Source organism: Ramlibacter sp. AN1133 (assembly GCF_037890035.1).
GTDB lineage: Bacteria > Pseudomonadota > Gammaproteobacteria > Burkholderiales > Burkholderiaceae_C > Ramlibacter.
Genome location: NZ_JBBKTQ010000020.1, coordinates 56,043 through 110,028, shown reverse-complemented (window position 1 = coordinate 110,028; position 53,986 = coordinate 56,043). Strand labels below are relative to the sequence as shown.

The 53,986-nt window shown below is 68.9% G+C and carries 54 protein-coding genes (1 of these 54 running past the window's edge); 34 read left to right on the top strand and 20 right to left on the bottom strand.

The genetic code is table 11. The features are described from left to right. Positions 1-81: 81 nt before the first annotated feature. Together WG923_RS23055 and WG923_RS23050 are read left to right on the top strand one after the other, a co-directional pair. Entirely contained in the window at positions 82-1,434 is a 1,353-nt protein-coding gene (locus WG923_RS23055; protein WP_340353349.1) for a (Fe-S)-binding protein, read from the top strand. Between the two features lie 2 nt (positions 1,435-1,436). Then, the gene (locus WG923_RS23050; RefSeq protein WP_340353348.1) at positions 1,437-2,027 is read left to right on the top strand and encodes a DUF3501 family protein; all 591 of its coding nucleotides are present in this window, start codon (positions 1,437-1,439) and stop codon (positions 2,025-2,027) included. Between the two features lie 233 nt (positions 2,028-2,260). On the opposite strand, the gene ugpQ is transcribed toward WG923_RS23050, so the two are convergent. The 5 genes from ugpQ to ugpB all read right to left on the bottom strand — a co-directional run bounded on the left by ugpQ (position 2,261) and on the right by ugpB (position 7,258). Next, positions 2,261-2,995, bottom strand: a complete 735-nt coding sequence (ugpQ, locus tag WG923_RS23045) for a glycerophosphodiester phosphodiesterase (protein ID WP_340353347.1) — start codon at positions 2,993-2,995, stop codon at positions 2,261-2,263. Next, positions 2,992-4,002, bottom strand: coding sequence for a sn-glycerol-3-phosphate ABC transporter ATP-binding protein UgpC (gene ugpC, locus WG923_RS23040; RefSeq protein WP_340353346.1), 1,011 nt, complete (start codon positions 4,000-4,002; stop codon positions 2,992-2,994). Before ugpC ends, ugpQ begins: the two co-directional genes overlap by 4 nt. 67 nt (positions 4,003-4,069) lie before the next feature. Further along, entirely contained in the window at positions 4,070-4,921 is an 852-nt protein-coding gene (gene ugpE / locus WG923_RS23035; protein ID WP_340353355.1) for a sn-glycerol-3-phosphate ABC transporter permease UgpE, read from the bottom strand. A gap of 13 nt (positions 4,922-4,934) precedes the next feature. Next, on the bottom strand, positions 4,935-5,822 hold the full coding sequence (gene ugpA / locus WG923_RS23030; protein ID WP_340353345.1) for a sn-glycerol-3-phosphate ABC transporter permease UgpA: 888 nt from the start codon (positions 5,820-5,822) through the stop codon (positions 4,935-4,937). Positions 5,823-5,947: 125 nt separating this feature from the next. Next, positions 5,948-7,258 (bottom strand): sn-glycerol-3-phosphate ABC transporter substrate-binding protein UgpB, encoded by a 1,311-nt coding sequence (gene ugpB / locus WG923_RS23025; protein ID WP_340353344.1) that lies wholly within the window; start codon positions 7,256-7,258, stop codon positions 5,948-5,950. Positions 7,259-7,444: 186 nt separating this feature from the next. Between ugpB and WG923_RS23020 the strand changes: the two genes are divergently transcribed. The 24 genes from WG923_RS23020 to WG923_RS22905 all read left to right on the top strand — a co-directional run bounded on the left by WG923_RS23020 (position 7,445) and on the right by WG923_RS22905 (position 33,955). Beyond that, the gene (locus WG923_RS23020; RefSeq protein WP_340353343.1) at positions 7,445-11,341 is read left to right on the top strand and encodes an FAD/FMN-binding oxidoreductase; all 3,897 of its coding nucleotides are present in this window, start codon (positions 7,445-7,447) and stop codon (positions 11,339-11,341) included. A 79-nt stretch (positions 11,342-11,420) separates the two neighbouring features. Next, positions 11,421-11,852, top strand: a complete 432-nt coding sequence (locus tag WG923_RS23015; RefSeq protein ID WP_340353342.1) for an HIT family protein — start codon at positions 11,421-11,423, stop codon at positions 11,850-11,852. A 138-nt stretch (positions 11,853-11,990) separates the two neighbouring features. Continuing rightward, a complete protein-coding gene (locus WG923_RS23010; protein WP_340353341.1) occupies positions 11,991-13,370 on the top strand; it encodes a FecR family protein in 1,380 nt (459 codons plus the stop codon). Between the two features lie 115 nt (positions 13,371-13,485). Next, entirely contained in the window at positions 13,486-15,120 is a 1,635-nt protein-coding gene (locus WG923_RS23005) for a ShlB/FhaC/HecB family hemolysin secretion/activation protein (protein WP_340353340.1), read from the top strand. 37 nt (positions 15,121-15,157) lie between these two features. Then, positions 15,158-15,568: a DUF971 domain-containing protein gene (locus WG923_RS23000; RefSeq protein ID WP_340353339.1), complete on the top strand. Its 411-nt coding sequence runs from the start codon at positions 15,158-15,160 to the stop codon at positions 15,566-15,568. A 13-nt stretch (positions 15,569-15,581) separates the two neighbouring features. Beyond that, positions 15,582-16,313 (top strand): bifunctional demethylmenaquinone methyltransferase/2-methoxy-6-polyprenyl-1,4-benzoquinol methylase UbiE, encoded by a 732-nt coding sequence (gene ubiE, locus WG923_RS22995; RefSeq protein WP_340353338.1) that lies wholly within the window; start codon positions 15,582-15,584, stop codon positions 16,311-16,313. Between the two features lie 32 nt (positions 16,314-16,345). Then, positions 16,346-17,344 carry a Tim44 domain-containing protein gene (locus WG923_RS22990; protein ID WP_340353337.1) on the top strand — a complete coding sequence of 333 codons (999 nt, stop codon included), beginning with the start codon at positions 16,346-16,348 and terminating at the stop codon, positions 17,342-17,344. A gap of 42 nt (positions 17,345-17,386) precedes the next feature. After that, the gene (locus WG923_RS22985; protein ID WP_340353336.1) at positions 17,387-17,992 is read left to right on the top strand and encodes a hypothetical protein; all 606 of its coding nucleotides are present in this window, start codon (positions 17,387-17,389) and stop codon (positions 17,990-17,992) included. Then, positions 17,989-19,548, top strand: a complete 1,560-nt coding sequence (gene ubiB, locus WG923_RS22980; RefSeq protein WP_340353335.1) for a ubiquinone biosynthesis regulatory protein kinase UbiB — start codon at positions 17,989-17,991, stop codon at positions 19,546-19,548. The genes WG923_RS22985 and ubiB overlap by 4 nt, the downstream gene beginning before the upstream one ends. A gap of 81 nt (positions 19,549-19,629) precedes the next feature. Then, complete coding sequence (locus WG923_RS22975) at positions 19,630-21,114, top strand: sodium:solute symporter family protein (protein ID WP_340353334.1); 1,485 nt, start codon at positions 19,630-19,632, stop codon at positions 21,112-21,114. A 97-nt stretch (positions 21,115-21,211) separates the two neighbouring features. After that, on the top strand, positions 21,212-21,529 hold the full coding sequence (locus WG923_RS22970) for an FmdB family zinc ribbon protein (RefSeq protein WP_340353333.1): 318 nt from the start codon (positions 21,212-21,214) through the stop codon (positions 21,527-21,529). A gap of 92 nt (positions 21,530-21,621) precedes the next feature. Next, on the top strand, positions 21,622-22,230 hold the full coding sequence (locus WG923_RS22965) for a DUF502 domain-containing protein (protein WP_340353332.1): 609 nt from the start codon (positions 21,622-21,624) through the stop codon (positions 22,228-22,230). Positions 22,231-22,289: 59 nt separating this feature from the next. Then, positions 22,290-24,077: an aspartate--tRNA ligase gene (aspS, locus tag WG923_RS22960; RefSeq protein ID WP_340353331.1), complete on the top strand. Its 1,788-nt coding sequence runs from the start codon at positions 22,290-22,292 to the stop codon at positions 24,075-24,077. 100 nt (positions 24,078-24,177) lie between these two features. Continuing rightward, on the top strand, positions 24,178-24,627 hold the full coding sequence (gene nudB / locus WG923_RS22955) for a dihydroneopterin triphosphate diphosphatase (RefSeq protein ID WP_340353330.1): 450 nt from the start codon (positions 24,178-24,180) through the stop codon (positions 24,625-24,627). Continuing rightward, the gene (locus WG923_RS22950; RefSeq protein ID WP_340353329.1) at positions 24,624-25,352 is read left to right on the top strand and encodes an endonuclease/exonuclease/phosphatase family protein; all 729 of its coding nucleotides are present in this window, start codon (positions 24,624-24,626) and stop codon (positions 25,350-25,352) included. The genes nudB and WG923_RS22950 overlap by 4 nt, the downstream gene beginning before the upstream one ends. A 6-nt stretch (positions 25,353-25,358) precedes the next feature. After that, on the top strand, positions 25,359-26,576 hold the full coding sequence (gene clsB, locus WG923_RS22945; protein ID WP_340353328.1) for a cardiolipin synthase ClsB: 1,218 nt from the start codon (positions 25,359-25,361) through the stop codon (positions 26,574-26,576). Positions 26,577-26,664: 88 nt separating this feature from the next. After that, positions 26,665-27,690, top strand: a complete 1,026-nt coding sequence (locus WG923_RS22940; protein WP_340353327.1) for a ligase-associated DNA damage response exonuclease — start codon at positions 26,665-26,667, stop codon at positions 27,688-27,690. 145 nt (positions 27,691-27,835) lie between these two features. Continuing rightward, positions 27,836-29,560, top strand: coding sequence for an ATP-dependent DNA ligase (locus tag WG923_RS22935; RefSeq protein ID WP_340353326.1), 1,725 nt, complete (start codon positions 27,836-27,838; stop codon positions 29,558-29,560). Positions 29,561-29,601: 41 nt separating this feature from the next. Continuing rightward, positions 29,602-30,333: a GTP cyclohydrolase I gene (gene folE, locus WG923_RS22930; protein ID WP_340353325.1), complete on the top strand. Its 732-nt coding sequence runs from the start codon at positions 29,602-29,604 to the stop codon at positions 30,331-30,333. A 2-nt stretch (positions 30,334-30,335) separates the two neighbouring features. Continuing rightward, complete coding sequence (locus WG923_RS22925) at positions 30,336-30,758, top strand: BLUF domain-containing protein (protein WP_340353324.1); 423 nt, start codon at positions 30,336-30,338, stop codon at positions 30,756-30,758. 15 nt (positions 30,759-30,773) lie between these two features. After that, positions 30,774-31,655, top strand: coding sequence for a DMT family transporter (locus tag WG923_RS22920; RefSeq protein ID WP_340353323.1), 882 nt, complete (start codon positions 30,774-30,776; stop codon positions 31,653-31,655). A gap of 4 nt (positions 31,656-31,659) precedes the next feature. Then, positions 31,660-32,469 carry a DUF429 domain-containing protein gene (locus WG923_RS22915; RefSeq protein ID WP_340353322.1) on the top strand — a complete coding sequence of 270 codons (810 nt, stop codon included), beginning with the start codon at positions 31,660-31,662 and terminating at the stop codon, positions 32,467-32,469. Further along, the gene (locus WG923_RS22910) at positions 32,469-32,843 is read left to right on the top strand and encodes a DUF2784 domain-containing protein (RefSeq protein ID WP_340353321.1); all 375 of its coding nucleotides are present in this window, start codon (positions 32,469-32,471) and stop codon (positions 32,841-32,843) included. Before WG923_RS22915 ends, WG923_RS22910 begins: the two co-directional genes overlap by 1 nt. Positions 32,844-32,875: 32 nt before the next feature. After that, positions 32,876-33,955: a flavodoxin family protein gene (locus WG923_RS22905; protein ID WP_340353320.1), complete on the top strand. Its 1,080-nt coding sequence runs from the start codon at positions 32,876-32,878 to the stop codon at positions 33,953-33,955. On the opposite strand, the gene WG923_RS22900 is transcribed toward WG923_RS22905, so the two are convergent. The 4 genes from WG923_RS22900 to WG923_RS22885 all read right to left on the bottom strand — a co-directional run bounded on the left by WG923_RS22900 (position 33,912) and on the right by WG923_RS22885 (position 39,134). Next, positions 33,912-35,630 carry a SulP family inorganic anion transporter gene (locus tag WG923_RS22900; protein ID WP_340353319.1) on the bottom strand — a complete coding sequence of 573 codons (1,719 nt, stop codon included), beginning with the start codon at positions 35,628-35,630 and terminating at the stop codon, positions 33,912-33,914. The genes WG923_RS22905 and WG923_RS22900 overlap by 44 nt on opposite strands. A 267-nt stretch (positions 35,631-35,897) precedes the next feature. Beyond that, complete coding sequence (locus WG923_RS22895; RefSeq protein ID WP_340353354.1) at positions 35,898-37,220, bottom strand: sulfatase family protein; 1,323 nt, start codon at positions 37,218-37,220, stop codon at positions 35,898-35,900. Continuing rightward, a complete protein-coding gene (locus WG923_RS22890; RefSeq protein ID WP_340353318.1) occupies positions 37,220-38,173 on the bottom strand; it encodes a Bug family tripartite tricarboxylate transporter substrate binding protein in 954 nt (317 codons plus the stop codon). The genes WG923_RS22895 and WG923_RS22890 overlap by 1 nt, the downstream gene beginning before the upstream one ends. Positions 38,174-38,183: 10 nt before the next feature. Next, on the bottom strand, positions 38,184-39,134 hold the full coding sequence (locus tag WG923_RS22885) for a Bug family tripartite tricarboxylate transporter substrate binding protein (protein ID WP_445322965.1): 951 nt from the start codon (positions 39,132-39,134) through the stop codon (positions 38,184-38,186). A gap of 87 nt (positions 39,135-39,221) precedes the next feature. On the opposite strand from WG923_RS22885, the gene WG923_RS22880 reads away from it, so the two are divergent. Both WG923_RS22880 and WG923_RS22875 read left to right on the top strand, forming a co-directional pair. Next, entirely contained in the window at positions 39,222-41,678 is a 2,457-nt protein-coding gene (locus tag WG923_RS22880; protein ID WP_340353317.1) for a ligase-associated DNA damage response DEXH box helicase, read from the top strand. Positions 41,679-41,789: 111 nt separating this feature from the next. Beyond that, complete coding sequence (locus tag WG923_RS22875; protein ID WP_340353316.1) at positions 41,790-42,236, top strand: BON domain-containing protein; 447 nt, start codon at positions 41,790-41,792, stop codon at positions 42,234-42,236. 105 nt (positions 42,237-42,341) lie between these two features. Here WG923_RS22875 and WG923_RS22870 read toward each other — a convergent pair whose 3' ends face one another. The 7 genes from WG923_RS22870 to WG923_RS22840 form a co-directional block, all read right to left on the bottom strand. Next, positions 42,342-43,487, bottom strand: a complete 1,146-nt coding sequence (locus tag WG923_RS22870) for a zinc-binding metallopeptidase family protein (protein WP_340353315.1) — start codon at positions 43,485-43,487, stop codon at positions 42,342-42,344. A 94-nt stretch (positions 43,488-43,581) separates the two neighbouring features. Then, a complete protein-coding gene (locus WG923_RS22865) occupies positions 43,582-43,896 on the bottom strand; it encodes a BON domain-containing protein (protein ID WP_340353314.1) in 315 nt (104 codons plus the stop codon). Positions 43,897-43,993: 97 nt separating this feature from the next. Next, positions 43,994-44,449, bottom strand: a complete 456-nt coding sequence (locus WG923_RS22860) for a hypothetical protein (RefSeq protein ID WP_340353313.1) — start codon at positions 44,447-44,449, stop codon at positions 43,994-43,996. After that, positions 44,446-44,820 carry a hypothetical protein gene (locus WG923_RS22855; protein ID WP_340353312.1) on the bottom strand — a complete coding sequence of 125 codons (375 nt, stop codon included), beginning with the start codon at positions 44,818-44,820 and terminating at the stop codon, positions 44,446-44,448. The genes WG923_RS22860 and WG923_RS22855 overlap by 4 nt, the downstream gene beginning before the upstream one ends. A 22-nt stretch (positions 44,821-44,842) precedes the next feature. After that, positions 44,843-45,115 carry a hypothetical protein gene (locus tag WG923_RS22850; protein WP_340353311.1) on the bottom strand — a complete coding sequence of 91 codons (273 nt, stop codon included), beginning with the start codon at positions 45,113-45,115 and terminating at the stop codon, positions 44,843-44,845. 31 nt (positions 45,116-45,146) lie between these two features. Further along, the gene (locus WG923_RS22845; RefSeq protein ID WP_201690389.1) at positions 45,147-45,311 is read right to left on the bottom strand and encodes a DUF1328 domain-containing protein; all 165 of its coding nucleotides are present in this window, start codon (positions 45,309-45,311) and stop codon (positions 45,147-45,149) included. A 165-nt stretch (positions 45,312-45,476) separates the two neighbouring features. After that, positions 45,477-46,814 carry a CHASE3 domain-containing protein gene (locus tag WG923_RS22840; RefSeq protein ID WP_340353310.1) on the bottom strand — a complete coding sequence of 446 codons (1,338 nt, stop codon included), beginning with the start codon at positions 46,812-46,814 and terminating at the stop codon, positions 45,477-45,479. 159 nt (positions 46,815-46,973) lie between these two features. Here WG923_RS22840 and WG923_RS22835 point away from each other — a divergent pair, with 159 nt between their 5' ends. Then, entirely contained in the window at positions 46,974-47,606 is a 633-nt protein-coding gene (locus WG923_RS22835) for a response regulator (RefSeq protein WP_193678111.1), read from the top strand. A gap of 19 nt (positions 47,607-47,625) precedes the next feature. On the opposite strand, the gene WG923_RS22830 is transcribed toward WG923_RS22835, so the two are convergent. Continuing rightward, complete coding sequence (locus WG923_RS22830; RefSeq protein WP_340353309.1) at positions 47,626-48,009, bottom strand: response regulator; 384 nt, start codon at positions 48,007-48,009, stop codon at positions 47,626-47,628. Between the two features lie 222 nt (positions 48,010-48,231). Between WG923_RS22830 and WG923_RS22825 the strand changes: the two genes are divergently transcribed. Further along, positions 48,232-48,390 carry a hypothetical protein gene (locus WG923_RS22825; RefSeq protein WP_340353308.1) on the top strand — a complete coding sequence of 53 codons (159 nt, stop codon included), beginning with the start codon at positions 48,232-48,234 and terminating at the stop codon, positions 48,388-48,390. 3 nt (positions 48,391-48,393) lie between these two features. Here the strand turns inward: WG923_RS22825 and WG923_RS22820 are convergent, their stop codons facing one another. The 3 genes from WG923_RS22820 to gpmA all read right to left on the bottom strand — a co-directional run bounded on the left by WG923_RS22820 (position 48,394) and on the right by gpmA (position 52,170). After that, positions 48,394-49,152: a HesA/MoeB/ThiF family protein gene (locus tag WG923_RS22820; RefSeq protein ID WP_340353307.1), complete on the bottom strand. Its 759-nt coding sequence runs from the start codon at positions 49,150-49,152 to the stop codon at positions 48,394-48,396. 659 nt (positions 49,153-49,811) lie between these two features. Continuing rightward, positions 49,812-51,254: a S41 family peptidase gene (locus tag WG923_RS22815; protein WP_340353306.1), complete on the bottom strand. Its 1,443-nt coding sequence runs from the start codon at positions 51,252-51,254 to the stop codon at positions 49,812-49,814. Between the two features lie 169 nt (positions 51,255-51,423). Further along, positions 51,424-52,170, bottom strand: a complete 747-nt coding sequence (gpmA, locus tag WG923_RS22810; protein WP_340353305.1) for a 2,3-diphosphoglycerate-dependent phosphoglycerate mutase — start codon at positions 52,168-52,170, stop codon at positions 51,424-51,426. Positions 52,171-52,277: 107 nt separating this feature from the next. Here gpmA and WG923_RS22805 point away from each other — a divergent pair, with 107 nt between their 5' ends. From WG923_RS22805 to WG923_RS22790, 4 genes are all read left to right on the top strand, one after another. Continuing rightward, positions 52,278-52,685, top strand: a complete 408-nt coding sequence (locus tag WG923_RS22805; RefSeq protein ID WP_340353352.1) for a rhodanese-like domain-containing protein — start codon at positions 52,278-52,280, stop codon at positions 52,683-52,685. Positions 52,686-52,705: 20 nt separating this feature from the next. Then, positions 52,706-52,972, top strand: a complete 267-nt coding sequence (gene grxC, locus WG923_RS22800; RefSeq protein ID WP_340353351.1) for a glutaredoxin 3 — start codon at positions 52,706-52,708, stop codon at positions 52,970-52,972. A gap of 106 nt (positions 52,973-53,078) precedes the next feature. Next, positions 53,079-53,549, top strand: coding sequence for a protein-export chaperone SecB (secB, locus tag WG923_RS22795; RefSeq protein ID WP_340353304.1), 471 nt, complete (start codon positions 53,079-53,081; stop codon positions 53,547-53,549). Positions 53,550-53,571: 22 nt separating this feature from the next. Next, positions 53,572-53,986, top strand: partial view of an NAD(P)H-dependent glycerol-3-phosphate dehydrogenase gene (locus tag WG923_RS22790; protein WP_340353303.1) — the start only. It continues 590 nt past the right edge of the window; 415 of the gene's 1,005 nt are visible here — the first part of the coding sequence; it begins with the start codon at positions 53,572-53,574; the stop codon falls past the right edge of the window.

Here is a 53,986-nt window from a genome sequence, read left to right as displayed (position 1 = left end):
GGGGGGGGGGGGGGGGGGGGGGGGGGCGCCCCCGCTCCCCGGGCGCGCCCCCACCCCAGCCCTAGCACGAGAACAAACACCATGGCCGTCCGCGAAGGCAGTCTCGAGGCGCCCACGCGCCATCCGATCGACTGGAAGAACCCCGACTACCACGACGAGGAGAAGTGCTTCCAGGAGCTGGAGCGCATCTTCGACATCTGCCATGGCTGCCGCCGCTGCGTGAGCCTGTGCCGCTCCTTCCCGACGCTGTTCGACCTGGTGGACGCGGGCAAGACCGGCGAAGTCGATGCCGTGGAAAAGCAGGACTACTGGAAGGTGGTCGACCACTGCTACCTCTGCGACCTGTGCTACATGACCAAGTGCCCCTACGTGCCGCCGCACCAGTGGAACGTGGACTACCCGCACACCATGCTGCGCGCCAAGGCCATCAAGTTCCGCAAGGGTGGCGTCGATGCCGGCGCCAGGCTGCTGGCCTCCACCGACGTGCATGGCCAGTTCGCCGGCATCCCGATCGTCACGCAGCTCGCCAATGCGGTGAGCCATACGAAGACGGCGCGCGCGGCGATGGAGAAGACGCTGCACGTCGACCGCGATGCCTGGCTGCCGTCGCTGGCGACGCGGCGCTTCCGCAGTGCCGCCCCGAAATCGGCTGACGTGCCCGTCAAGGACGGCGAGCGCACGCCGGGCAAGGTGGCCGTCTACGCGACCTGCTACGTGAACTACAACGAGCCGGGCATCGGCCTGGACCTGCTGAAGGTCCTGAAGCACAACGACATCCCGTATGTCGTCGTGAACAAGGAGAAGTGCTGCGGCATGCCCAAGCTGGAGCTCGGCGACCTGGAATCGGTGGACGCGAGCAAGCGTGCCAACATCCCCGTGCTGGCGAAGTACGCCCGCGAGGGCTGGGCGATCGTGTCGCCGGTGCCCAGCTGCACGCTGATGTTCAAGCAGGAGATCCCGCTGATGTACCCGGACGATGCCGACGTGCAGGCCGTCAAGGCGGCGATGTGGGACCCGTTCGACTACCTCACCTCGCGCCGGCGCGACGGCCTGCTCAAGACGGAGTTCCCCAAGCCGCTCGGCAAGGTGAGCTACCACGTGCCCTGCCACCAGCGGGTGCAGAACATCGGCCGCAAGACCGAGGAGCTGCTCAAGATGGTCCCCGGCACCTCCGTGCACACCAACGAGCGCTGCTCCGGCCACGCCGGCACCTATGGGGTCAAGAAGCCCACCCACGCGGCGGCGATGCAGATCGGCAAGCCCCTGTTCAAGCGGATGGCCGAACACCCGCAGGGCGGCGCGCCCGACTACATCAGCTCGGATTGCGCGCTCGCCGGGCACCACATCGCCCAGGGCTTCGACGTCAACGCCCTGGGCACGCCGCAGCTGCAGCATCCGCTGACGCTGCTGCGCATTGCCTACGGACTGGAATGACCATGCAACTCACGGGCAGGATCACGGCCGACAGCCTGATGACGCTGGAAGCCTATGCGAAGTGGCGCAAGGCGCACCAGTCCGAGGTGATCGCGCACCGCAAGCTGCGCAGCGTCGCGCTCGGCGAGCACATCAACGTGCAGTTCGAAAGCGAGCTCACGATGCGCTACCAGGTCCAGGAGATGCTGCGCATCGAGAAGATCTTCGAGGAGGAAGGCATCCAGCAGGAGATCGATGCCTATGCCCCGCTGGTGCCGGACGGCGGCAACTGGAAGGCGACGATGATGATCGAGTACCCCGACGAGAACGAGCGCCGGCGCGAGCTGGCGCGGCTGATCGGGGTGGAGGACCGCATGTTCGTCGAGGTGGAGGGCCACGAGCGCGTCTACGCGATCGCCGACGAGGACCTGGACCGCGAGAACGACGAGAAGACCTCGTCGGTGCACTTCCTGCGCTTCGAGCTCACGCCCGCGATGCGCGAGGCAGTGAAGGCGGGGGCGGGGGTGAAGCTGGGGTGCGACCACACGAACTATCCGGCGCATGTGGCGCTGGGGGCGGAGACGCTGGCTTCGCTGGCGGGGGACTTGAAATGACGCGGCGGGTCTCGTAGGCTGGTGGTGAGCCGCGGAGCGCGCGAACCCCAGCGCTTGCGCGCATCGCTGGGCTTTCGCTAGCGCTCCAGCGCCAGCCTACGAATACCGCACCCGCGATCACCGCACCAGCGATCGCCGCACCCGCGATCACCGCACCCGTGATCACCGCACCCGCGATCACCGCACCCGCGATCACCGCACCAGCGATCACCGCACCACCGATCGCCGCACCGCTACACCGGCGAGAAGAGATCCACCCGGTCCGTGATGATCCCGTCCGTCCCCAGCGCGACCAGCCGCTGCGCCGCCCACTCGTCGTTCACCGTGTAGCTCAGGCACCGCATCCCCGCGCCGTGCACCTGCGCCACCGTGTGCGCATCCCACAGCGCGTGGTTGCACACGATGGCCACGCCATCGAGCGAACGGGCGACGTCGAACCAACCCTCCCACAGCGTGTCGAGCAGCAGCCCGCGCGGCAGCTCGGGCCGCGCCGCCTGCGCCGCCTGCAGCGACTCGGGGCGGAACGACGTCAGCAGCGGCGGCACCGCCTCCTTCGCCCAGAGCCGCGCCGCGTACTGCGCCACCACTTCGCCGGTCTGGCGTTCGTGCCCCGGGGTCGGCTTGATCTCCACGTTCAGCAGGTAGCGGTTCGCGATGCAGAAGCGCGCGACGTTCTCGAAGGTGGGCAGGGGCTCGCCCGCGAAGGCGCGCGAATGCCAGCTGCCCGCGTCCAGGCGCGCCAGCTGGTCCCACGGCTGGTCGCCGCCGAGGCCGACGCCGTTGGTCGTGCGTTCCAGCGTCGCATCGTGCATCAGGAAGGGCACGCCGTCGGCCGAGAGCTTCACGTCGCACTCGAACATGCGATAGCCCTGCGCGGCACCGAAGCGGAAGGCGGCGAGCGTGTTCTCCGGCGCGACCTTGCCCGCGCCGCGATGCGCGATCCAGCGTGGATACGGCCAGTGCTTCACGCTGCGATCCTCCTGCCGCTGCTCGCGTCGAACCAGTGCACCCGGTCCTCGCGCGGCCGCACGCGGATCACCTGGCCCGCGGACGGCACCGGCTGGTTCTCTTCCACCCGCACGATGACCTGTTCCTCGCCCACGCGGCCGTAGATCAGGCGCTCGGCGCCGAGCATCTCCACCGTTTCGGTGCGCACTTCCCAGCCGCTGTCGCCCACGTCCAGATGCTCCGGACGCACGCCGAGCAGCGCGCCCGCGCGGCCGCCGGGAACGTCCTTGAGCAGGTTCATGGGCGGCGAGCCGATGAAGCTGGCGACGAAGGTCGATGCGGGGCGGTGGTACACCTCCTCGGGCGTGCCGAACTGCTCCATGCGGCCGGCGTTCATCACGATCATGCGCTGCGCCAGGGTCATGGCCTCCACCTGGTCGTGCGTGACGAACAGCGACGTGATGCCCAGCTCGCGGTGCAGCTTCTGGATCTCGATGCGGGTCTGCGCGCGCAGCTTCGCGTCCAGGTTCGACAGCGGCTCGTCGAACAGGAACACCTGGGGCTGGCGCACGATCGCGCGCCCCATGGCCACGCGCTGGCGCTGGCCGCCGGAGAGCTGGCGCGGCGTGCGTTCCAGCAGGTGGCCGAGTTCCAGGATGCCGGCGGCCTTGTCCACGCGCGCGCGGATCTCCTCGACCGGCAGCTTGCGGATCTTCAGCCCGTAGGCCATGTTGTCGAACACGCTCATGTGCGGGTACAGCGCGTAGTTCTGGAACACCATCGCGATGTCGCGCTCCGCCGGCTCGAGTTCGTTGACCACGCGGCCGCCGATCGAGATCTCGCCGCCGCTGACTTCCTCCAGCCCCGCGACCATGCGCAGCAGCGTGGACTTGCCGCAGCCGGAAGGCCCCACGATCACCACGAACTCGTGGTCGGCGATCTCGGCGTCCAGCCCGTGGACCACCTGCAGTTGCTGCTTGCCTTTTCCGTAGCGCTTGACGACGTTCTTCAGGGAGATGGCTGCCATTTTCTTAGTCAGTTGGAGACAGGGCAGACGATTGCTCCGCAATCTCCTGGCCTGTCACGCAATGTCATTACTTCTCGGTGTCGACGAGGCCCTTGACGAACCACTTCTGCATCAGGACGATGACGATGGCGGGCGGCAGCATCGCGAGCATCGCGGTGGCCATCACCGCGCCCCATTCGGTCTGCGCGTCGCCGCCGGAAATCATGCGCTTGATGCCGATCACCACCGGGTACATGTCCTCGCTGGTGGTCACCAGCAGGGGCCAGAGATACTGGTTCCAGCCGTAGATGAACTGGATCACGAACAGGGCCGCCATCGAGGTCTTGGACAGCGGCAGCAGCACGTCCTTGAAGAAGCGCATCGGCCCGGCGCCGTCCATGCGCGCCGCCTCCAGCAGTTCGTCGGGCACGGTCAGGAAGAACTGGCGGAACAGGAAGGTCGCCGTGGCCGAGGCGATCAGCGGCACGGTGAGCCCCGCGTAGGTATTGAGCATGCCCAGGTCCGACACGACCTTGTAGGTGGGCGCGATGCGCACCTCCACCGGCAGCATCAGCGTGACGAAGATGGCCCAGAAGAAGAACTGGCGGGCGGGGAAGCGGAAGTAGATCAGCGCGAAGGCCGACAGCAGCGAGATCGCGATCTTGCCGATCGAGATGACCAGCGCGCTCACCAGGCTCACCGTCATCATGCGGCCCACCGCCGCCTTGGAGCCCCCGCCGCCCTGGGTGCCGGTGAGGACCGCGGCATAGTTCTCCACCATGTGCGTGCCGGGCAGCAGCGGCATCGGGGGATGGATGATGTCCTGGTTGCTGTGCGTGGAGGCCACGAACGTGATGTACACGGGCAGGGCCACGATCAGCACGCCGATCACGAGGATGACGTGCGACAGGAAGGTGAGGACGGGGCGGCGTTCGATCATCATGGGGTCGCCCTCAGTAGTTGACCTTCTTCTCGATGAAGCGGAACTGCAGGACCGTGAGCACGACCACGATGGCCATCAGCACCACGGACTGCGCGGCGGAGGCGCCGAGGTCCATCGCCTTGAAGGCGTCGTAGTACACCTTGTAGACCAGGATCGCCGTGTCCTTGCCCGGCCCGCCCTGCGTGGCGGCGTCGACGATCGCGAAGGTGTCGAAGAAGGCGTAGATGACGTTGATCACCAGCAGGAAGAACGTGGTGGGCGAGAGCAGCGGGAACTGGATGGTCCAGAAGCGCCGCCACGGGTGCGCGCCGTCGATCGCGGCCGCCTCGATCAGCGAGTGCGGGATCGACTGCAGGCCGGCCAGGAAGAACAGGAAGTTGTACGAGAGGTGCTTCCACACCGCCGCCATCACGATCAGGGCCATCGCCTGGTTGCCGTTCAGCAGGCTGTTCCACTCGTAGCCCCACTCGCGCAGCAGGTAGGACACGATGCCCACGCTGGGGGCGAACATGAACAGCCACAGCACGCCCGCCACCGCCGGTGCGACGGCGTAGGGCCAGATCAGCAGCGCGCGGTAGAAGCCGCTGCCCTTGATGACGCGGTCGGCGAACACGGCCAGCAGCAGCGACAGCGCGATGCCGAAGAAGGCGACCAGCACCGAGAACACCGCGGTGGTCCAGAACGAGGCGACGTAGGTCGGGTCGTTCCACAGGTTGCGGAAGTTCTCCAGGCCGACCCATTCGACCGAGGTGCCGAAGGCGTCCGACTGCTGCACCGACTGCACCAGGGCCTGGGCCGCAGGCCAGAAGAAGAAGACCAGGATGACGGCGAACTGCGGCGCCAGCAGCACCCAGGGAAGCCAGGACGATCGGAAAACGACGCGCTTTTCGGCAGCCATTGCTGTAATGAGCGAACTCGGGACGCCTGTTTATACGACGAAGCCCTCCCCCGCCTGGCGGGGGAGGGTCGGGGAGGGGGTGCCGTCAGCGCCGCCGCAGGACGGTTCAAAAGGGGGTCAAGTCCTCAGGACTTGACCCCCTTTTGAAACCGCTCCAGCAGCTCGTTGCCGCGCGTGACGATCGAGTCCAGCGCCTCCTTGGCCGTCTTCTTGCCGTTCCACACCTGTTCGAGTTCCTCGTCCTCGATGGTGCGGATCTGCACGTAGTTGCCCAGGCGGATGCCGCGCGACTTGTCGGTGACCTTGCGGATCATCTGGTTGACCGCCGTGTCCGTGCCCGGGTTCTGCTTGTAGAAGCCGGACTTCTCGGTCAGGTGGTAGGCCGCCATGGTGATGGGCAGGTAGCCGGTGCGCTTGTGGCTCTCGGACTGGATCTCCGGGCTGGAGAGGAAGTTGAAGAACTTCGCCACGCCCTTGTATTCGTCGGGCTTCTTGCCGGCCAGCACCCACAGGCTGGCGCCGCCGATCACGGTGTTCTGCGGCGCGCCGGGCACGTCGGGGTAGTAGGGCAGGGTGGAGACGGCGAAGTCGAACTTGGCGTTCTTCTTCACGTTGCCGTAGAAGCCCGAGGACGTGGTGATCATGGCGCACTCGCCCGAGACGAAGCTGGCCTCGGGCACGTTGGCGCGGCCCTTGTAGATGAACAGGCCGTTCTTGGCCATGTTGCCCAGGTTCTCGATGTGGCGCACGTGCAGGGGCGAGTTCGCCTTCAGGCGCGCATCCCACCCGGCCAGGCCGTTGCTCTTCGTGGCCAGTTCCACGTTGTGCCAGGTGGAGAAGCTCTCCAGCTGCGTCCAGCCTTGCCAGGCGGTGGTGAACGGGCACTTGTGGCCGCTGGCCTTGAGCTTGGCGGCGGCCAGCGCCACCTCGGGCCAGGTGGTGGGCGGCTTGTTCGTGTCGAGGCCGGCGGCCTTGAACGCATCCTTGTTGATGTAGAAGACGGTCGTCGAGCTGTTCAGGGGAAAGCTCAGCATCTGCCCGTTCGGCGCGGTGTAGTAGCCGGCCACGGCGGGCACGTAGGCGCTCGGGTCGAACTTGTAGCCCGCATCCTTCATGACCTGGCCGACGGGGATGCTCACGCCCTTGCTGGCCATCATGGTGGCGGTGCCGACCTCGAACACCTGCAGGATGTGCGGCGCCTGGCCGGCGCGGAAGGCGGCGACCGCGGCGGTGAAGGACACGTCGTAGCTGCCCTTGTACGTCGGGACCACCTTGTATTCCTTCTGGCTCGCGTTGAACTGAGCCGCCAGGTCGTTCACCCATTCGCCATTGACGGCCGTCATGGAATGCCACCACTGGATCTCCGTCTGCGCCTGCGCGGACGCGGCCCCCCACAGGACGGCGGCTACCGCCAGCGCGGAAAACTTGGATTTCATGCAGTCACTCTCCTTCACGATGCGTGGAGTCTTCGACTCTACGATTTGTTTGTGGCGCGGATTAGACAGTCGGGGTACCCCGGCAGCAAGCGGGTTTCCCATACCTGCGCCCCAGCGGCTTGCTGCGCTGCGGTACCATCCCCTCTCAGCCGAGTCCGCATTGTTGGCTGACGTTGCACTGACAGAATGAACGCGCCGACGACACTCGAACAACTCATGGCCGCGGCGGATGGCGAAGCCCCCCGCCTGCGCGAGATCCCGTACAACTACACCTCGTTCTCCGACCGCGAGATCGTGATCCGGGTGCTGGGCTCCCGCGCCTGGGACGTCCTGAACCGCCTGCGCGAGGAACGCCGCACCGGCCGCTCCGCCCGCATGCTGTACGAAGTGCTGGGGGACATCTGGGTCGTCCAGCGCAATCCCTACCTGCAGGACGACCTGCTGGACAACCCCAAGCGGCGCAAGCTCCTGGTCGAGGCCCTGCACCATCGCCTGAGCGAGATCGGCAAGCGCCGCGATCCCCAGGGCGACCCGCAGCGCGACGCGCTGGTGGGCGAACTGCTGCAGGCCGCCGGGGCCGCGGTGCACCGGTTCGACGCCGCGTTCACCGAGACGGCCGAACTGCGCGCGCGCACGCAGCGCCTGCTGCGCCGCTACACGCGCAAGGACAACATCAAGTTCGACGGCATGTCGCGCGTGTCGCACGTGACGGATGCCACCGACTGGCGCGTCGAGTACCCCTTCGTGGTCCTCACGCCCGACACCGAGGCCGAGATGGCCGGCCTGGTCAAGGGCTGCATCGAGCTGGGCCTGACCATCATCCCGCGCGGGGGCGGCACCGGCTACACCGGCGGCGCGATCCCGCTCACGTGGAAGAGCGCGGTGATCAACACCGAGAAGCTCGAGGCGATGACGGAGGTCGAGCGCGTGGCGATCGGCGGCCATGCCGAGCCCGTGGCGACGATCTGGACCGAGGCGGGCGTGGTCACGCAGCGCGTGTCCGACGCGGCAGAACGCGCCGGCTTCGTGTTCGCCGTCGACCCGACGTCGGCCGAGGCCTCCTGCATCGGCGGCAACGTCGCCATGAACGCCGGCGGCAAGAAGGCGGTGCTGTGGGGCACCGCGCTGGACAACCTCGTGTCCTGGCGCATGGTCACGCCCGATGCCGAGTGGCTGGAGGTGGTCCGCCTGGACCACAACCTCGGCAAGATCCACGACGCCCCGGTCGCGACTTTCGAGCTGCGCTGGTTCGCCGCGGCGAGCAAGGTCGACTGGAACAAGCCCGCGCGCACCGAGCGGCTGGAGATCCCCGGCTCGCGCTTCCGCAAGGAAGGCCTGGGCAAGGACGTCACCGACAAGTTCCTCTCCGGCCTGCCGGGCATCCAGAAGGAAGGCTGCGACGGCCTGATCACCAGCGCGCGCTGGGTGGTGCACCGCATGCCGCAGCACACCCGCACGGTGTGCCTGGAGTTCTTCGGCAATGCGCGCGACGCAGTGCCCAGCATCGTCGAGATCAAGGACTTCATGTTCGCCGAGCAGAAGCGCTCCGGCGTCGTGCTGGCGGGACTGGAACACCTCGATGACCGCTACCTGAAGGCGGTGGGCTACACGACGAAGTCCAAGCGTGCGGTGCTGCCCAAGATGGTCCTGGTCGGCGACATCGCCGGCGACGACCCGGACGCGGTGGCCCGCGCCACCTCCGAGGTGGTGCGGCTGGCCAACTCGCGCAGCGGCGAGGGCTTCATCGCCATCAGCCCGGAGGCGCGCAAGAAGTTCTGGCTCGATCGCAAGCGCACCGCCGCGATCAGCAAGCACACCAACGCCTTCAAGATCAACGAGGACGTGGTGATCCCGCTGCCGCGGATGGCGGAGTACACCGACGGCATCGAGCGCATCAACATCGAACTGAGCCTGCGCAACAAGATCGCGCTGGCCAACGAGCTCGAGTTCTTCTTCACCCGCGGTAGCCTGCCGCTGGGCCGGCAGGACGACGCCGGCGAGATCCCCTCGGCCGAACTTCTGGAAGACCGCGTGCAGCAGGCCGTGGCGCTGGTGCGCGAGGTGCGCGCGCAGTGGCAGGACTGGCACGACAACGCCGACGCTCTGTTTGCGCAGCTGCAGGACCACACGCTGCGCGCGAGCTGGAAGACGCAGATCCGCGCGCCGCTGGCGCACATCTTCACCGGCAATGCCTTCACGGCCATCCTCGCCGAGGTGAGCGCGATCCACCAGCGCGTGCTCAAGGGCCGCGTGTGGGTGGCGCTGCACATGCACGCGGGCGACGGCAACGTGCACACCAACATCCCGGTCAACAGCGACGACTACCAGATGCTGCAGACCGCGCACGAGGCCGTGAAGCGCATCATGCTGCTGGCGCGCTCGCTCGACGGCGTGATCTCGGGCGAGCACGGCATCGGCATCACCAAGCTCGAATTCCTCACCGACGAGGAGATCGCGCCCTTCGCGGACTACAAGCAGCGGGTCGACCCGCAGGGCCGCTTCAACAAGGGCAAGCTGCTGCGGCCCTCCGAGGCCGGCACCGTGGACGCCGACATGTCGGTGTACGCGGACCTGACCAACGCCTACACGCCGTCCTTCGGCCTGATGGGGCACGAGTCGATCATCATGCAGCAGTCCGACATCGGCGCCATCGCCGATTCGATCAAGGACTGCCTGCGCTGCGGCAAGTGCAAGCCGGTGTGCGCCACCCATGTGCCGCGCGCCAACCTGCTCTATAGCCCGCGCAACAAGATCCTGGCGACCTCGCTGCTGGTGGAAGCGTTCCTGTACGAGGAGCAGACGCGCCGCGGCGTCTCGATCAAGCACTGGGAGGAGTTCGAGGACGTCTCCGAGCACTGCACGGTGTGCCACAAGTGCCTCAACCCGTGCCCGGTGAAGATCGACTTCGGCGACGTGTCGATGAACATGCGCAACCTGCTGCGCAAGATGGGGCAGAAGAGCTTCCGCCCCGGCAGCGCCGCGGCGATGCTGATGCTCAACGCCACCAATCCCGAGTCGATCAAGATGCTGCGCACGGCGGTGATCGGCGTGGGCTACAAGGCGCAGCGCCTGGGCAACACGCTGATGCGCGGGCTGGCGCACTTCCAGGTCACCGCGCCGCCCGAGACGCACATGCCCGCCCCGATCAAGGAGCAGGTGGTGCACTTCGTGAACAAGAAGCTGCCGGGCGGCCTGCCGACCAAGACGGCGCGCGCGCTGCTGGACATCGAGGACAAGAACTACGTCCCGATCATCCGTGACCCGAAGGCCACCACCGCCGAGAGCGAGGCGGTCTTCTACTTCCCGGGCTGCGGCTCCGAACGCCTGTTCTCGCAGGTGGGCCTGGCCACGCAGGCCATGCTGTGGCACGCCGGCGTGCAGACGGTGCTGCCCCCGGGTTACCTGTGCTGCGGCTACCCGCAGCGCGGCGCCGGCCAGTTCGACAAGGCCGAGAAGATGATCACGGACAACCGGGTGCTGTTCCACCGGGTGGCCAACACGCTGAACTACCTGGACATCAAGACCGTGGTGGTGTCCTGCGGCACCTGCTACGACCAGCTCCAGGGCTACGAGTTCGACCAGATCTTCCCCGGCTGCCGCATCATCGACATCCACGAGTACCTGCTGGAAAAGGGCATCAAGCTCGAAGGCGCCGGCGGGTACCTGTTCCACGACCCCTGCCATTCGCCGATGAAGCTGCAGGATCCCCTGAAGACCGTCAAGGCGCTGGTCGGCGACAACGTGCGCAAGTCCGAGCGCTGCTGCGGCGAGTCCGGCACGCTGGCGGTGGCGCGGCCCGACATCTCCACGCAGGTCCGTTTCCGCAAGGAGGAGGAGCTGCGCAAGGACGAGGCCGCGCTGCGCGCTTCCGGCACGGTGGGCGAGAAGGGCAACATCAAGATCCTCACCAGCTGCCCCAGCTGCCTGCAGGGCATGCACCGCTACAGCCACGACCTGCAGAACGGCCTGCTGGAGGCCGACTACATCGTGGTCGAGATGGCGAGCAGGATCCTGGGGGCGGACTGGATGAAGGAGTACGTGCGCGCCGCTAACGCCGGCGGGATCGAGCGCGTGCTGGTATGAGCGTCGCCGGGCCGCCCCAAGACGCGAAGGCCCCCCCGGGGGGCAGCGCAGTACACGAAGTGACAAGCGTGGGGGCTCCATGACCACGGGCTGTCCCCTTTGCGACGGTGTCGGCGGTCGGGTCGTGGTGCAGGCGCAACGGTGGCGCATCGTCCATGCGAACGAGCCCGGCTTCCCGGCTTTCTACCGCCTGGTCTGGCAGGAACACGTGCGCGAGTTCTCCCAGCTGCCCGCCGCCGAGCGTGCGGAGTGCGTGGAGACGCTGGTCGCGATGGAGCAGGCCATGCTGCGTCACGTCCGGCCGGACAAGGTCAATCTCGCCGCGCTGGGCAATGCCGTGCCGCACCTGCACTGGCACGTGATCGGCCGTTTCGCCCAGGACAGCCACTTCCCCGGCGCCGTGTGGGCGCAGCCGCAGCGCGGCGCCGATCCGGCGCTGTTGCAGCTGGTGGACGGCCGCCTCGCTGCCTTCGAGCAGGAGTTGCGCGCCCTGCTGCCGCGCCCCGCCTGAAAATGGGCGATGCGGCGTGAAATCCGGCACGACCCCCGCTCTCACTCCTCCATGAGAGCAAGTTCGGTCTCAGCCGCAAGCGTGTATAACTCGGAAAGTCAAGCGCTCCGGCGGCAACGCCGGTTACCGGAGGTACGCATGCGCGCCGCACAACTCGCATTCCAATGGCTTGCATCCCTGGCCACCGTCGGCTTCCTGCTGGCTTCACCCGTCCAGGCACAGACTGCCGCCGGTGAGGTCGAGTTCTCCCGGGGCGTCGGCTTCGCCCAGAGCCCGGGCGAGACGCCCCGTACGCTCGGCCGCGGCCTGCCGCTCAAGGAAGGCGACCGGCTGACCACCTCCGACGGCGGCTCGGCGATCATCAAGCTGGCCGACGGCACGCGGATGACGATCCGGCCGAACACGGAAATGGTCCTGCAGCAGTACCAGTTCCGCGACAACGCGCCCGACAACAGCTTCCTGATGCAGATGGTGCGCGGCGGCTTCCGCGCCGTCACCGGCCTGATCTCCAAGGGTTCGCCCAACGCGGCTCGCATCCAGACCAACACGGCCACGATCGGCATCCGCGGCACCGACTTCGACGCCCGCCTGTGCGCGCGCGATTGCGCGGCCGAGTCGGCGGCCATCCCCGAGACCGCGCGTCCCAACGCCGTGCAGGCCAGCGCCAAGGTGATCAATTCCCAGGGCGAGATCTTCGCCGTGGACGGCGCCGGCCAGCGCCGCCGGCTGGTGGACGGCGGCAGCGTCTATCCGGGCGACGTGGTGGAAACGGCGCGCGGCGCCCAGGCCGTGCTGGCCTTCCGCGACGACTCGCGCATCACGCTCGGCTCGCAGACGCGCTTTCGCGTCGACAACTTCGTCTACGACGAGCAGAACGCCGGCGAGGGCCGCTTCCTGGTGTCGATCCTGCGCGGCTCGGTGCGCGCGCTCACGGGCCTGATCGGCAAGGCGAACAACCGCAATGTCGGCTTCAGCACGGCGACCGCGACGATCGGCGTCCGCGGCACCGGTGCGGACATCGTGTGCACCGGCGGCTGCGCGAACGAGATCGCCTCCTTCGGCGGCGGCGACGGCCTCACGGTGTGGTCCTGGCTCGGCACCGTCGTCGTCACGCCGCAGGGCCAGACGGCGCAGCAGGTGCTGCAGGCCGGCCAGGGCCTGTTCATCTCGCCGCAGGGAATCCGGCCGGTGGACACGCAGCCGCCGATGGAAGGCACCCGCCCCGACCAGGTGAACGTGCCGCCCAAGCTGTTCGCGACGACGGGCGTGTCGGACGCGGAGCAAGGCCTGTTCGTGTTCGTGCGCGACGGCCACATCGAGATCGCCAGCGCGCGCGAGGTGCTGCACCTGGGCAAGGGCGAAGCCGGCTTCGCGGGCCTCGGTGGCGAAACCGCCCGCCCGTCGCTGATCCCGAAGTTCATCGAGTTCGACCGGATGCCGCTGCCCACGGCGCGCAACCCGATGCTCACCACGGTCCTCGGCGAGTCCGGCATCCGCAGCGCGAACGTCTGCAAGTAGGCGCGCCTCCACCGAAGGGAGGGCGCGCCTCCCCCAGCGGGGCGGGTGACAAACAGCATGCCCGCGGCCACAATGGCCGCCCGAGAGAGAAGAACGAGAGAGAGCGGGAAGAAACATGAGACGAGGCACTCCCACGCCGCTCGCCGCGCGGCTCCTTGCGCTCGCGGCGCTCGCGGCCGGCTCCGCCGGCGCCCAGCAGTCCCCGGCTCCCGCGCCTGCGCGCCCCACGCCTCCCATGGCGCAACCCGCCGCCCCGGCGGTGTTCCCCATCCGCGGCTTCCAGCTCGAAGGCGAGAACCCGATCGGCGAGGCGGCGGCCCAGCGCGTGCTGGCCCCCTACGTGCGTCCCGATGCCACGCTGGCCACCCTGCAGCAGGCCACCGCCGCCCTCGAGGCCGCCTTCCGCGCCGCCGGCTTCGGCCTGCACCGCGTCGCGCTGCTGCCGCAGGAAGTGGGGCAGACGGTCAGGCTCGCCGTCGTCAAGTTCGCGGTGGGCAAGGTGGACATCGAAGGCCGCCAGATCTACGACGTGGAGAACATCCGCCGCACGCTGCCGGAACTGCGCGAAGGGGAGAGCCCGAACTTCAAGCGGCTGGCGGTGCAGACCGCGATCGCCAACGAGAACCCGAACAAGCAGGTGCAGGTGGGGCTGCGCGAGTCGGACGAGCCGGACAAGATCGACGCCACCATCACCGTGCGCGAGCTGCGGCCCTGGACGCTCGGCCTGGCGGCCTCCAACGCGGGTTCGGCCTCCACCGGGCGTGACCGCGTGACCCTCACGGCGGGCCACACCAACCTGTTCAACCGCGACCACCAGTTCATCGGCGCCTATACCACCTCGTTGCAGCGCACCAGCGACGTCCGGCAACTGGGCCTGGCGTACAAGGTGCCGCTGTACGGCGCCGGCGGCGTGATCGGCGCCAGCTACACCCGCTCCGACGTGGTGGGCAACTTCGGCGCCTTCACCAGCACCGGCGCCGGCCACACGCTGGGCCTGAGCTACACCCTGTACCTGGCGCCGCAGGGCGGCCGGCGCAGCTACGTGAGCCTGGGCCTGGACGACAAGGTGTTCGACGCCGCCAAGATCAACGACATCGTCGCGCCCGGCGCGCTCGACCGCCGCAGCCGCCCGATCACCCTGGGCTACACCGCGCGCACCGAGACCGACCGCGCCATCTGGGGCTACAACGCGGAGATCGCGGCCAACACCGGCTCCGGCGCCCACAACGACCTGCCGTCCTACCAGAGCGAGGACCCGCGCATAGACACCATCCGCTGGAAGGCCCTGCGCGGCGGCGCCAGCTACACCGCGCCGCTGGCGCAGACGTGGCTGTGGTCGCTGCGCTCGCTGTACCAGTACAGCCCCGACGTGCTGATCTCCGGCGAGCAGTTCGGCCTGGGCGGCCTCGGCTCCGTGCGCGGCACGGACATCGAGCGGCCGATCTCCGGCGACAAGGGCCTCTCCGCCACGCTCGAAGTCACCACGCCGGAGCTGCTGGCGGGCCTGCGGCTGCTCGGCTTCGTGGACGCCGGCTGGCTCTGGAACAACAAGCCCAACGGCTTCAACAAGCCGTCGTCGGACCGGCTCGCCAGCGTGGGCATCGGCCTGCGCTACGCCATCGGGGGCTTCGGCGCCTCCCTGGACTACGGGCGCATCGTGCAGGGCAGCAAGGTGCCGCTGGCGCTGAACTCGAATTCGCCGCAGAACGGCGACGATCGTTTCTATATCAACCTCTCGTATCGCTTCTAGGCCCTCCGAACGGCCGCGCTGCGCTTAAACTGGCACCATGGCCGGTTTGCGCAGCGAGACTCCTTCCCCCGAATCCATCACCCTGCATGGCGCTTCGCGCGTGCTGGAGGTCGGCTTTGCCGACGGTTCGGTGTTCCGCCTTCCCTTCGAGCTGTTGCGCGTGTATTCGCCCTCGGCCGAGGTGCAGGGGCACGGCCCCGGGCAGGAGGTGCTGCAGACCGGCAAGCGCACGGTCGACATCGTGGAGCTGGAGCCGATCGGCAACTACGCCGTCAAGCCCGTGTTCTCCGACGGCCACGACAGCGGCATCTATTCCTGGGACTACCTGTACCACCTCGGCTCCCAGCAGGCGCAGCTCTGGCAGGACTACGAACGCCGCCTGCAGGAAGCCGGCGCCGACCGCGACGCCCCCATGCCCGCCAAGGCGGGCCACTCCTGCGGCCACTGAGGACAGCAAAGAGATGAGCGAGACCCACTTCGGCTTCCAGACCGTCGAGGAGCGCGAGAAGGCCCGGCGCGTGCGGGGCGTCTTCGATTCGGTCGCCCCCAGCTACGACGTCATGAACGACCTGATGTCGCTCGGCCTGCACCGCGCCTGGAAGGCCTACACGGTGCTGTGCGCCGACCTCAAGCCGGGCCAGCGCGTGCTGGACATCGCGGGCGGCACCGGCGACCTGGCCCAGGCCTTCGCCAGCAAGGTCGGCAGCACCGGCATGGTCGTCCACACGGACATCAACGCCTCCATGCTGCGCGTGGGACGCGACCGCCTGCTCGATGCCGGCCTCGTCCTGCCCACCCTGGTGTGCGATGCGGAGAAACTGCCCTTCGCCCGCGACAGCTTCGACCGGGTGAGCGTCGGCTTCGGCCTGCGCAACATGACGCACAAGGACAAGGCCCTGGCCGAGATGCACCGCGTGCTCAAGCCCGGGGGCAAGCTGCTGGTGCTGGAGTTTTCCAAGGTTGCGCGCCCGCTCGAAAAGGCGTACGACTGGTACTCCTTCAACGTGCTGCCGCGGCTGGGCCGCTTCATCGCGCGCGACGAGGCGAGCTACCGCTACCTGGCCGAGTCGATCCGCATGCATCCCGGCCAGGAAGAGCTCAAGGGCATGATGAAGATGGCCGGCTTCGGCCACGTGGACTACCACAACCTGACGGCGGGCGTCGCGGCCCTGCACGTTGGAATCAAGTGCTGAGCCCCCATCTGGGCAGGCAAAGGAGTGCGACCATGAAGATCTTGACCGTGATGCTGGCGATGGCCCTGGCCTTCGGTGCGATGGATGCCGATGCCGCGCGCCGGTTCGGCGGCGGAGGCTCCATCGGCCGCCAGTCGTCCAACGTGACGCAGCGCCAGGCCACGCCGCCGGCGGTGGCACCGGCGCCGTCCAACGTGCAGCAGCAGCGCAGCCCGACGGCCCAGCCCGGCGCGCCGGCCACGCCGGCGCAGCAGCCGGCCCGCAGCCGCTGGGGCGGCATGCTGGGCGGCCTGGCCGCGGGCCTGGGGCTCGCCTGGCTGGCGCATTCCCTCGGCTTCGGCGCCGGCTTCGGCCAGTTCCTGCTGTTCGCGCTCCTGGCGCTGGTGGGCCTGGCCGTGTTCGGCATGATGCGCGCGCGGCGCCAGCAGGCCGCGCAGGGCTATGCGTACCAGGCGGCCGGCACCAGTGCCGATGCACCCGCGCCCCTGCGCCAGTACAACCCGGCGAAGGTGGGCAACGATGCCTCCGCGCGTCCCTGGGAGTCCACCTTCGGCGCCGAACAGGCCGCGCCGGCGGGCGGCGTGCGCATCGGCTCGGCGCTGGAAGGCCAGGGCAACGTACTGGCCGGCTCGCAGAACTGGGGCGTGCCCGCGGGCTTCGACGCCGACGGCTTCCTGCAGGCGGCCAAGCGCAACTTCACGACGCTGCAAAGCGCGTGGGACCGCGGCGACATGAGCACGCTGCGCAGCATGATGACCGACGAGATGCTCGCCGAGGTGCGCAAGCAGATGGCGGACCGCGAGCGCGAGCCGCAGGCCGCTTCGCAGCGCACCGAGGTGGAGATGCTCGAGGCGCAGCTGCTCGGGATCGAGGAGCTCGCCACCGAGTACATGGCCAGCGTGGAGTTCTCCGGCATGATCCGCGAGGAGCCCTCGGCCGGCCCCGCGCCGTTCCGCGAGGTGTGGAACATGGTCAAGCCGAAGGACGGCACCGCGGGCTGGCTGGTCGCAGGAGTGCAGGCGCTCCAGTAGCCGGCCGTCGGGCGCCCGGCGCCGTGACGCGATAATCGGGGGATGGCCACACCATCCCCCGCTTCGTTTCTGGACCAGATCATTGAACGCGCCGGCAAGCTGCTGCAGCCGCCGTCGTGGATGGTGGAGGAGATGCAGCGCCGCATCGTGCTGATGCTCAACCACGTGCTGCAGCAGGAGCCCGAGGCACAGGCGCGCCTGAAACGGCAGGCGGGCCGCGTCGTCGAGGCGCATTGGCGCGTGTTCAGCGTCCGGCTGCAGGCCACGCCGGCCGGGCTGCTGGACCTGGGCCCGATCACGCAGAACCCCGACCTCACCCTGACCTTCACCGACGAGTCGCCGCTGTCGCTCGCGCAGGCCGCCCTGCGCGGCGAGAAGCCGGGCGTGCGCATCGCCGGCGACGTGCAGCTCGCCGCCGAGGTGCAGTGGCTGGTCGACCACGTCCGCTGGGACCTCGAGGAGGACCTCGCGCGCGTGTTCGGCGATGCGCCGGCCCATGCCGTCGCCACGGCGGCGCGCCGCATGGCCGAAGCCGTGCGCGGCTTCGTCGGCCGCGGCAGCGCCCCGGCAGGCCCCGGCACGTCCGGCACGCCGGGCGCGCCCGGCGCGCCCGGCGGCCCCAGCACTCCGGGGCAGGCCGGCGGATGACGCGCTACCTGCGCGCCGCCTTCATCCTCTGGGTGATCCTGCGCTACGGGCTGGACGAGCTGGCGCTCTCCGGCTTCCGCGTGACGCGCGGACTCGCGCGGCTCGTGCGGCTGGGACGCCGCATCACCGCCCCGCGCGGCCAGCGCCTGCGGCAGGCTTTCGAGCACCTGGGGCCGATCTTCGTCAAGTTCGGCCAGGTGCTGTCCACGCGGCGCGACCTGTTGCCGCAGGACATCGCCGACGAGCTCTCGCTGCTGCAGGACCGGGTGCCGCCGTTCCCGTCGGAAGTCGCGGTGGCCACGATCGAGCGCGCGTTCCGGCGCCCCATCGACACCGTCTTCGAGAGCTTCGAGCGCGAGCCGGTGGCCAGCGCCTCGATCGCGCAGGTGCACTTCGCCACCCTGCGCCTGCGCACGGGGGAGCTCAAGCAGGTCGCCGTGAAGGTGCTGCGCCCCGGCGTGCTGCCGGTGATCGACAAGGACCTGGACCTGATGCGCATGATGGCGCGCTGGGTCGAACGCCTGTCCTCCGACGCCCGCCGCCTGAAGCCGCGCGAGGTGGTCGCCGAGTTTGACAAGTACCTGCACGACGAGCTGGACCTGGTGCGCGAGGCCGCCAACGCCGCGCAACTGCGCCGCAACATGGCCGGCCTGCACCTGGTGCTGATCCCGGAGATGTACTGGGACTTCGTGCACCCGGAAGTGATCGTGATGGAGCGCATGGACGGCGTTCCGATCAGCCAGGTGGATCGCCTGGTCGGCGCCGGCGTGGACCTGCGCCAGCTCGCGCGCGACGGCGTGACGATCTTCTTCACCCAGGTGTTCCGCGACGGCTTCTTCCACGCCGACATGCACCCGGGCAACATCCAGGTGAGCCTGGCGCAGGGCACCTTCGGCCGCTACATCTCGCTGGACTTCGGCATCATCGGCACGCTGACGGAGTACGACAAGGAATACCTGGCGCAGAACTTCACGGCCTTCTTCCGCCGCGACTACAAGCGGGTGGCCGAACTGCACATCGAATCGGGCTGGGTGCCCCCGGGGACGCGCGTCGACGAACTCGAAGGCGCCGTGCGCACCGTCTGCGAGCCGTACTTCGACCGGCCGCTCAAGGAGATCTCGCTGGGCATGGTGCTGATGCGCCTGTTCCAGATGTCGCGCCGCTTCAACGTCGACATCCAGCCGCAGCTCGTGCTGCTGCAGAAGACGCTCCTGAACATCGAAGGCCTGGGCCGCCAGCTCGATCCGGAGCTGGACCTGTGGAACACCGCCAAGCCTTTCCTGGAACGCTGGATGCTGGACCAGGTGGGCCCGCACAAGCTCTGGGAGGAACTGCGCGACCAGGCCCCGCGCTACGCCAAGATCCTGCCGGAACTGCCGCACCTGATCCACAAGTACCTGCGGCGCGAACGCGGGCTGCTGCGCCACGAGGCCGACGAACTGGTCGCCGAACTCAAGCGCACCAACCGGCTGCTGCAGGGGATCATCTACGGCGGCGTGGGCTTCGCGCTCGGGCTGATCGTGATGCAGTTCGTCGTGCGCATCCGCCTGTTCTGAGCTTCTTGCCCCTTTGCCACGGTCGGGCATAATTCCGACGCCCGAATGGGACGGGCGCGCCGATTGCCCTGGGGGTCGACCATGAATTACACGCTGATCACCTTCGTCGTCCTGTACCTGCTGGGGACGCTCGCCATCGGCGTCTGGGCAGGCACGCGCATCAAGAACACCAGCGACTTCGCGATCGCCGGCCGCAGCCTGCCGCTGATCATGGTCGTCACGACGACGTTCGCGACCTGGTTCGGTGCGGAAACGGTCATGGGCATCCCCGCCAAGTTCGTGCAGGGCGGCCTGGGCGCCATCGTGGAAGACCCGTTCGGCGCCGGCACCTGCCTGATCCTGGTCGGCCTGTTCTTCGCGGCCAGGCTTTACCGGCAGAACCTGCTGACCATCGGCGACTTCTACCGCCAGCGTTACGGGCGCGGCATCGAGGTGTTCTGCTCCAGCGCGATCATCCTGAGCTACCTGGGCTGGGTGGCGGCGCAGATCACCGCGCTGGGCCTGGTGTTCTCCGTGCTCACCAACGGCGCCATGTCCGAGACCACGGGCATGATCGTCGGCACCCTGGCGGTGCTGATCTACGTGGTGATCGGCGGCTTCCTGGCGGTGGCCTGGACGGACTTCATCCAGATGATCGTGCTGGTCGTCGGCCTGTCGATCATCGCCATGTTCTCCGCCGACCTCGCCGGCGGCACCGGCAAGGTGCTGGCCTCGATCGAGTCGCAGAACCTGTGGCGCTTCCTGCCGCCGCCGAACTTCACCGAGATCGCGATGTTCGTCGGCGCGGGGCTGACCATGATGCTGGGGAGCATCCCGCAGCAGGACGTGTTCCAGCGCGTCATGTCGGCCCGCAACGCCGAGACGGCGCGCAACGGCGCGGTGATCGGCGGCGTCTCGTACATCCTGTTCGCCTTCGTGCCGATGTTCATCGTGGCCAGCGCCGTGGTGGTGATGGGCGACGGCGCCCTGGAGATGGCGCGCAACGACTACCAGCGCGTGCTGCCCACCTTCGTGCTGACGAAGATGCCGCTGGTAATGCAGATCCTGTTCTTCGGCGCGCTGCTGTCGGCGATCAAGAGCACGTCCTCCGCGACGCTGCTGGCGCCTTCCACCAGCTTCGTCGAGAACATCCTGAAGAACCTGCGCCCCGGCATGACGGACAAGCAGCAGCTGTTCGCGATGCGAGCGACGATCGTGACCTTCACCGCCCTGGTGCTGGCCTATGCGATCGCGATGAAGGGCATGCCGATCTACGACCTGGTGTCGGCGGCCTACCAGGTCACCCTGGTCGGCGCCTTCGTGCCGCTGGTGATGGGCCTGTACTGGAAGCGCGCCACCACCCAGGGGGCGATCTGCTCGGTGGCCTTCGGGGTGGGCGTCTGGCTGCTGTTCTTCCCGCAGGTCGGCGGCGATCATCTCGCCCACCTGTTCCCGGGGCAGCTAGCGGGCCTGCTGGCCGGCTTCGCGGGCATGGTGGTCGGCTCGATCCTGCCGCAGAAGCTGCGCAACCGGCACGAGTCGGTGCACCACGTGGCGGGGCTGCCGGCGACGCAGCAGGCGCGCTAGCAAGCCCCGGGCCCCCGCCTGCGCCGGGGCGACGGGGGTTGAGTTCGGCCCTGCCGACTATAATTGAAGGCTTTGCATCAGACCTCCTGACCAAGCCATGCCCATCTACGCTTACAAGTGCGGCTCCTGTGGCCATGCCAAGGATGTTCTGCAGAAGATTTCCGACCCCGCCCTGAGCACCTGCCCCGAGTGCGGTGCGGGCACGTTCGCCAAGCAGATCACGGCGGCGGGCTTCCAGCTCAAGGGCTCGGGCTGGTACGCCACCGATTTCCGCGGCGGCGCCGGCGCCCCCGCCGCCAAGTCCGAGGACAAGCCTGCCGACAGCGGCAAGGGCGAGGCCACCCCGGCGTCCCCCAAGCCGGAGACGCCCAGCGCGTCCGCCGGCGGCTGCGGCGCCTCCTGCGCCTGCCACTGAGAGAAATGATGCCCCCACGCTCCCCCACTGCGTGTGGGTCGCTGCCCCCCGAGGGGGCTTCAGCCTCCTTGAGACGGCTCGGCGGAGGCTGAATGCACGCCTTGCGCAAGTGGCTGCTGGCGGGGCTGCTCGTCATGGTGCCGGTGGCCGTCACGGTCGCCGTGCTGCGCTGGGTCATCGACACCCTCGACCAGACGCTGCTGATCCTGCCCACCGACTGGCAGCCGGAGCATGTGCTGGGCCTGCGCATCCCCGGGCTGGGCGTGGTGCTCACGCTGGCCATCCTGCTGCTGGTGGGCGCGATCGCCAGCAACTTCATTGGCAAGAAGCTCGTCAACTTCGGCGACCGCATCGTCGCGCGCATCCCGGTCGTGCGCGGCATCTATTCCAGCGTCAAGCAGGTCTCGGACACGCTGTTCTCCGAGAGCGGCAATGCCTTCCGCACGGCGGTGCTGGTGCAGTGGCCGCGCGCGGACGTCTGGACCATCGCCTTCGTCACCGGCACCCCCGGCGGCGACGTCACCACCTACCTGCGCGGGGACGAATACGTCAGCGTCTACGTGCCCACCACGCCGAACCCCACCGGCGGCTATTTCGTGATGCTGCGCAAGAGCGACTGCATCGAACTGAAGATGAGCGTCGACGAGGCGCTCAAGTACGTCGTCTCCATGGGCGTCGTCTCCCCCAGAATCTCCACCTGAACCCGAAGAAGGACGCGGCGCCGCAAGGTGGCCGCGGGATGTCCGTGACTGCTCAATCCATGCGTACCACCTATTGCGGCCTGGTGACCGAGGCCCTGCTGGGCCAGACCGTCACCCTGTGCGGCTGGGTGAACCGCCGCCGCGACCACGGCGGCGTGATCTTCGTCGACCTGCGCGACCGCGAAGGCTACGTGCAGGTGGTGTGCGACCCGGACCGCCCGGACATGTTCAAGGCGGCCGAAGGCCTGCGCAACGAGTTCTGCATCCAGGTCAAGGGCCTGGTGCGCGCGCGTCCCGCCGGCACCGTCAACGAGAACTTGAAGAGCGGCAGGATCGAGGTCCTGTGCCACGAGCTGACCGTGCTGAACCCCTCGGTCACGCCCCCCTTCCAGCTCGATGACGAGAACCTGTCGGAGACCACGCGCCTGATGCACCGCGTGCTGGACCTGCGCCGCCCGTACATGCAGAACAACCTGATGCTGCGCTACCGGGTGACGATGGAAGTGCGCAAGTTCATGGACGCCAACGGCTTCATCGACATCGAGACGCCGATGCTGACCAAGTCCACGCCGGAAGGCGCGCGCGACTATCTGGTGCCCTCGCGCGTGCACGACGGCATGTTCTTCGCACTGCCGCAGTCGCCCCAGCTGTTCAAGCAGCTGCTGATGGTCTCCGGCTTCGACCGCTACTACCAGATCACCAAGTGCTTCCGCGACGAGGACCTGCGCGCGGACCGCCAGCCCGAGTTCACGCAGATCGACGTCGAGACCTCCTTCATGCTGGAGGAAGAGATCCGCGCCATGTTCGAGGGCATGATCCGCAGCACGTTCAAGAACGTGATCAACGTCGACCTGCCGCCGTTCCCGGTGATGAAGCACGCCGACGCCATGCGCCTCTATGGTTCCGACAAGCCGGACCTGCGCGTCAAGCTCGAATTCACCGAACTCACCGACGTGATGAAGGACGTCGACTTCAAGGTGTTCTCCGGCCCGGCCAACGCCGAGGACGGCCGCGTGGTCGGCCTGCGCGTGCCGCACGGCGCCGAGATGAGCCGCGGCGAGATCGACGGCTACACCGAGTTCGTGAAGATCTACGGCGCCAAGGGCCTGGCCTGGGTGAAGGTCAACGACGTGGGGGCGGGGCGCGACGGCCTGCAGTCGCCGATCGTGAAGAACCTGCACGACGCCGCCATCGCCGAGATCCTCAAGCGCACGGGCGCGCGCAACGGCGACCTCGTCTTCTTCGGCGCCGACAAGTCCAAGGTGGTCAACGACGCCATCGGCGCGCTGCGCGTGAAGGTGGGCCACAGCGAGTTCGGCAAGTCGCACGGCCTGACCGAAGGCCAGTGGCAGCCGCTGTGGGTGGTCGACTTCCCGATGTTCGAGTTCGACGAGGACGCGCAGCGCTGGAACGCGGTGCACCACCCCTTCACCTCGCCCAAGGAGGGCCACGAGGACTGGCTGGAGACCGATCCGGGCCGCTGCGTGGCCAAGGCCTACGACGCGGTGCTCAATGGCATCGAGCTGGGCGGCGGCTCGGTGCGGATCCACCGCGAGGACGTGCAGAGCAAGGTGTTCCGCGCGCTGAAGATCGGCGAGGAGGAAGCCAAGGCGAAATTCGGCTTCCTGCTGGACGCGCTGCAGTACGGCGCGCCGCCGCACGGCGGCATCGCCATCGGCCTGGACCGCTTCGTGATGCTGATGACGGGCGCCGAGTCGCTGCGCGACGTGATCGCCTTCCCGAAGACCCAGCGCGCGCAGGACCTGCTGACCCAGGCGCCGGGCCCGGTCGACGAGAAGCAGCTGCGCGAACTGCACATCCGCCTGCGCAACCTGCCGGGGGCGTAGGAAGGGATTTGCTCCCTCCCCTCCGGGGGGAGGGCCAGGGTGGGGGGCGCTCGCGGCAGCGCCCCTTTCCACGGGGCCTGCGGCAGAATGAACCTGCCCCATGTCCAAGCCCTACAAGATCCCGCTCTCGGTCCTCGTGGTGATCCACACGCCGGGCCTCGACGTGCTGCTGATCAACCGCACCGATTCCCCCGGCCACTGGCAGTCCGTCACGGGCTCCAAGGACCACGAGGACGAAGCCTTGCAGCAGACCGCGATCCGCGAGGTGCGCGAGGAAACCGGGATCGACTGCGCCATCGGCAGGCTCGCCGACTGGGGCCTCGAGAACGTCTACGACATCTACCCGCAGTACCTGCACCGCTACGCGCCGGGCGTCACGCGCAACCGCGAGCACGTCTTCGGCCTGTGCGTGCCGGCCGGCACGCCGGTGACGCTGAACCCGCGCGAGCACACGGCGTACCAGTGGCTGCCATACCGGAAGGCGGCCGATACCTGCTTCTCGCCCTCGAATGCGGAAGCGATCCTGATGCTGCCAGAATTCATGCAATGAGCCTGCTACGGGTCGCCACCTACAACATCCACAAGGGCGTGCAGGGCCTCGGCCCCGTGCGCAGGCTCGAGATCCACAACCTCGGGCACGCGGTGGAGCAGCTCGACGCCGATGTCGTGTGCCTGCAGGAAGTGCGCAAGGTCCACCGCCGCGAGGAGCGCTACTTCACCCAGTGGCCCGAGCTGCCGCAGGCCGAGTTCCTGTGCCCGGAGGGCTACTTCGCGGTCTACCAGACCAACGCGCGCACCCGGCACGGCGAGCACGGCAACGCGCTGCTATCGCGCTGGCCGGTGGTGTCGCAGGGCCACGAGGACATGTCGGACCACCGCTTCGAGCAGCGCGGACTGCTGCACGTCCAGGTGGAGGTCAAGCGCCGCAACGTGCACGTGATCGTGCTCCACCTGGGCCTGATCGCCGGCAGCCGGCTGCGGCAGATCGAGCAGCTGGGCCGCTACATCGAGCGCGAGGTGCCGAGGAAGGCGCCGCTGGTGGTGGCGGGCGACCTCAACGACTGGGGCGCGAAGCTGCGGCCGGCGATGCACAAGCTGGGCCTGCAGGACTTCGTGGGCGAGCGGGCCAACACGTATCCCTCGCGCCTGCCGATCACGCAGCTGGATTTCGTCTATGCGCGCGGCATGAAGCCGGCGGGCCTGCAGGTGCCCCGCGGCCGGATCTGGTGGCGCATGTCGGACCACCTGCCCCTGATCGCCGACTTCAAGCTGTAGGCCGGCATGCCGCACGCAGTCCCGCCCCTGCGCCTCGGCCATCACCTGCAGCTGCTCGAGGGCAGCCGCGAGTTCTTTCCTGCGCTGGTGGCGGCGATCGACGCCGCGCGCACCGAGGTGCTGCTGGAAACCTACATCTTCGATTTCACCGGCAGCGGCGCCGAGGTGGCGTATGCGCTGGAGCGCGCCGGCCGGCGCGGCGTGATGGTGCGGCTGATCGTCGATGGCGTGGGCACGCCGCAATTGCCCGCCTTCTGGCGCGACCGCTTCGACCAGGCGACGGTGCAATGGGTGGTGTATTCGCCGGTCGGCGCGCTGGGCCTGCTGTGGCCGGGGCAGTGGCGGCGCCTGCACCGCAAGCTGTGCGTGGTCGACGACGCGATTGGCTTCTGCGGCGGCATCAACATCCTGGACGACTTCCACGACCCGAACCACGGTGCGCTCACCTCGCCGCGCTTCGACTTCTCGCTGCGTGTCGAAGGCCCGCTGGTCCACGAGATCCGCGCCACGATCGTGCGCCAGTGGTCCCGCATCGAGGCGGTGGGGCAACTGCGGCGGGCCCGGTGGAGCGGCGCCTTCGAACTGCTGCGGACCGCGACCGGACGCGTCCCTGCCCGGCCCGCGCCGGCCGGGGAAGGCCACGCCAACGTCCGGGCGGCCCTGCTGCTGCGCGACAACCTGCGCCGGCGCGCCATCATCGAGCGCGCCTACCTGCGGGCCATCGGCCGGGCCCGCGAGGAGATCATCATCGCGAACGCCTATTTCGTCCCCGGCGGGCGCATGCGGCGCGCGCTGGTGGGCGCCGCGCGCCGCGGCGTGCGCGTGTGCCTGCTGCTGCAGGGACGCTACGAGTACTTCATGCAGTACTACGCGTCGCGGCCGGTGTTCGGCGCGCTGCTGCGCGCCGGCGTGGAGATCCACGAGTACGCGCCGAGCTTCCTGCATGCCAAGGTGGCCGTGATCGACGGGCACTGGGCGACGGTCGGCTCGTCCAACCTCGATCCCCTGAGCCTGCTGCTGGCGCGCGAAGCCAACGTGGTGGTGGAAGACCGCGGCTTCGCCGCGCGCCTGCGCGAGCGCCTCGTGGCGGCCATGCGCAACGAGGGCCAGCGCATGGACGCCGCCGCCTACGAGCGCCGCCCGCCGCTGCAGCGCATGAAGGAGCGGCTGGCGCTGGTCGTGATGCGGGCGCTGCTCGCGATCCAGGGGAAGAAGTACCTGTGAGCGCCGCCCGGCCGCCCGAAGGCGCTCGCCCCCGCCGCTTGCGCAGGGGGGAGGCGCAGCACGGAGTGCGGAGCCTGGGGGTGGCTTCATGACCGCCGATCTCGTCGTGCAGCGCCCGGAGGGGCTGTACTGCCCGCCGGGCGATTTCTACATCGATCCGTGGCGGCCGGTCGCGCGGGCCGTGATCACGCACGCCCACTCGGACCACGCACGCTTGGGCAACGGCCACTATCTCGCCGCCGCGCCGGCCGAGGGCGTGCTGCGCTCGCGCCTGGGCGACATCCCCCTGCAGACTCTGCCCTACGGGGAACGCCTGCAGCACCACGGCGTGACCGTATCGCTGCATCCTGCGGGCCACGTGCTCGGGTCGGCCCAGGTCCGCCTGGAGCACGGCGGCCAGGTGTGGGTGGCCAGCGGCGACTACAAGGTCGCGCCCGATCCCACCTGCGCGCCCTTCGAGCCGGTGCGCTGCGACGTCTTCATCACCGAATCGACCTTCGGCCTGCCGATCTACCGCTGGTGCCCCGACGAGGAGCTGTTCGCGGACATCAACACCTGGTGGGCCCGCAACGTGGACCATGCGCGCGCGAGCGTGCTGGCCTGCTACAGCTTCGGCAAGGCGCAGCGGGTGCTCGCCGGCGTCGATCCTTCGATCGGGCCGATCGTCGTGCATGGCGCGGTGCGGCCGCTCAACGAGGCCTACCGCTCCGCGGGCGTGGCGCTGCCCGACACGAGCATGGTCACCGAGGTCAAGGACAAGGCGGACCTGCGGCGCTGCCTCGTCGTCTGCCCGCCCAGTGCCGTGGGCAGCCCGTGGCTGCGCCGCTTCGGCGATGCGCAGACGGCCTTCGCCAGCGGCTGGATGCAGGTGCGCGGCAACCGCCGCCGCGGCGGCTACGACCGCGGCTTCGTGCTCTCCGACCACGCCGACTGGCCCGGCCTGCACGAGGCGATCGCGGCCACCGGCGCGCAGCGCGTGATCGTCACGCACGGCAGTTCGGCGGCGATGGTGCGCTACCTGCGCGAGCGCGGCCTGCAGGCGGAGGCGTTCGAGACGGAGTACGGCGACGACGTCGTCGAGGCCGACCTGCAGGCGGGGGAGGGCAGCGCTTGAAAAACCAAACTGCCGGACGCAGAGGACGCAAAGGGTACGCAGAGGACGCGAAAAAGACAAAGAAGAATATCTTGAAGGTTTTCTTTTGCGTCCTCTGCGTACCCTTCGCGTCCTCTGCGTCCGGCAGTCCGATCTCCGCTGTCGCATGAAGCGCTTCGCCCGCCTCTTCAGCGAACTCGACGCCACCACATCGACCAACGAGAAGGTGGAGGCGCTGACGCGCTACTTCGACGAGGCGCCGGCGCGCGATGCGGCCTGGGCGGTGTACTTCCTGGCGGGGGGCAAGCCGCGGCAGGTGGTGAAGACGGGCGCGCTCGTGAGCCTGGCGTGCAACCTCGCGCAGATCGACGCGTGGCTGTTCGACGAGTGCTACCAGCAGGTCGGTGACCTCGCGGAGACGATCTCCCTGGTGCTGCCGCGCGGCAACGAACCCTCAGACGTCGGGCTGGCCGAGTGGGTGGAGGAGCGCCTGCTGCCCCTGCGCGGCCTGCCGGAGGAGGAAGTGGCCAGGCGCGTGGGCACCTATTGGTGGGAACTCGATACGCTCGGCCGCTTCCTGCTCACCAAGCTGGTGGGCGGCGGCTTCCGCGTCGGGGTGAGCAAGCTGCTGGTGCAGCGCGCGCTCGCCGCGCATGCCGGCGTCGACGCCAAGCGGGTCGCCCAGCGCATGATGGGCTACACCGACGGCAAGGTGGTGCCCTCGCCGGAACGCTACGAGGCGCTGATCGCCAAGGCCGAAGAAGGCGTCGTGGAGCAGCCGGACGCCGGCCAGCCCTATCCCTTCTTCCTCGCCCACCAGCTCGATGTGCCGCCCGAACTCTTCTCCTCGCGCCTGGGGCCGGTGACGGACTGGATGGTGGAGTGGAAGTACGACGGCATCCGCGGGCAGGTGATCAAGCGCGGCGGCCAGGTCTGGATCTGGTCGCGCGGCGAGGAACTCGTGACCGACCGCTTTCCGGAGATCGAGGCGCTGGCCCGCACGCTGCCGGACGGCACGGTGCTCGATGGCGAGATCCTGGTGTGGAAGGACGAGGCCGACGAGGAAACGGGCGAGGTCGTGGGCCGGCCGGCGCCGTTCGCGCTCCTGCAGCAGCGCATCGGCCGCAAGAACCTCACGAAGAAGATCCTGGCCGATGCGCCGGTCAGCTTCATGGCCTACGACCTGCTGGAGCAGGGCGGGCAGGACGTCCGAGCGCTGCCACAAGGCGAACGCCGCTCGCGCCTGGAGGCGCTGCTGGCCGGCACGCCGTTCCGCCTCTCGCCGGTGGAGCGCGCAGGCTCCTGGTTCGACTTCGCCCGCGTCCGCGCACAATCGCGCGAGCGCGGCGTCGAGGGTTTCATGCTCAAGCGCCTGGACGCGGCCTACGGCACCGGCCGCACGAAAGCCGAAGGCCTGTGGTGGAAGTGGAAGATCGACCCCATGACCATCGACTGCGTGCTGGTGTACGCCCAGCCGGGGCACGGCCGCCGGTCCTCGGTCCACACCGACTACACCTTCGCCGTCTGGAACCGCCCGCCAGCCGGCAAGGAGGAAGCCGAGGAAGTGGCGCAGAAGATGGTGCGCAAGGAGCCGCCCGTGCCCGGCGAACTGCAGCTCGTGCCCTTCGCCAAGGCGTATTCGGGGCTCACCGACGAGGAGTTCCGCGAGGTCGACGCCCTGATCCGCAAGACCACGATCGAGAAGTTCGGGCCGGTGCGCAGCGTCCGGCCCACCCTGGTGTTCGAGCTGGGCTTCGAGGGCATCCAGCGCAGCGGCCGGCACCGCAGCGGGATCGCGGTACGCTTCCCGCGCATGCTTCGGATCCGGCACGACAAACCCCTGCACGAGGCAAATACCCTGCAGGACCTGGAACGCCTGCTGGGTTCGTAGCATCCATGCAGGGTCACAACCAGCGGATGTTAAAGTCGACCATGTTGATGAAAGCCGATCCGACCAGTCAACTGAGCCAGGCCGCCTTCGACGAGGGCACGCCCGTTTCGGTCAAGATCCGCGAGCGCGTGCTGGCGGCGCGCAAGCGTTTCCATTCCAACGACAACATCGCCGACTACATCGAGCCCGGCGAACTGGAACTGCTGCTCGACGAGGTCGAGGAGAAGATGCAGGCCGTGCTCGACAGCATGGTCATCGACACCACGAACGACCACAACACGGGCAACACGGCCCGGCGCGTGGCCAAGATGTACCTCACCGAGGTGTTCCGGGGCCGCTACGTCAAGCAGCCGCCGATCACCGAATTCCCCAACGCGGAACACCTCAACGAGCTGATGATCGTCGGCCCGATCACGGTGCGCTCCGCCTGCAGCCACCACCTGTGCCCGGTCGTCGGCAAGCTGTGGATCGGGGTGATGCCCAACGAGCACACCAACGTGATCGGCCTGTCCAAGTACGCGCGGCTGGCCGAGTGGATCATGGGCCGGCCCCAGATCCAGGAAGAGGCCGTGGTGCAACTGGCCGACCTGATCATGGAAAAGACGCAGCCCGATGGCCTGGCGCTCGTGATGGAGGCCCGCCACTACTGCATGGCCTGGCGCGGCGTGAAAGACCTGGACAGCAAGATGATCAACTCGGTGATGCGCGGGGCCTTCCTGAAGGACTCCACGCTGCGCCGCGAATTCCTCGCGCTGATCCCCCGGAAAGACTGAGCATGCTGGTTCGCCTCCTTTATTGCAGCCGCGCGGTCGATGCCAGCGAACAGGCGATCGAGGCCATCCTGCGGGAGGGGCGCGAGCACAACCAGGCCTGCGGCATCACGGGCATCCTGTGCTACGGCGACGGCATCTTCCTGCAATGCATGGAGGGTGGCCGCATGCAGGTGAGCGAGCTGTTCGCCACCATCCAGAAGGACAAGCGGCACAAGGATGTCGCGCTGCTGCACTACGAGGAAATCCTCGAGCGCCGCTTCGGCGGCTGGAGCATGGGGCAGGTGAACATCTCCAAGCTGAACCACACCACGCTCCTGAAGTACTCCGAGAAGCCCGAACTCGACCCGTATTCCGTCTCGGGCAAGGTCTCCCTGTCGCTGCTGGAAGACCTGGCGGCGACGGCCGCGATCTGCGGCCGCGGCTGACGCGCTCCCGACCCGATGCCCGCGGGTGCGCTGGCGCTGGTGCTGCTCGCGGGCCTGATCCACGCCAGCTGGAACATCGTCGCCAAGCGCGCCGGTGGCGACGTCCGCTTCGCCGCCTTCAGCACCCTGGTCAACATCGTCACCTGGGCGCCGCTGGGTGCGTGGGTCGGCTGGCGCGCGCTGCCCGGGTGGGGGGCACGCGAATGGTCGTTGATGGCGCTGAGCGCCCTGCTGCACTCGGGCTATTACCTGCTGCTGCTGCGCGGCTACCGCAAGGCGGACCTGACCGTGGTGTATCCGCTTGCGCGCGGCGCGGGGCCGCTGTTGTCCTCCTTCGCCGCCTTGTGGTTGCTCGGGGAAGAACTCACCGCGCTCGGCGGGGCCGGCATCGCAGGCGTGGTGGCCGGCGTGTTCCTGATCGCGGGCGGGCCCGCCCTGTGGCGCCGCTCGCAGGACGCGCAGGCCCGGCAGCGCCTGCACAAGGGCATGTTCTACGGCGTGGCCAGCGGCGTCTTCATCGCCAGCTACACCGTGGTGGATGGCTATGCGGTGAAGGTGCTGCTGCTGTCGCCGATCCTGGTCGATTACGTCGGCGGCGTATTGCGCATCCTCGTCGTCGGCCCGCCGGTGCTGCGGGACCTGCCAGCCGCACGCCGGGTGTGGCGGCTGCAGTGGAAGCACGCGCTGTTCGTGGGGATCGTCAGCCCCGTCTCCTACGTGCTCGTGCTGTACGCGGTGCAGGTCGCGCCCCTGTCCCACGTGGCCCCGGCGCGCGAGGTGTCCATGCTGTTCGCGGCCCTGATCGGCGGGCAGTTGCTGGGTGAAGGCGATCGGCTGCTGCGCCTGGCCGGCGCCGCCTGCATCGCCGCGGGCGTGATGGCATTGGCGTTAGGCTAGCCGCATGCTCCTCCTCGGTTGCGATTTCTCCAGCGCCCCCACGCGGCGCAAGCCGATCCTGCTCGCGCTCGGCGAGGAGGCGGGCGGGCGCGTGCAGCTCACGCGCATCGAACGCATCGAGACGCTCGCGGGCTTCGGGGAGTGGCTGCGGCAGCCGCTGGAATGGATCGGCGGCTTCGACTTCCCGTTCGGGCTGCCGCGCGCGCTGGTCGAACATCTCGGCTGGCCGACCGGCTGGCGCGAATGCATGCGGCACTATGGCGCGATGACGCGCCCGCAGATCCGCGAGACCTTCGCTGCCTACTGCGCGGCGCGCCCGGCCGGCTCGAAATTCGCGCACCGCCGCTTCGACAAGCTGGCGGGATCGAGCCCGTCGATGAAGTGGGTCAACCCGCCGGTGGCCTACATGCTGCACGCCGCGGTTCCGCTGCTGCTGGAAGCCGGCGTGCACATGCCGGGGCTGCAGGAGGGCGACCCGCAGCGCGTGGCGCTGGAAGCCTATCCCGGCCTGCTCGCCCGCGAGCTGATCGGCCGCAGCAGCTACAAGAGCGACGACAAGGCCAAACAGACGCCGGAGCGGCTGATCGCACGCAAGGACCTGATCACCGCGCTGGAACAGGGCCGCACGCGGCTCGGCCTGCGACTGAGGCTGACCAACGCGCAGCGCGATGCGCTGGCCGAGGACGCCAGCGGCGACAGCCTCGACGCCGTGCTGTGCCTGGTGCAGGCGGCGTGGGCCGCGCGCCAGGGCGCCCCGCACTTCGGGCTGCCCGAGGACCTCGACCCGCTGGAAGGCTGGATCGTGAGCGCGTGATGCTCGAACGCCTGCTGGCCGATGCGGTGGTCGTGCTCCACCTGGCCTTCGTCGCCTTCGCCCTCGCGGGCGGCCTGCTGGTGCTGCGCTGGCGCTGGGTGGCGCTGCTGCACCTGCCGGCCCTGGCGTGGGCGGCCTTCGTGGAGTTCACCGGCCGCATCTGCCCGCTCACGCCGCTGGAGAACGCGCTGCGCGCGGCGGCAGGCACGGCCGCCTACCAGGGCGGCTTCGTGGAGCACTACCTGCTGCCCGTGCTCTACCCCGCGGAGCTGACGCGCGAGGTGCAGCTGCTGCTCGGCGCGGGCCTGCTGGCCTTCAACGTGGCGGTGTACGCGGCCGTGGCGTGGCAACCGCGGCGGCGCCGTTTGGATTAGGCTCCCTCGCATCCACATCCGGGGAAACTGCCATGGCGAAAGCGCCCGAGGTCCGCAAGGGAGAGTGGGGCGGCCTGCACCCCCGCGATGAGTTCCGCGAGCGCTTCCGCGCCCGCTTCCTCGATCCCGCCTACCGCGCGGAGGACGAGGCGATCACCCGGCTGGAGGCGATCGCGTGGGATGCGTACTCCAAGGGACGCAAGGCGCCCGTCACCCGCAAGGCCGGCAGCGAGTTCCAGGACCCCGACTACGATCTTTCCACCGAGTGGTACGAGACGCGCGGTCGCCTGCTCGCTGCGCAGGCCCGCTGGGCCGATCCCGCGACGCCTTCGCGCGTGCTCGTGATCTGCGGCTCCCCGCGCAACGACGGCACCTGCCCGGGCGAGATCTCCAAGACCTTCCGCCTGGCGCGCATCGCGCAGGAGGCGCTGCGCGCCGAGGGGCCGGAGGTCGACCTGCTCGATCTGAGCCAGCTCACCTCCGACTACGACCGCCACATCCATCCCTGCAAGGGCTGCGTCTCCACCGCCATGCCCTTGTGCCACTGGCCTTGCAGCTGCTATCCCAATCACGCCACCCAGCAGGTCAACGACTGGATGGCCGAGATCTACGAGCGCTGGACCGCCGCGCACGGCGTGCTGCTGGTGACGCCCACGCACTGGTATGCCACCTCCAGCCCGGTCAAGCTGATGCTGGACCGGCTGGTCTGTGCGGACGGCGGCAACCCCGACCCGACCTCCACCGGCGGCAAGGACGCCGCGAAGGCCAAGGCCCTGGAGCTCGCAGGCTGGAACTATCCGAAGCACCTCGCGGGCCGCACCTACGGCGTGGTGGTGCACGGCGACGTGGCCGGCATCGACGGCGCGCGCCGCATCCTGTGCGACCAGCTGGACTGGATGGGCCTGATCGACGCCGGCGCCAGCAGCCGGCTCGATCGCTACGTCGGCTACTACGAGCCCTACGCCACCAGCCACGTCGCCCTCGACGGGGACGAGGCCTTCCAGGAGGAAGTGCGCAACGCCGCCCGCGCGCTGGCGCAGGCCGTGGCCGAACTGCGGCAGGGCCGGCTCAGCGCACCGGGGCGGAATCTTCCGCGTCCGCGTCCGAAGTAGGCGGCTCGGGCAGCACCTCGTCGCGCCGGAGCGTGCCGAAGGCATGCAGCGCGTCGTTGTCGGTGCGGTACATCTTCAGCAGCGGGTCGGGCGCGAGCACGCCGGCGCGTTTCAGCACGCGCTCGACCGGCAGCTTGATGCCGCTGATATGCAGCGTGATGCCGCGCTCCTTCAGCGCCTTGCGCAACTGGCCGAACATCTCCACGCCGGTGGCATCGATGCGGTTGATGGGGTGCGCGAACAGGCACACGTCGCGCACTTCCGGATGCGCGGCCAGGTGCTCCACGATCGCGCGCTCCATGTCGGTGGCCGAGGCGAAATCCAGCTCGGCGTCCATGCGCAGCGCATAGAGGTGCGGAGCCAGCGGCGGCAGCTTCCACAGGTGCCGGTCGCGCAGGCTGCCGTCCGGATGCAGCCCCACCTCGATGATGCGCGGGTGCAGCCGCAGGTACAGGAAGTAGGCCAGGCCGATCAGCACGCCCGTGAGCACGCCCCAGTAGATGCGCGGCGCGGAGAGGATGGTGACGGCGAAGGTGGCGCCAGCGGTGGCGGCCTCGACCCGGTCGATGCCCCACAGCTGCGCGAACACGCGGGGCTTGAACAGGCTGGACACCGCGGCCACCACCACGGCCGACAGCACCGCCTTGGGCACGTGCGACAGCGCCGGGGTGAGGAACAGCAGCACCAGCAGCACGAAGCCCGTCGCGATCACCGTCGCCCAGCCGGTGCGCGCGCCCGCGTAGAGCGTCAGCGCCGAGCGCGAGAACGAGGTGCTGGTGGCGAACGCGCCGGAGAAGGCCGAAGCCAGCTTGCCCGCGCCTTGCCCGACCAGGTCCTGGTTCGCATCCCAGCGCTTGCCGTCATGCTGGCTCTCGATCTTGGCGCTGGAGGCCATTTCCAGCGAGCTGACCAGCGTCAGCACGAGCGCGGGGGCGATCAGCGTGGAGAACTGTTCCCAGCCGGGCCACCCGGGCCAGTAGAGGGCTGGCAGCCCCTGCGGCAGCGGTCCCACGACCGCGCCGCCGCCGGTGGAATACCCCGTGAGATAACTGAGGAGGCCGGCGGCCGCCAGCACGATCAGCATGATCGGCAGGCGCGGCGCCAGCCGCCGCGCGCCGACGAACAGCACCAGGCTCACGAGGCCGTAGGCGAGCGCCTGCGGGTCGAGGTGCGGCGAATGCAGCAGCTGGCCGAGCGAGCCCTCGAGGCCGATCAGCGCGGGCAGCTGCGAGGCGATGATCAGCAGCGCGGCCGCCTGGCTGAAGCCGGTGAGCACCGGCGAACTCACGAGATTGAGCACCCATGCCGACCGCGTCGCGCCCACGACGATCTGCAGCAGGCCCGAAAGGAGCGCGAGCCATACCGCCAGTGCGATCCAGCTCGCGCTGGCCGGCTCCGCCATGCCGGTCAGCGAGGCGCCGACCAGCACGCTGCTCAGGGCCGACGGGCCGACCGAAAGCCGGGTCGATGCGCTGAAGAGGACCGCGAACAGCGCGGGCAGGAAGGTCGCGTAAAGCCCCGTCACCAGCGGCATGCCGGCGAGGCCGGCGTAGGCCACCGACTGCGGGATCATCACGACGGCGACGGTGATCGCCGCGATCGCCTCGCCGCGCAGCAGGTGCGCGTCGGGCCGCGGCCAGTTCAGGAAGGGGAGCCAACGGGACAGACTGGACATCGCTGCCATTTTGCCCGGGGTTGAGGCGGACAGCCGGACGCAGAGGACGCGAAGGGTACGCAGAGGACGCAGAAGAAACCGAAAGAAGAAAGGAAATGGGAAGGCCCCTTCCCGGTGGCGCGAAGAACAAACGCCCGCCCGTCTTCCTTCCTCTCTCTCTTTTTTGCGTCCTCTGCGTACCCTTTGCGCCCTCTGCGTCCGGATGTCCGGATGTCCGGATGTCCGGATGTCCGGATGTCCGGATGTTCGCCCCCCGGCTTCAGACCCTCACCGCTGCGGCATGTCCTTCACGGAGTACCCGAGGCTCACCGTCGCATCTTCCGGGATCGGCGGCATCGTCTCGTTCCACGCCTCCCAGGCGTCGCGCATGTCGACGAGGCGAGCGGGTTCGCGCCCGGCGAGGTTGGCACGCTCGCGTTCGTCGGCCGGGATGTTGAACAGGTAGTCGTGGCCGTCCACGCGCAGGTACTTCCAGTCGCCGTCGCGCAGCGCGCGCTGGCCGCGGTGGTTCATGCGCCAGTGCAGCGGCCGCGCGAAGGTGCGCTGCGGCTCCTGCAGCGCCGGCGCGAGCGACACGCCATCGAGCGGGTAGGCCGGATCGGGCTGCGCCCCCGCGAGTTCGAGCATCGTGGCGGACCAGTCCATCGTCATGCACTGCTGCGCGGTGACCTGGCCCGGCCGGATCCCCGCCGGCCAGTGCGCGATCCACGGCACGCGGATGCCGCCCTCGGTGAGGTCCATCTTGCCGCCCACCAGCGGCCAGTTGTCGGAGAAGCGCTCGCCCCCGTTGTCGCTGGTGAAGACCACCAGCGTGTCGCGCTCCAGGCCGTGGCGCCGCAGCGCCTGCATCACCCAGCCGATGCCTTCGTCCATGTGGTGGATCATGCGGCGGTAGGTGTGGATGTTGCCGCCGTGCAGGTGGAACAGGTTGTCCTTCACCTCGTGGGCCAGCGCCGCGTCGTCGCGCGTCTCCCACGGCCAGTGCGGCGCCGTGTAGTGCAGGCTGAGGAAGAAGGGCTGCCCGGCGTCCTGCGCCATGCGCTCCGCGTAGTCCACGGCGCGGCGCGAGATCAGGTCCGTGAGGTAGCCTTCCTCGGCGCGCTCCTCCTCGCCGGACCACAGGTCGTGCGCGCCGTTGGAACTGCGGTGGGTGAAGTAGTCGACCCCGCCGGACATCGGGCCGAAGAACTCGTCGTAGCCGGAGCGCAGCGGGCCGAAGTGGGGCGGGTAGCCCAGGTGCCACTTGCCGACCAGGGCGGTGCGGTAGCCGGCCTGCCGCAGCAGCGAAGGCAGCGTGGGATGTTCGGGCGGCAGGCCCAGCGTCGCGCTGCCGCGGCTGCGGCTGTTGATCGGTTCTTCCGCCGCGCCGCGCAGCCGGTACTGGTAGCGCGCCGTCATGAGCGCGAAGCGCGTCGGCGAGCAGACCGGCGAATTGGAATAGCCCTGCGTGAAGCGCAGGCCGTTCGCGGCGAGCGCGTCGAGCTGCGGCGACACGGGGCCGAAGGTCGCGTCGCGCCCGCCGTAGCACCCCAAGTCCGCGAAGCCCAGGTCGTCGGCCACGATGAAGATCACGTTGGGTCGGCGCGCCATCATTCCACCTTCATGCCGGTCACGCGGATCACCTTGCCGTAGCGGTCGGAGAGTTCCGCCAGCCGCCGGCTGGCGGCCGCACCGGCAAGGCCCTCGTAGTGCAGGTCCAGGCCCTCGAGCCGCGCACGGACCTCGGGCCGCGCCAGCGCGTCGGCCATGGCCTTCTGGATCGCCTGCACCACGGGTTCCGGCGTCGCCGCGGGCACCATCGCCAGGTACAGCACCTCCTGTTCGAGCTGCGGCAGGCCCGTTTCTGCGACGGTCGGGATCTCCGGCGCAAGCGTCGAGCGCTTGCGGCTCGTGACGGCCAGCGGCGTGATCTTGCCGGCCTTCACGTGCGGCAGCATGCCGGGCGTGGCCAGCACGCCGCCGGTGACTTCGCCAGCCAGCACCGCCGTCACGGCGGGCGTGTTGCCCTTGTAGGGCACGTGGGTCACCTTCGCGCCCGTGGCTTCGGTGAACACCTCGGCGGCCAGGTGGCCCGGGCTGCCGCTGCCGGCCGAACTGAAGGTCACGTTCTTCGTCTTCGCGGCGGCCACCAGGTCCTGCATCGTGCGCAGGCCCGTCGAGGGATGCACGCCCACCAGCAGCCCCGACGAGGCCATGATCAGGATCGGCCGCAGGTCGGCCGGCTTGAACGGCATGCCCTTGTAGATGTGCGGATTGACGGTGAAGGTGCTGTCGATGCCGAACAGCACGGTGCTGCCATCCGGTGCCGCCTTGGCCACCGCGTCGGCGCCGATGTTGCCGCTGGCGCCGGCCTTGTTCTCGACGATGAAGGGCTGCTTGAACTGGTTGGACAGCACGTCGGCGATCGAGCGCGCGATCATGTCGGAGGGGCCGCCGGGCGGGAAGTTGTTGACGAACTTCACCGGCTTCGTGGGCCACACCGGCTGGGCGAGGGCGGGGGAAAGGGCGGCGGCAAACAGGGCCGCCATGAGCAGTCGTTTCATCGGGATTCCTTCAGGGCTGGTAGCCCGATTGCGCCACCACCGGCGCCCACTGCGCGCGGTAGCCTTTCAACATGGCTTGGGTCTGCGCCTGCGTGGCCACCACCGGCGACATCTGCGCGGCGGCGAACTTGCGCTGCGTGTCCGCGTCGGCCATCACCTCGCGGATCGCGGTGGCGTAGCGCTGCACCAGCGGTGCGGGCATGGAGGCCGGCGCGAAGAATGCGTTCCACCCCGTCGCCACGAGGTTCAGGCCCGATTCGCGGAAGGTCGGCACGTTGGGAGCGAGCGGCGAACGCTTCGCGCCCGAGCTCGCCAGGATGCGCAGCTTGCCGGCCTCGTGCTGGGGCAGCACGGTGTCGAGCGTGTCGATCGAGACGGGCACCTGCCCGCCGATCAGGTCCGTGATCAGCGGCGCCGACCCGCGGTAGCCCACCACTTGTGCCTTCACGCCCGCCTTGGCCGCCAGCATCAGCGCGAAGAAGTGCGGCAGGCTGCCGGTGGCGGGCACGCCGAAGTTGGCCTGCTCCGGGTTGGCGCGCAGCCAGGCGAGCAGGTGCGACAGTTCGCGCACCGGCACCGCCGTGCCCACGCTGAGCGCGAACTCGTAGTCGTTCACGTGCGAGACGGGGACGAAGTCGCGGTCCGGGTCGTAGCCGTTGTCCTTGAAGACCAGCGGGGCGACGAGCATCACGGCGGGGTTGGCGAGCATCAGCACGTGCTGGCCGGCCGGGGTGGCCTTGACCTGCTGCGCGGCGAGCCGTCCGCCCGCGCCGGTGCGGTTCTCCACGATCACGGTGGTGCCCAGCCTGGCCTGCAGCTTCTCGCCGACGATGCGCGCCACGCGGTCGGTGGCCCCGCCGGGCGCGAAGCCGGTCACGATGCGCAGCGTCTCGCCCTGGGCGCGCAGGGCGCCGGCCGCCGGCGCCAGCAGCGCGGCGATCAATGTGTCGCGTCTTTTCACTCGTGTCTCTCCTTGCGGATGGGGCCCGGCTCCAATGTAGTGCGGTCACAATCGATGGATCGATCCAACATCTGCGCGAAAACCCGAATGAGCCAGGCGTCCGGTTCGCACGCGGTCGCCTGGCTGGCGGGCCGTGGCTGGCTGCCGTTCGGCTTCCAGCAGGAAGTCTGGCAGGCGGTGGCCGAAGGCCGCAGCGGCATGCTGCACGCCACGACGGGCGCGGGCAAGACCTACGCGGTGTGGCTCGGCATTCTCGACGCGCTGCTGCGCCGGCATCCGCCCGGCCGCGCCGCGGAGCCCCTGCGCGCGATCTGGCTGACCCCGATGCGGGCCCTGGCCTCCGACACGGCCAAGGCGCTGCTGCAGCCGCTGGCGGACCTGGCGCCGAACTGGACGCTCGGCCTGCGCACCGGCGACACGACCAGCGCCGAGCGCGCCAGGCAGGACCGGCGCATGCCGACCGTGCTCGTCACCACGCCGGAGTCGCTCACGCTGATGCTCACGCGCGAGAACGCGCGCACCGAACTGGCCGGCGTGGAATACGTCGTGCTCGACGAATGGCACGAGCTGATCGGCAGCAAGCGCGGCGTGCAGGCGCAACTCGCGCTGGCGCGGCTGCGGCGGCTGCATCCGGGCCTGGTCACCTGGGGCCTGAGCGCCACGCTGGGCAACCTGGAGCAGGCGATGCAGGTGCTGTGCGGACCCGAGGAGGATCCGGCGCCGCGGCTGGTGCGCGGCAAGATCGACAAGACGCTCCTGATCGACACGCTGCTGCCGCCGAATCCGGGCAAGTACACCTGGGCAGGCCACCTCGGCGCCGGCATGCAGCTGCCGGTGGTGGAGGAGATCGAGCGCTCCGGCACCACCCTGGTCTTCACCAACGTGCGCTCGCAGGCCGAGGCCTGGTACCAGCTGCTGCTGCAGGCGCGGCCGGACTGGGCGGGCCACATCGCGCTGCACCACGGCTCCCTGGACCGGGGCACGCGCGAATGGGTGGAGCAGGGCCTGAAGGACGGCACCCTGCGCGCCGTGGTGGCGACCTCGTCGCTGGACCTGGGCGTCGACTTCCTGCCGGTGGAACGGGTGCTGCAGGTCGGCTCCGCCAAGGGTGTCGCCCGCATGCTGCAGCGCGCCGGCCGCAGCGGCCATGCGCCCGGCCGGCCGAGCCGCGTCACGCTGGTGCCCACCAACACGATGGAGATCGTGGAGGCGGCGGCCGCGCGCCGGGCGGCGCACGAGGGAAGGGTGGAGCAACGCGTGGCGCCCGCCAAGCCGCTCGACGTGCTGGTGCAGCACATCGTGACGATCGCGCTGGGCGGCGGCTTCCGCGCCGACGAGCTGTTTGCCGAGGTGACGGGCGCGTGGTCGTACCGGGCGCTCACGCGCGCCGAGTTCGACTGGGTGGTGGCCTTCTGCGAGCGTGGCGGCGACAGCCTGGGCGCCTATCCCGAGTACCACCGCATCGTGCGCGACGAGGAGGGCGTCTACCGCGTCAGGGATGCCGGCGTGGCCAAGCGGCACCGGCTGGGCATCGGCACGATCGTCAGCGACGCGGCGATCCAGGTGAAGTACCTGGGCGGCGCACCCATCGGCACGATCGAGGAGGGCTTCATCGCGCGCCTGCGGCAGGGCGACTGCTTCTTCTTCGCCGGCAAGCTGCTGGAATTCGTGCGGGTGCGCGACATGGCGGCGTACGTGCGCAAGGCCACGCGCAACAAGGGCACCGTGCCGACCTGGATGGGCAGCAAGATGGCGCTGTCCACCGAGCTGAGCGACGCGGTGCTGGAGATGCTGCAGGACGCGGCGCAGGGCCGGTTCCTCGAGCCGGAACTGGAGGCCGCGCGCCCCATGCTGCTGACGCAGCAGCGCCTGTCGCGGATCCCCACGCCCGGCACGCTGCTGGTGGAGGCCTTCCAGTCGCGCGAAGGCCAGCACCTGTACCTGTACCCTTTCGCCGGCCGCAACGTGCACCTGGGGCTGGCGAGCCTGCTGGCGTGGCGGCTGGCGCGCGAGCAGCCCAACACCTTCAGTATGTCGATCAACGACTACGGGCTGGAACTGGTGAGCGCCGCGCCCTTCGACAGCGAGCCGGTGACGAGCCAGGCGATCTTCTCGGCGACCGACCTGCTGCACGACGTGCTCGCGTCGCTCAACTCCGGCGAGTTGAAGCAGCGGCGCTTCCGCGAGATCGCGCGCATCGCGGGCCTGGTCTCCAGCGGCTACCCGGGCCAGCCGAAGAGCGCGCGCCAGGTGCAGGCTTCCAGCGCGCTGTTCTACGAGGTGTTCCGCAAGTACGACGCCGGCAACCTGCTGTTGAACCAGGCGGAGAGCGAAGTGCTGAGCCAGGAGCTGGAGCTGTCGCGGCTGGCCGGGACGCTGGAGCGCATGCGCACGAAGAAGGTGGTCTACGCGCCGTTGCGGCACCCCAGTCCGCTGAGCCTGCCGCTGATGGTGGAGCGCTTCCGCGAGAAACTGAGCACGGAAACGCTGGCGGCGCGGCTCGAGCGGATCCTGCGTGACATGGAAGCCGACGAGGGCTCCTAGACGACGGCCTGCCGTTTTCCTACGTTCGCTTACGCCCCAACCCCACCGTGGGCGCGCGGTCGCGTCCCTACAGTGGCGCCACAAGCAAGGAAGTCGTTGGGAGTACCGGATATGAATGCAGGATGGAAGAGGACGGCCAGTGCCGCCTCCGCACTGGCGATGCTGTTCGCCCTCGGCGCGTGCGGCGACCGCGTGGAGAACACGGAGCTGGCGCAGCCCGCGCAGGCCAACGTGGAGATCAACCGCCAGGGCATGGAGGGCGCGAAGGACGAACACCAGGCGCAGGGGGTGGAGAACAACACCGCCACCATGGGCGCCGCGCCCGACACCGCGCCGGCGGCGAAGGACGACCCGGACGTGAAGATCTCCTCGGACGTCAAGTCCTCGCTGGCGAACGACCCCGACCTCGGCGCGATGAAGATCGACGTGCATAGCGACGACGGCGCGGTCACGCTGGTGGGGCGCGCCCCGGACCCGGCGGCGCGTGAACGGGCGGGCCAGCTGGCCCGCGGCGTCGCCGGCGTGAAGTCGGTGGACAACCTGCTGACGCTGGGCTGATCTCCCGGGTAGGCTGGTCTGCGCGAAGCGCACACCAGCTTGCGGCGTCGTCGCCGGGGTCGCCTGCGGCGAGCCCAGCCTGCGCCAGGCAGGAAGCCGCCGCCGTCACGGCGCCGCCGTCGACTCCGTCGTGCCCTTGTTCTTCTGCGGCTCGGCGCCCTTCGCGGGCGCGTGCGACCGGGTCTCGCTGATCACGTCGTGCACGTAGCGCAGCTTGTCCAGCGCGCCCGGCGAGAGCGCGAAGGGATACGCGTCCTCCTGCCCCAGGCTGCGGTTGAGGCTGTTCAGGAGCAGCGTGAGCGGCACCCACTGCTCCACCAGCGTCTCGAAGTCGGGATAGCCGGTCTCCAGCGGGTTCACCACCTCCTCCACTTCCAGTTCCTGGCCGGGAATGCGCAGGCGCGTGTTGTACGCGGCGGCCGTCTCCAGCAGGTCCACCATGTGCAGGTAGTGCGCCCAGGTCTCGGCCCAGTCCTCCCACGGATGCGCGCTGGCGTACTGGCTGACGAAGCTTTCCTGCCAGTCCGGCACCGTGCCGCCGCGCGCGTAGTGCGCCTGCAGCGCCTGCTGGTAATCCTGCCGCTCGTCACCGAACACCCCGCGGAAGCTCTCCGCGCGGCCGCCCTCGTCGATCAGGCGGTCCCAGTAGTAGTGGCCGGACTCGTGGCGCAGGTGCCCGAGCAGCGTGCGGTAAGGCTCGTGCATCTCCTCGCGCCGCCGCACGCGCTCCGCGTCGTCGGCCTCGGCCACGTTGAGCGTGATCACGCCCTGCGCATGCCCGGTCATCACCGGCTGCCCGGGCAGGTCGGCGAGGAATTCGAACACCGGGCCGTCGGCACTGCCGGCAGGCGGATTCGCCGCCACGAGCCCCAGCTTGGCCAGCGTGTAGAACAGGCGGCGCTTGGCCGTCTCGAGCCGGTACCAGCGCAGCGGGTTCTCCGGCACCGAGAGGTCCGGCAGCACGCGGGTGAGCCGGCACGACACGCACAGCCGGTTCGGGTCCTGCGCGGGCACGGCGAAGTTGCAGGCGTTCTGCGTCGTGTGGTTGTGGCACAGGCGATAGCGCAGGGCGGACGCCTTCCTGCCGCGCCCACGCGGGCGCCACAGGCCCTCGTCGCCATCGGGCACTTCCTCGATGGCCGACATGTTCAGGCGATCGGGCAGGAAGGCCAGCGCGCTGCCGCACTGCAGGCACTGCACGTTCTCGAAGAAGACCGGGTGGCCGCAGAACTGGCAATGGAAGGTTTTCATGTCGCGTCCCCTTCGCGGAAAAAAAAAGGCAGGCGCGCCCGCGGGCGGCCTGCCCCGTCCTGGCGGCACCAGCGGCCGCCCCCAGCCGTGCGTGTTACGGACGCACGACGAGGTTGTTGCGCACGGCGCGCACGCCCTTGGTGGCGGCGGCGATGCGACCGGCCTGGTCCTTCTCGGCCTGCGACTTGGCGAACCCGGACAGCGCGACTTCGCCGTTCAGGGTGTCGACGTTGATCGAGAGGCCGCCGGTCGTCTTGTCCTCGATCAGCTTCGCCTTGACGGCGGTGGTGATCGTCTTGTCGTCGACGTAGCTGCCGACCGTTTCCTGGCCGCGCATGACGGCGCAGCCGGTGGTGACGAGCGTGAGGCCGGTGAGGATCGCGAGGGCGATGGCGCGGGTCTGTTTCATGGGAGCTCCCTTCCTGTACGAGGATGTTGTGTGGTGCGGTATCTGCCAGGAGCCGCGGGAAGGCCGCACCGGTCCCTCCCGCGGCGGATTCATTCGTTCATTCCGGCCGGTCGGCGTCCTTGCGGTAGTCCGCCGCGGACATCGCCGCCATGAGCAGGTGCGACAGCTGCGAGGACTTCAGCACGGCCACGACCAGCGTGGTCAGCGAGATCAGGCGCCAGGGGCGCGCGAGGGTGAGCGCCGCGCCAGCGGCTGCCGAGATCGCCAGCAGCTGCACCGGCTTGCGCCGCGCGTAGCTGCGCATCACGGGCGTGGCGAGCTCCACCGCCATGTGCGCCGGGTGGTAGCGCCACCAGGTGCCCACCGCATGCCGGAGGCGGCCGAACCAGCCGCCGCCCCCTTCGTACGGCTCCTCGTCGGCGGCGAAGGCCGTCAGCGGGTCGTCGTAGCCCTCGGGCGGTTCCTCGCGCGGGTCGTGCCTGCGCTGCCTGCGCGCGATGTGCTCGACGATCGCCTGCCGGCTGCGCGCCAGCTTGTCGGAGGCTTCGCTCATGACCTGGCGCTGATCGAGCGCAAGGCCTGCGCGTCGGCATCGAGCTGCTGCTTCAATTCGGTGAAAGCCTTCTCGGGCAGCGGCTGGCGGGCCACCATGAATGCGGCGATCGCGAGCACGAGCGTGATGCCCGGCACCACGACCAGCGCCCAATGGAACTCGGCGTGGATGGCGGCCAGCATGGCCGCCACGCCGCAGAGGATCAGGAACACGAGCAGGCAGAACAGCGTCGCGGCCCAGGCAACGGCCCGCTTCGCCACTTCCTTGCCCACGGAGGAGGCTTCCTCGCGCATCAGCGAGGCATAGCCCGCGACGTGCTCCATCACCAGTTCCGGCTTGGTGATCAGCACCGAGAAGATCGGATGCACCATGGATGGACGCGCAACCTTTCCCTTAGAACCAGCTGTCGCGGTCTTCGCGATGGCGCAGGGCGATGATCAGCCCCGCGACGGCGGCGCCGACGGCGGCGGCGATCAGCGCCGACTTCATCGGATGCTCCGAGACGTAGCGGGTGCCGGTGCGCGCGTACTCGCCCATGTAGCGCTGGGCGGCCGTGGCGCGCTCGGACACGCCGCTGCGCAGGTCCTTCATCGAAGCGCTGGCGCGATCGAGCGCGTCGGCGGCCATCTTGCGCGTGCTGTCCAGCGTGGCATGCATATCGTTCATGAGGTCCTCTCTTTTCATTGGTAGTTCCTGACTAGGGCTTGCGCTTCAGGCTGGCGACGAAGGCGACGAGCGCGAGGACCACGAAGACGAAGAACAGCAGCTTCGCGATGCTGGCGGCTCCCGCCGCAATGCCGCCGAAACCCAGCACCGCCGCGATGAGCGCGATGACGAGAAAGACGACGGCGTAATGCAGCACGGTACAAACTCCCAGCAAGCCTTCAGCACAGGGCACGCAGGCGATTCGTGCCTGCGGCTAGCTTAAGGATACGCGCCGACGCCGAGTTCGGGGGACGGCGCCAACGGCTGTCATCGACGGGGTAGGTGCGGATGTAGGAACGCACTGACACCCGCCGCCCGCCCTTCAGACAATCTCGGCCACGGGCGCGCGTGCGGTCGCCGCGGCCTTGGGCAGGCTCGCGAGGATGCGCGTGCCCTGGCCGGGCTGCGAACTGACGGTCAGGCGCCCGCCGGCGGCTTCGACGCGGTGGCGCATGCCGGCCAGGCCGTGCGTCGAAGGTTTCGCGCTGCGCACGTCGAAGCCCTTGCCGTCGTCGCGGATCTCGACCTCCACGTGGTTGCTGTATTCGCGCACGCCGACCTCGACCTGGGTCGCTTCGGCGTACTTGCCCACGTTGGTGAGCGACTCCTGCACGATGCGATAGACCGTGAGCTGGCTGCCCTCGTCGAGCTGCACGGATTCGAGGTTGGTGGCCACTTCGATTCCGGAGCGTTCCGAGAATTCGCGCGCCAGGATCTCCAGCGCCGCGGTGAGCCCGAGGTTGGCCAGCGAGGAAGGGCGCAGGTCCTCGATGATGCGGCGCTTCAGCGCGATGCCGCTGTTGAGGGTTTCGGTCAGGTGCTGCAGCCGCTGGCCGACTTCGGGCGGCTGCTGCGGGCCGAGGCGCGACTTCAGCCGCGCGACATCGAGCTTCGCGGCCGTCAGCAGCGCACCGAGCTCGTCGTGCAGCTCGCGCGCGAGGTGGCCGCGCTCCTCCTCGCGCACCTGCTGCAGGTGCGTGGCGAGCTGGGCGAGCGAGGCCGTGCGTTCGCGCACCTGCGTCTCGAGCAGGTCGCGCTCCTGCTGCAGCACGGCCTGCTGCTGTTCGCCGGCGAGCTTCAGCCGCGTGGTCTGGCGCAGATAGAGGTAGAACGCGAGCAGGGCGGCCCCGGTGACGATCGCGATGCCGGCGCGGGCGAAGAGCAGGCTGCGCTCCACGCGGTCCTGCGCCTCGGCCATGCGCCGGGTCGCGCTGTCGATCAGCCGGCCGGCCTGCGCGCGGATCGCATCCATGTGCTCCTTGCCGACGTCGGTGAGCAGCACCGACTTCCACGCCTCCTCGTTGCCCTGCTTGCGCATGCGCACCGACAGGTCCATCTCGGCCAGCTTGCGCTGCACGTTCAGCGTGAGCGCGTTGAGCGTCCCGGCCTCGGAGGAGTTCGGCGCGTAGGCCGTGCGCAGCCGGTCGAGCTGCTGGCTGATCTCGGCGACCGCGGCGTTGTACGGCTCGAGGTAGCGCGGGTCGCCCGTGAGCAGGTAGCCGCGCGAGCCGGTCTCGGCGTCGAGCATGTGCTGCAGCAGCTTGCCCACGGTATTGCGCGTGCCCGTGTATTGCTCGATACGGTCGAGCGCATCCGAGGACTCGCCGTACCCGGCTTCGTTGATACCGATGAGCACGAGGGCTGCGAGGACTGCGAGCACGAGACTGATCGCGCCACGCGTCCAGCGGAAAGATGCCGGCAGTTTCACCCTAAAGACTCAGCGTTGTGCATAAAATCCGCGCACGTCATGACTCAAGGGTAGGCCATTTCCATCCGGAAGTGGGGCACAATGAAACTCGCTTGACGTTGAAGGTGAAGCATGATCAAAGTGGGCATTGTGGACGACCACGCTATCGTGAGGTCGGGCCTCAAACAGTTCTTCTCCGAGCAGGTGGACCTGCGCGTCGTCGGCGAAGCATCCAGTGGACGCGAGGCGATCGACCTCGTGCGCACCACCGAAATGGACGTCCTCGTCATGGACCTGTCCATGCCGGGGCAGAGCGGCATCGACGCGCTCGGCATGATCCGTGCGAAGGCACCGGACGTCGGCATCCTGATCCTCTCCGGGTACCCCGAAGAGCACTACGCGATGAACCTGATCCGGCAGGGCGCGAGCGGATACCTGAACAAGGAATGCGAGCCGATGGAGATCGTCAACGCGATCCGCACCATCGCGCTGGGCCGCCGCTACATCTCTCCGGCGGTGGCGGAACTGCTGGCGCAGCAGCTCAATCGCAAGGAAGGCGGCGCGCCGCACGAGCAGCTGTCGGAGCGCGAATTCCAGGTGTTCCTCAAGCTCGCCAAGGGCGAGACGGCCGGCGACATCGCCAAGGCCCTGTCGCTCTCGGTGAAGACGGTCAGCACGTACCGCACGCGCCTGATGGAGAAGATGAACCTCTCCTCCAACAGCGACCTGACGTACTACGCGCTGAAGAACAAGCTGATCGACTGAAGCGCGCGCCGCCCTCGCTTCAGGGCGAGGGCCGCTCGCCCAGGGCGAGGCAGTAGTCGACCAGGGCGTCGATCTCGTTCGACTTGTCGAATACCGCATCGGCGCCCAGCTGGGCGCAGCGCTTGCGCATGTCGGATGTCGCATAGTTGCTCAGCACCACCACGCGTTGCCCCCGGCCGCGGTCCTGGCAGGCCTCGAGCACGCCCAGGCCGCTGCCCTGTTTCAGGAACAGGTCGACGATCAGCAGGTCCCATTGGCGGCGGTGCGCGGCGAGCCATTCGTTCGCGGCGTGCTCCGTCTCGGCCCAGCCGAGCGTCGTCACCGAGGCCAGTTCCTGCAGCGCATCGATGAGGTTCTCGCGGATGGTTGCGTTGTCTTCGACGATGTACGTTCGCAGTTCCACTCTTCGCCTTGTGCTCGCGCGGCCCGCCTGGAGCCGCGTTCCCCCCCCGATGACCGGGCGCATTGTGCCAGCGGCGCCGCGGGCTGCGGGTAGGAAGCTTCCTACGGGGGCCGCTGTAGGCGAGGGATGACGCCGTGCACGGCAGCAAACCGACTTGCGGCCCGGTCGCGTTCTGGAACACTGGCCTGCACGGGGACAAACGAGTCCCGGGTGAAATCCAACATGAAGCTGTTCGTCCAGTCGGCCATGGTCTTCTTCGGCACGCTGCTCGCCGCGGCGCTCGTCGCGCTGGGCGAGCCCGGCAGCGCCGAAGTGCAGATGGCCTCGCAGACCGGTTCTTCCGCCGCGACGGTCGTCAGCCTGCTCGGCCTCGACCACTGAGCCTCAGGCGCCCTTGCGCGTGCCGCACACCGCGCACACCGGGTCGCGCTTCACGCGCATCTCCGACCATTCCATGCTGCGTCCATCCAGCATCTGCAGGCGGCCCGCCAGCGACGTGCCCACGCCCGCCAGCAGGCGCAAGGCCTCCGAGGCCTGCATCGCGCCGATGATGCCCACCAGCGGCGCGAACACGCCCATCGTGGCGCAGCGCGTTTCCTCGAAGTCCTGGTCCGGCGGAAACACGCAGGCGTAGCAGGGGCTGTCGGGGCGGCGCGGATCGAACACGCTCACCTGGCCATCCATGCGGATGGCCGCTCCCGAGACGAGCGGCTTGCCGTGCCCGAAGCAGGCCCGGTTGATTGCCTGGCGCGTGGCGAAGTTGTCGCAGCAGTCGAGGACGACGTCGGCCTGCGGCACGAGTTCGTCGAGCACCTGCGCGTCGGCCTTGAGGACCAGGGGCCGCACCAGCACGTCGGGGTTGATCGCCGCGATCGCTTCGCGCGCCGACTCCGCCTTCGGGCGGCCGATGCGTGCGAGGTTGTGCGCGATCTGGCGCTGCAGGTTGGTGAGGTCCACCGCGTCGTGATCGACGATCGTGATGGTGCCCACACCCGCCGTGCCGAGATAGAGCGCCACCGGCGAGCCGAGGCCACCCGCGCCGATCACCAGCGCATGCGCCGCGAGGAAGCGTTCCTGCCCTTCGACGCCGACTTCGTCGAGGAGGATGTGGCGCGAATAACGGAGCAGCTGGTCGTCGGTCATGGGCGGATTGTGCCCACGCGGGCGGCGCGTGGCATCCGGTGCTTTGGGGGTCCTGCCCGGGGGTGAAGGCCAAAGAAGATTTTGCCGATTACCGTGATGTCAAAGACAAGGGCGGGCGATGGCGCCAGGTTTGCCCGTTGCCTCCGACCCGGACCAGGGCGTAACCGTCCGCCTCGGCGACTGTCCCCCGGCGCGGATGGGAACCGTTGCCCGTGATGGCATGGCGCCCGCGCCTCCTCCTTGATGTCGCCGAGTCGGACGGTCACGCCCTGGTCCTCCCCAGTGCGGGTGCGAGCGCACTGGCCCTCTGTGAGCTCGCGAGCCGACGACGGCGCCAACCGAAGCCACACCGGTGCGGTCGACACGCTGCAGGACCAGTCCGTGGCTGTCCGGCTCAGCGACATCAAGGAGGAGGCGCGGGCGCGGCGCCGGCACGGGCAACGGTACTCACCCGCGCCGGGGGACAGTCGCTGAGACGGACAGGCACGGGCTGGTCCGGCCCGAGTGGCGCGCCGTCCACCGAACACGGCCCATCAGCGGTTACCGCGCGCAGATCGGCCGAACGGGACAACCTCAACCTGGCAGCGGTGGCCATCGGCCGCCGTGGCGCCAGAAAAAAAGCCAGCCCAAAGGCTGGCTTTTCGTCCAGGAAGGAGAGATCAGTTCTCCTTCTTCTCTTCCTTGTTCTCCACGACCTGCGTCTTGGAGACGACGACCGGGCGGCCCTTGAGCTGGTTCAGCGCCTGAACGAGCTGGAAGTCCTTGTCGCTGCCGAACTCGGGCGGCGTCTTGCGTTCGTTCGGGCCCTTCTTGGCCTCTTCCTCGGCCTTCTTGCGGGCGTCCTCGCGGGCCTTCTCGCGCACCGGGTCCTTGACCTCGTTGCCCTGGCCGGACTGCAGGTGCTTGTCGAGATCGGCTTCGCGCGTGCGCAGCACGGAGAAGATGTTGCCCTCTTCGCTTTCGTCCACCATGACGTCGGGCACGATGCCCTTGGCCTGGATCGAACGGCCGCTCGGGGTGTAGTAGCGCGCCGTGGTCAGCTTCAGGCCGGTGTCCGGACCCAGGGGGCGCACGGTCTGCACGGAGCCCTTGCCGAAGGTCTGGCTGCCCAGGATGATGCCGCGATGGTGGTCCTGCAGGGCGCCGGCCACGATCTCGGAAGCGGAGGCGGAGCCTTCGTTCACCAGCACCACCAGCGGCACCGACTTCAGTTGCTGCGGCACGCGGCGCAGCGGATCCGCCCCGGCGCGGCGCTGGTAGAACTCCGGCGCGGCCTTGTAGACGAACTTGCTCTCCGGCAGCTGGCCGTTGGTGGACACCACGCTCACGTTCTCCGGCAGGAAGGCCGCGGAGATGGCGACCGCCGAATCCAGCAGGCCGCCCGGGTCGTTGCGCAGGTCGAGGACGATGCCGCGCATGTTGGGTTCCTGCTTGTACAGCTCCTCGACCTTGCGGACGAAGTCGTCGACGGTGCGCTCCTGGAACTGCGACAGGCGGATCCAGCCGTAGCCCGGCTCGATGACCTTGCCCTTGACCGACTGGGTCTTGATCTCCTCGCGGGTGATCGTGACCGGGAAGCTGCGGTTCTCGTCCTTGCGGTAGATGGTGAGCATCACCTTGGTCTGGGGCTCGCCGCGCATGCGCTTGACGGCCTCGGCCAGCGACAGGCCCTTGACGGCGGTGTCGTCGATCTTGGTGATCAGGTCGCCGGTCTTGAGGCCGGCGCGGTAGGCGGGCGAGCCCTCGATCGGGGAGACCACCTTCACCAGGCCGTCTTCCTGCGAGATCTCGATGCCCACGCCGACGAAGCGGCCGGACGTGCCTTCCCGGAATTCCTTGAAGGACTTCTTGTCGAAGTACTGCGAGTGCGGGTCGAGGCTGGACACCATGCCGGAGATGGCATCGGTGATCAGCTTCTTCTCGTCGACCGGCTCGACGTAGTCGGTCTTGATCATGCTGAAGACCGCGGCGAGCTGCTGCAGTTCTTCGAGCGGCAGCGGCGCGAGCGAGCCACGGGCGACGGTCTGCAGCGAGACCGTGGTGAGCGCTCCGGCAAGGGCGCCTACGGAGATCCAGCCGGCAATCTTGAGTTTGTGGCTCATGGGTCGGTCTTTAGTCCTCTGACTTTCAATATACACCTGAGAAACCTCTCTGATGCACGCCCTTGTCAGGGGTTCCCGGGGGGGCCCGGCGCCGTGTGAAATAAGCGTGGATTGCCGCAGGAACCTTCCTACAAGGGGCTTCCCGGACCCGGCCGGCTGTGCTTGGGGCTCAGCCGGCGCGCCCTTGGGCGGCCACCGCGGCAGCCGCCCTGGCCGCGGCCTCGGCGTCACCGAGATAGTAGTGGCGGATGGGCTTCAGGTGCGTGTCCAACTCGTAAACGAGGGGAATTCCGTTGGGAATGTTCAGGCCCACGATGTCGGCATCCGAAATGTCGTCCAGGTACTTGACCAGGGCGCGCATGGAATTGCCGTGGGCGGCGACCAGCACCCGCTTGCCGGCCTTGATCGCCGGCGCCATGGACTCGTTCCAGAACGGCAGCACGCGGGCCACCGTGTCCTTCAGGCACTCGGTGCGGGGGAATTCCGCTGGCTTCACCTTCTCGTACCGCCGGTCGGAGCGTTCCCACCGGGGGTCGCTGTCCTCCAGCGCCGGCGGCGGCGTGTCGTAGCTGCGACGCCAGACCAGCACCTGCTCGTCGCCGAACTTCTTCGCCGTCTCCGCCTTGTTCAGGCCCTGCAGGGCGCCGTAGTGGCGCTCGTTCAGGCGCCAGGAATGCACCACGGGCAGCCAGGTGCGGTCCATTTCGTCCAGCACGTGCCACAGGGTGCGGGTGGCGCGCTTGAGGACGCTGGTGTAGCACAGGTCGAAGTCGTAGCCCTCCTGTTTGAGCAGGCGGCCGGACTGCACGGCCTGCTCCAGGCCCAGCGGCGTCAGGTCGACGTCCGTCCAGCCGGTGAAACGGTTTTCCAGGTTCCAGGTGGATTCGCCATGGCGGATCAGGACGAGCTTGTGCATGGGGGTGGGAAGTTGGAAGGAAGCCAGGGGAAACCCGCCATTCTAGAATCGAGGGTTGGCCGGAACCTGACCCGGCGCAGAACAAAGGAAAGAGCTGTATGGACGTCCTGCCGTTTCTCACCCACAACTGGGCCCTGGTGCTCATCGCCGCCGTCTCGGGCGGCCTGCTGCTGTGGCCCGGCATTGCCGCCGGCACCGCCGGAGGCCTCACGCCGGACGGCGCGGTGCAACTGATCAACCGCGAGAAGGCGATCGTGGTGGACGTGTGCGAAGCCGACGAATTCGCCAGCGGCCACATCCGCGGGGCGCGCAACGTCCCCGTCGGCGACCTGCAGACCCGCCTGCCCGACGTGGCCAAGAACAAGACCGTGCCGCTGATCCTGGTGTGTGCCAGCGGAGCCAGGGCCCGGCGTGCACTGGGCGTCGCGAAAGGCCTGGGCTACGACAAGGCCGTTGTGCTGGCGGGCGGGCTGAAAGCCTGGAGGGACGCTAACCTCCCGCTGGAAAAAGCCTGAAACGACCCCATCTAATGTCAATGCAGCCCGTCAAGATGTACACCACGGCCGTATGCCCTTACTGCATCCGCGCCAAGCAGATCCTCAAGTCCAGGGGGGTCGCGGAGATCGAGGAAATCCGCGTCGACATGCAGCCCGAGGAACGCATGAAGATGATGGAAATGACCGGCCGCCGCACGGTGCCGCAGATCTTCATCGGCGAAACCCACGTGGGCGGCTGCGACGACCTCATCGCGCTCGATGGCCGTGGCGGCCTCCTGCCGCTGCTGAACGGCGCTGCCGCCTGACGGGATTCCGGATGCCGCCGGCCTGAGATAATGGCCGGCTGACGCAAACTGCGCCCGCCGGGAGCGTCCCGGCGGGCTTTTTCATTCGCAACCGAGGCAACCCGAGATGGCCGACAACAACGAACCCGTGTTCCAGATCCAGCGCGTCTACATGAAGGAGGCTTCGCTGGAGCAGCCCAACAGCCCGGCCATCCTGCTGGAGCAGGAACAGCCCACCGTCGACATCCAGCTCGGGGTCGAGGCGCAGCAGGCCGCGGACGGCGTGTACGAGGTGGCGGTGTCGGCCACGGTCACCACCAAGCTGAAGGACCGCACCGTGTTCCTGGTGGAGGTCAAGCAGGCCGGCATCTTCGAGATCCGCAACGTTCCCGCCGAACAGATGCAGGCCATCATGGGCGCCGCCTGCCCGCAGATCGTGTATCCGTACCTGCGCGGCAACGTCGCCGACCTGATCACGCGCGCCGGCTTCCCGCCCGTGCACCTGGCCGAAATCAACTTCCAGGCCATGTACGAGCAGCAGCAGGCCCAGCAGGCGCAACAGGGCGGCCAGACGTCCACCATCATCACCTCCGCCTGAAGCGGCTTTCGGCGCCCGGTCCATGGACATCCTCGTGCTCGGGGCCGGCGCCTGGGGCACGGCCCTGGCCGTCAGCGCCGGGCAGCGCCACCGGGTGACGCTCTGGGCGCGCGATGCGGCGCAGGCCGCCGCGATCGCGGCCCGGGGCGAAAACCTCCCCTACCTTCCCGGCCACCGGCTGCCCGCCGGCGTGCGTGTCGCCTCGCATGCCGAGGGTGAGCCGAGCGCGCTCACGCAGCGGCACGACGTGGTGATCATCGCCACGCCGATGGCGGGCCTGCGGCAGATGCTCACGGAGGTGGCCGCCTGCACGCGCCCCGTGGCCTGGCTTTGCAAGGGCTTCGAGGCGCCCGTTTCGCAGCCCTACGGCCTGCTCGGACACGAGGTGCGCGCGGAAGTCGCGCCGCAGCTGGCCGGCGGTGCGCTCAGCGGCCCGA

Excerpts from the sequence above, each read along its gene's own strand:
- WG923_RS23055 (WP_340353349.1), top strand. The coding sequence starts at position 82 with ATGGCCGTCCGCGAAGGCAGTCTCGAGGCGCCCACGCGCCATCCGATC.
- WG923_RS23050 (WP_340353348.1), top strand. The coding sequence starts at position 1,437 with ATGCAACTCACGGGCAGGATCACGGCCGACAGCCTGATGACGCTGGAA.
- ugpC (WP_340353346.1), bottom strand. The coding sequence starts at position 4,002 with ATGGCAGCCATCTCCCTGAAGAACGTCGTCAAGCGCTACGGAAAAGGC.
- ugpE (WP_340353355.1), bottom strand. The coding sequence starts at position 4,921 with ATGATCGAACGCCGCCCCGTCCTCACCTTCCTGTCGCACGTCATCCTC.
- ugpA (WP_340353345.1), bottom strand. The coding sequence starts at position 5,822 with ATGGCTGCCGAAAAGCGCGTCGTTTTCCGATCGTCCTGGCTTCCCTGG.
- ugpB (WP_340353344.1), bottom strand. The coding sequence starts at position 7,258 with ATGAAATCCAAGTTTTCCGCGCTGGCGGTAGCCGCCGTCCTGTGGGGG.
- WG923_RS23020 (WP_340353343.1), top strand. The coding sequence starts at position 7,445 with ATGAACGCGCCGACGACACTCGAACAACTCATGGCCGCGGCGGATGGC.
- WG923_RS23015 (WP_340353342.1), top strand. The coding sequence starts at position 11,421 with ATGACCACGGGCTGTCCCCTTTGCGACGGTGTCGGCGGTCGGGTCGTG.
- WG923_RS23010 (WP_340353341.1), top strand. The coding sequence starts at position 11,991 with ATGCGCGCCGCACAACTCGCATTCCAATGGCTTGCATCCCTGGCCACC.
- WG923_RS23005 (WP_340353340.1), top strand. The coding sequence starts at position 13,486 with ATGAGACGAGGCACTCCCACGCCGCTCGCCGCGCGGCTCCTTGCGCTC.
- WG923_RS23000 (WP_340353339.1), top strand. The coding sequence starts at position 15,158 with ATGGCCGGTTTGCGCAGCGAGACTCCTTCCCCCGAATCCATCACCCTG.
- ubiE (WP_340353338.1), top strand. The coding sequence starts at position 15,582 with ATGAGCGAGACCCACTTCGGCTTCCAGACCGTCGAGGAGCGCGAGAAG.
- WG923_RS22990 (WP_340353337.1), top strand. The coding sequence starts at position 16,346 with ATGAAGATCTTGACCGTGATGCTGGCGATGGCCCTGGCCTTCGGTGCG.
- WG923_RS22985 (WP_340353336.1), top strand. The coding sequence starts at position 17,387 with ATGGCCACACCATCCCCCGCTTCGTTTCTGGACCAGATCATTGAACGC.
- ubiB (WP_340353335.1), top strand. The coding sequence starts at position 17,989 with ATGACGCGCTACCTGCGCGCCGCCTTCATCCTCTGGGTGATCCTGCGC.
- WG923_RS22975 (WP_340353334.1), top strand. The coding sequence starts at position 19,630 with ATGAATTACACGCTGATCACCTTCGTCGTCCTGTACCTGCTGGGGACG.
- WG923_RS22970 (WP_340353333.1), top strand. The coding sequence starts at position 21,212 with ATGCCCATCTACGCTTACAAGTGCGGCTCCTGTGGCCATGCCAAGGAT.
- WG923_RS22965 (WP_340353332.1), top strand. The coding sequence starts at position 21,622 with ATGCACGCCTTGCGCAAGTGGCTGCTGGCGGGGCTGCTCGTCATGGTG.
- aspS (WP_340353331.1), top strand. The coding sequence starts at position 22,290 with ATGCGTACCACCTATTGCGGCCTGGTGACCGAGGCCCTGCTGGGCCAG.
- nudB (WP_340353330.1), top strand. The coding sequence starts at position 24,178 with ATGTCCAAGCCCTACAAGATCCCGCTCTCGGTCCTCGTGGTGATCCAC.
- WG923_RS22950 (WP_340353329.1), top strand. The coding sequence starts at position 24,624 with ATGAGCCTGCTACGGGTCGCCACCTACAACATCCACAAGGGCGTGCAG.
- clsB (WP_340353328.1), top strand. The coding sequence starts at position 25,359 with ATGCCGCACGCAGTCCCGCCCCTGCGCCTCGGCCATCACCTGCAGCTG.
- WG923_RS22940 (WP_340353327.1), top strand. The coding sequence starts at position 26,665 with ATGACCGCCGATCTCGTCGTGCAGCGCCCGGAGGGGCTGTACTGCCCG.
- WG923_RS22935 (WP_340353326.1), top strand. The coding sequence starts at position 27,836 with ATGAAGCGCTTCGCCCGCCTCTTCAGCGAACTCGACGCCACCACATCG.
- folE (WP_340353325.1), top strand. The coding sequence starts at position 29,602 with ATGTTGATGAAAGCCGATCCGACCAGTCAACTGAGCCAGGCCGCCTTC.
- WG923_RS22925 (WP_340353324.1), top strand. The coding sequence starts at position 30,336 with ATGCTGGTTCGCCTCCTTTATTGCAGCCGCGCGGTCGATGCCAGCGAA.
- WG923_RS22920 (WP_340353323.1), top strand. The coding sequence starts at position 30,774 with ATGCCCGCGGGTGCGCTGGCGCTGGTGCTGCTCGCGGGCCTGATCCAC.
- WG923_RS22915 (WP_340353322.1), top strand. The coding sequence starts at position 31,660 with ATGCTCCTCCTCGGTTGCGATTTCTCCAGCGCCCCCACGCGGCGCAAG.
- WG923_RS22910 (WP_340353321.1), top strand. The coding sequence starts at position 32,469 with ATGCTCGAACGCCTGCTGGCCGATGCGGTGGTCGTGCTCCACCTGGCC.
- WG923_RS22905 (WP_340353320.1), top strand. The coding sequence starts at position 32,876 with ATGGCGAAAGCGCCCGAGGTCCGCAAGGGAGAGTGGGGCGGCCTGCAC.
- WG923_RS22900 (WP_340353319.1), bottom strand. The coding sequence starts at position 35,630 with ATGTCCAGTCTGTCCCGTTGGCTCCCCTTCCTGAACTGGCCGCGGCCC.
- WG923_RS22895 (WP_340353354.1), bottom strand. The coding sequence starts at position 37,220 with ATGGCGCGCCGACCCAACGTGATCTTCATCGTGGCCGACGACCTGGGC.
- WG923_RS22890 (WP_340353318.1), bottom strand. The coding sequence starts at position 38,173 with ATGAAACGACTGCTCATGGCGGCCCTGTTTGCCGCCGCCCTTTCCCCC.
- WG923_RS22880 (WP_340353317.1), top strand. The coding sequence starts at position 39,222 with ATGAGCCAGGCGTCCGGTTCGCACGCGGTCGCCTGGCTGGCGGGCCGT.
- WG923_RS22875 (WP_340353316.1), top strand. The coding sequence starts at position 41,790 with ATGAATGCAGGATGGAAGAGGACGGCCAGTGCCGCCTCCGCACTGGCG.
- WG923_RS22870 (WP_340353315.1), bottom strand. The coding sequence starts at position 43,487 with ATGAAAACCTTCCATTGCCAGTTCTGCGGCCACCCGGTCTTCTTCGAG.
- WG923_RS22865 (WP_340353314.1), bottom strand. The coding sequence starts at position 43,896 with ATGAAACAGACCCGCGCCATCGCCCTCGCGATCCTCACCGGCCTCACG.
- WG923_RS22860 (WP_340353313.1), bottom strand. The coding sequence starts at position 44,449 with ATGAGCGAAGCCTCCGACAAGCTGGCGCGCAGCCGGCAGGCGATCGTC.
- WG923_RS22855 (WP_340353312.1), bottom strand. The coding sequence starts at position 44,820 with ATGGTGCATCCGATCTTCTCGGTGCTGATCACCAAGCCGGAACTGGTG.
- WG923_RS22850 (WP_340353311.1), bottom strand. The coding sequence starts at position 45,115 with ATGAACGATATGCATGCCACGCTGGACAGCACGCGCAAGATGGCCGCC.
- WG923_RS22835 (WP_193678111.1), top strand. The coding sequence starts at position 46,974 with ATGATCAAAGTGGGCATTGTGGACGACCACGCTATCGTGAGGTCGGGC.
- WG923_RS22825 (WP_340353308.1), top strand. The coding sequence starts at position 48,232 with ATGAAGCTGTTCGTCCAGTCGGCCATGGTCTTCTTCGGCACGCTGCTC.
- WG923_RS22820 (WP_340353307.1), bottom strand. The coding sequence starts at position 49,152 with ATGACCGACGACCAGCTGCTCCGTTATTCGCGCCACATCCTCCTCGAC.
- WG923_RS22815 (WP_340353306.1), bottom strand. The coding sequence starts at position 51,254 with ATGAGCCACAAACTCAAGATTGCCGGCTGGATCTCCGTAGGCGCCCTT.
- gpmA (WP_340353305.1), bottom strand. The coding sequence starts at position 52,170 with ATGCACAAGCTCGTCCTGATCCGCCATGGCGAATCCACCTGGAACCTG.
- grxC (WP_340353351.1), top strand. The coding sequence starts at position 52,706 with ATGCAGCCCGTCAAGATGTACACCACGGCCGTATGCCCTTACTGCATC.
- secB (WP_340353304.1), top strand. The coding sequence starts at position 53,079 with ATGGCCGACAACAACGAACCCGTGTTCCAGATCCAGCGCGTCTACATG.